This window comes from Streptomyces sp. NPDC058685 (assembly GCF_042714725.1).
Taxonomy (GTDB): domain Bacteria; phylum Actinomycetota; class Actinomycetes; order Streptomycetales; family Streptomycetaceae; genus Streptomyces.
On record NZ_JBHXSL010000039.1, the window covers coordinates 1 to 55,302 of the forward strand.

General features: G+C 70.9%; 55 protein-coding genes (1 of these 55 only partly in view). 27 read left to right on the top strand and 28 right to left on the bottom strand.

Annotated features, from left to right (window positions below; translation table 11 throughout):
- Window positions 1–144: 144 nt before the first annotated feature.
- Entirely contained in the window at window positions 145–2,793 is a 2,649-nt protein-coding gene (locus ACFWU3_RS26245; RefSeq protein ID WP_384442331.1) for a GNAT family N-acetyltransferase, read from the bottom strand.
- Between the two features lie 108 nt (window positions 2,794–2,901).
- On the opposite strand from ACFWU3_RS26245, the gene ACFWU3_RS26250 reads away from it, so the two are divergent.
- Window positions 2,902–3,627, top strand: a complete 726-nt coding sequence (locus tag ACFWU3_RS26250; protein ID WP_384442334.1) for a siderophore-interacting protein — start codon at window positions 2,902–2,904, stop codon at window positions 3,625–3,627.
- A 130-nt stretch (window positions 3,628–3,757) separates the two neighbouring features.
- Here ACFWU3_RS26250 and ACFWU3_RS26255 read toward each other — a convergent pair whose 3' ends face one another.
- On the bottom strand, window positions 3,758–5,662 hold the full coding sequence (locus ACFWU3_RS26255; protein WP_384442337.1) for a Xaa-Pro dipeptidyl-peptidase: 1,905 nt from the start codon (window positions 5,660–5,662) through the stop codon (window positions 3,758–3,760).
- Window positions 5,663–5,829: 167 nt separating this feature from the next.
- Here ACFWU3_RS26255 and ACFWU3_RS26260 point away from each other — a divergent pair, with 167 nt between their 5' ends.
- The 6 genes from ACFWU3_RS26260 (at window position 5,830) to ACFWU3_RS26285 (ending at window position 10,607) form a co-directional block, all read left to right on the top strand.
- Complete coding sequence (locus ACFWU3_RS26260) at window positions 5,830–6,318, top strand: GNAT family N-acetyltransferase (RefSeq protein ID WP_384442340.1); 489 nt, start codon at window positions 5,830–5,832, stop codon at window positions 6,316–6,318.
- Window positions 6,319–6,658: 340 nt separating this feature from the next.
- Window positions 6,659–7,426 carry an ABC transporter substrate-binding protein gene (locus tag ACFWU3_RS26265; RefSeq protein ID WP_384442524.1) on the top strand — a complete coding sequence of 256 codons (768 nt, stop codon included), beginning with the start codon at window positions 6,659–6,661 and terminating at the stop codon, window positions 7,424–7,426.
- Entirely contained in the window at window positions 7,393–8,223 is an 831-nt protein-coding gene (locus tag ACFWU3_RS26270) for an amino acid ABC transporter permease (RefSeq protein WP_384442343.1), read from the top strand. Before ACFWU3_RS26265 ends, ACFWU3_RS26270 begins: the two co-directional genes overlap by 34 nt.
- A gap of 7 nt (window positions 8,224–8,230) precedes the next feature.
- A complete protein-coding gene (locus tag ACFWU3_RS26275; protein WP_384442346.1) occupies window positions 8,231–9,079 on the top strand; it encodes an amino acid ABC transporter ATP-binding protein in 849 nt (282 codons plus the stop codon).
- Between the two features lie 79 nt (window positions 9,080–9,158).
- A complete protein-coding gene (locus ACFWU3_RS26280) occupies window positions 9,159–9,674 on the top strand; it encodes a hemerythrin domain-containing protein (RefSeq protein WP_384442349.1) in 516 nt (171 codons plus the stop codon).
- A 141-nt stretch (window positions 9,675–9,815) separates the two neighbouring features.
- On the top strand, window positions 9,816–10,607 hold the full coding sequence (locus tag ACFWU3_RS26285; protein ID WP_384442352.1) for a uracil-DNA glycosylase: 792 nt from the start codon (window positions 9,816–9,818) through the stop codon (window positions 10,605–10,607).
- Window positions 10,608–10,639: 32 nt separating this feature from the next.
- Here ACFWU3_RS26285 and ACFWU3_RS26290 read toward each other — a convergent pair whose 3' ends face one another.
- The 5 genes from ACFWU3_RS26290 to ACFWU3_RS26310 all read right to left on the bottom strand — a co-directional run bounded on the left by ACFWU3_RS26290 (window position 10,640) and on the right by ACFWU3_RS26310 (window position 16,697).
- On the bottom strand, window positions 10,640–12,742 hold the full coding sequence (locus ACFWU3_RS26290) for a xanthine dehydrogenase family protein molybdopterin-binding subunit (RefSeq protein WP_384442355.1): 2,103 nt from the start codon (window positions 12,740–12,742) through the stop codon (window positions 10,640–10,642).
- Window positions 12,739–13,743 (bottom strand): FAD binding domain-containing protein, encoded by a 1,005-nt coding sequence (locus tag ACFWU3_RS26295; protein WP_384442358.1) that lies wholly within the window; start codon window positions 13,741–13,743, stop codon window positions 12,739–12,741. Before ACFWU3_RS26295 ends, ACFWU3_RS26290 begins: the two co-directional genes overlap by 4 nt.
- The gene (locus tag ACFWU3_RS26300) at window positions 13,740–14,306 is read right to left on the bottom strand and encodes a 2Fe-2S iron-sulfur cluster-binding protein (RefSeq protein WP_384442361.1); all 567 of its coding nucleotides are present in this window, start codon (window positions 14,304–14,306) and stop codon (window positions 13,740–13,742) included. The genes ACFWU3_RS26295 and ACFWU3_RS26300 overlap by 4 nt, the downstream gene beginning before the upstream one ends.
- A gap of 214 nt (window positions 14,307–14,520) precedes the next feature.
- On the bottom strand, window positions 14,521–15,438 hold the full coding sequence (locus ACFWU3_RS26305; protein ID WP_340471532.1) for a S1 family peptidase: 918 nt from the start codon (window positions 15,436–15,438) through the stop codon (window positions 14,521–14,523).
- A gap of 686 nt (window positions 15,439–16,124) precedes the next feature.
- Window positions 16,125–16,697, bottom strand: a complete 573-nt coding sequence (locus ACFWU3_RS26310) for a TetR/AcrR family transcriptional regulator (RefSeq protein WP_384442364.1) — start codon at window positions 16,695–16,697, stop codon at window positions 16,125–16,127.
- A 127-nt stretch (window positions 16,698–16,824) separates the two neighbouring features.
- On the opposite strand from ACFWU3_RS26310, the gene ACFWU3_RS26315 reads away from it, so the two are divergent.
- A complete protein-coding gene (locus ACFWU3_RS26315) occupies window positions 16,825–17,538 on the top strand; it encodes an SDR family oxidoreductase (protein WP_384442366.1) in 714 nt (237 codons plus the stop codon).
- A gap of 205 nt (window positions 17,539–17,743) precedes the next feature.
- Here ACFWU3_RS26315 and ACFWU3_RS26320 read toward each other — a convergent pair whose 3' ends face one another.
- From ACFWU3_RS26320 to ACFWU3_RS26330, 3 genes are all read right to left on the bottom strand, one after another.
- Complete coding sequence (locus tag ACFWU3_RS26320) at window positions 17,744–18,643, bottom strand: hypothetical protein (RefSeq protein ID WP_384442369.1); 900 nt, start codon at window positions 18,641–18,643, stop codon at window positions 17,744–17,746.
- Window positions 18,640–19,650 (bottom strand): SPFH domain-containing protein, encoded by a 1,011-nt coding sequence (locus ACFWU3_RS26325; RefSeq protein WP_384442372.1) that lies wholly within the window; start codon window positions 19,648–19,650, stop codon window positions 18,640–18,642. The genes ACFWU3_RS26320 and ACFWU3_RS26325 overlap by 4 nt, the downstream gene beginning before the upstream one ends.
- Before the next feature lie 231 nt (window positions 19,651–19,881).
- Entirely contained in the window at window positions 19,882–21,327 is a 1,446-nt protein-coding gene (locus ACFWU3_RS26330) for a glyceraldehyde-3-phosphate dehydrogenase (protein WP_313948092.1), read from the bottom strand.
- Window positions 21,328–21,452: 125 nt separating this feature from the next.
- Here ACFWU3_RS26330 and ACFWU3_RS26335 point away from each other — a divergent pair, with 125 nt between their 5' ends.
- Entirely contained in the window at window positions 21,453–21,938 is a 486-nt protein-coding gene (locus ACFWU3_RS26335; protein ID WP_384442376.1) for a hypothetical protein, read from the top strand.
- Between the two features lie 16 nt (window positions 21,939–21,954).
- Here the strand turns inward: ACFWU3_RS26335 and ACFWU3_RS26340 are convergent, their stop codons facing one another.
- Together ACFWU3_RS26340 and ACFWU3_RS26345 are read right to left on the bottom strand one after the other, a co-directional pair.
- Window positions 21,955–22,461, bottom strand: coding sequence for a GNAT family N-acetyltransferase (locus tag ACFWU3_RS26340; protein ID WP_384442379.1), 507 nt, complete (start codon window positions 22,459–22,461; stop codon window positions 21,955–21,957).
- 11 nt (window positions 22,462–22,472) lie between these two features.
- Window positions 22,473–23,531 (bottom strand): AraC family transcriptional regulator, encoded by a 1,059-nt coding sequence (locus tag ACFWU3_RS26345; protein ID WP_384442382.1) that lies wholly within the window; start codon window positions 23,529–23,531, stop codon window positions 22,473–22,475.
- A gap of 104 nt (window positions 23,532–23,635) precedes the next feature.
- Here ACFWU3_RS26345 and ACFWU3_RS26350 point away from each other — a divergent pair, with 104 nt between their 5' ends.
- The 5 genes from ACFWU3_RS26350 to ACFWU3_RS26370 all read left to right on the top strand — a co-directional run bounded on the left by ACFWU3_RS26350 (window position 23,636) and on the right by ACFWU3_RS26370 (window position 30,301).
- Window positions 23,636–24,469 (top strand): NAD(P)H-binding protein, encoded by an 834-nt coding sequence (locus tag ACFWU3_RS26350; protein WP_384442385.1) that lies wholly within the window; start codon window positions 23,636–23,638, stop codon window positions 24,467–24,469.
- A 203-nt stretch (window positions 24,470–24,672) separates the two neighbouring features.
- Entirely contained in the window at window positions 24,673–25,851 is a 1,179-nt protein-coding gene (locus tag ACFWU3_RS26355) for a hypothetical protein (protein WP_384442388.1), read from the top strand.
- Window positions 25,852–26,407: 556 nt separating this feature from the next.
- Window positions 26,408–28,516 carry a SpoIIE family protein phosphatase gene (locus ACFWU3_RS26360; protein WP_384442391.1) on the top strand — a complete coding sequence of 703 codons (2,109 nt, stop codon included), beginning with the start codon at window positions 26,408–26,410 and terminating at the stop codon, window positions 28,514–28,516.
- Between the two features lie 209 nt (window positions 28,517–28,725).
- On the top strand, window positions 28,726–29,421 hold the full coding sequence (locus ACFWU3_RS26365; protein WP_384442394.1) for a DUF4142 domain-containing protein: 696 nt from the start codon (window positions 28,726–28,728) through the stop codon (window positions 29,419–29,421).
- Between the two features lie 280 nt (window positions 29,422–29,701).
- The gene (locus tag ACFWU3_RS26370) at window positions 29,702–30,301 is read left to right on the top strand and encodes a hypothetical protein (RefSeq protein WP_384442398.1); all 600 of its coding nucleotides are present in this window, start codon (window positions 29,702–29,704) and stop codon (window positions 30,299–30,301) included.
- Window positions 30,302–30,366: 65 nt separating this feature from the next.
- Here ACFWU3_RS26370 and ACFWU3_RS26375 read toward each other — a convergent pair whose 3' ends face one another.
- Window positions 30,367–31,221 carry an NAD(P)H-binding protein gene (locus ACFWU3_RS26375; RefSeq protein WP_384442401.1) on the bottom strand — a complete coding sequence of 285 codons (855 nt, stop codon included), beginning with the start codon at window positions 31,219–31,221 and terminating at the stop codon, window positions 30,367–30,369.
- The gene (locus ACFWU3_RS26380) at window positions 31,218–31,643 is read right to left on the bottom strand and encodes a nuclear transport factor 2 family protein (protein WP_384442404.1); all 426 of its coding nucleotides are present in this window, start codon (window positions 31,641–31,643) and stop codon (window positions 31,218–31,220) included. The genes ACFWU3_RS26375 and ACFWU3_RS26380 overlap by 4 nt, the downstream gene beginning before the upstream one ends.
- 90 nt (window positions 31,644–31,733) lie before the next feature.
- On the opposite strand from ACFWU3_RS26380, the gene ACFWU3_RS26385 reads away from it, so the two are divergent.
- On the top strand, window positions 31,734–32,321 hold the full coding sequence (locus tag ACFWU3_RS26385) for a TetR/AcrR family transcriptional regulator (RefSeq protein ID WP_384442407.1): 588 nt from the start codon (window positions 31,734–31,736) through the stop codon (window positions 32,319–32,321).
- A 70-nt stretch (window positions 32,322–32,391) separates the two neighbouring features.
- A complete protein-coding gene (locus ACFWU3_RS26390) occupies window positions 32,392–34,371 on the top strand; it encodes a PE-PGRS family protein (RefSeq protein ID WP_384442410.1) in 1,980 nt (659 codons plus the stop codon).
- Here the strand turns inward: ACFWU3_RS26390 and ACFWU3_RS26395 are convergent.
- The gene (locus ACFWU3_RS26395; RefSeq protein ID WP_328859630.1) at window positions 34,361–34,741 is read right to left on the bottom strand and encodes a helix-turn-helix domain-containing protein; all 381 of its coding nucleotides are present in this window, start codon (window positions 34,739–34,741) and stop codon (window positions 34,361–34,363) included. The two genes, ACFWU3_RS26390 and ACFWU3_RS26395, sit on opposite strands and share 11 nt — an antisense overlap.
- Before the next feature lie 144 nt (window positions 34,742–34,885).
- On the opposite strand from ACFWU3_RS26395, the gene ACFWU3_RS26400 reads away from it, so the two are divergent.
- Entirely contained in the window at window positions 34,886–35,293 is a 408-nt protein-coding gene (locus tag ACFWU3_RS26400; RefSeq protein WP_384442413.1) for a RidA family protein, read from the top strand.
- A gap of 98 nt (window positions 35,294–35,391) precedes the next feature.
- Here ACFWU3_RS26400 and ACFWU3_RS26405 read toward each other — a convergent pair whose 3' ends face one another.
- The 3 genes from ACFWU3_RS26405 to ACFWU3_RS26415 form a co-directional block, all read right to left on the bottom strand.
- Entirely contained in the window at window positions 35,392–36,648 is a 1,257-nt protein-coding gene (locus tag ACFWU3_RS26405) for a VWA-like domain-containing protein (RefSeq protein WP_384442416.1), read from the bottom strand.
- Window positions 36,645–37,916, bottom strand: coding sequence for an AAA family ATPase (locus ACFWU3_RS26410; RefSeq protein ID WP_384442419.1), 1,272 nt, complete (start codon window positions 37,914–37,916; stop codon window positions 36,645–36,647). The genes ACFWU3_RS26405 and ACFWU3_RS26410 overlap by 4 nt, the downstream gene beginning before the upstream one ends.
- Window positions 37,917–37,978: 62 nt before the next feature.
- Window positions 37,979–39,379 carry a hypothetical protein gene (locus tag ACFWU3_RS26415; protein WP_384442422.1) on the bottom strand — a complete coding sequence of 467 codons (1,401 nt, stop codon included), beginning with the start codon at window positions 39,377–39,379 and terminating at the stop codon, window positions 37,979–37,981.
- A gap of 419 nt (window positions 39,380–39,798) precedes the next feature.
- On the opposite strand from ACFWU3_RS26415, the gene ACFWU3_RS26420 reads away from it, so the two are divergent.
- From ACFWU3_RS26420 to ACFWU3_RS26445, 6 genes are all read left to right on the top strand, one after another.
- A complete protein-coding gene (locus tag ACFWU3_RS26420) occupies window positions 39,799–40,020 on the top strand; it encodes a hypothetical protein (protein WP_384442425.1) in 222 nt (73 codons plus the stop codon).
- 319 nt (window positions 40,021–40,339) lie between these two features.
- A complete protein-coding gene (locus ACFWU3_RS26425) occupies window positions 40,340–41,995 on the top strand; it encodes a TlrC/CarA/OleB/SrmB family ABC-F type ribosomal protection protein (protein ID WP_384442428.1) in 1,656 nt (551 codons plus the stop codon).
- A 450-nt stretch (window positions 41,996–42,445) separates the two neighbouring features.
- On the top strand, window positions 42,446–42,751 hold the full coding sequence (locus ACFWU3_RS26430; protein ID WP_340471507.1) for a UBP-type zinc finger domain-containing protein: 306 nt from the start codon (window positions 42,446–42,448) through the stop codon (window positions 42,749–42,751).
- A gap of 111 nt (window positions 42,752–42,862) precedes the next feature.
- Entirely contained in the window at window positions 42,863–43,135 is a 273-nt protein-coding gene (locus tag ACFWU3_RS26435; protein WP_384442431.1) for a type B 50S ribosomal protein L31, read from the top strand.
- A 217-nt stretch (window positions 43,136–43,352) separates the two neighbouring features.
- On the top strand, window positions 43,353–43,655 hold the full coding sequence (locus tag ACFWU3_RS26440; RefSeq protein ID WP_384442434.1) for an ArsR/SmtB family transcription factor: 303 nt from the start codon (window positions 43,353–43,355) through the stop codon (window positions 43,653–43,655).
- Window positions 43,652–44,044 (top strand): VOC family protein, encoded by a 393-nt coding sequence (locus tag ACFWU3_RS26445; protein WP_384442436.1) that lies wholly within the window; start codon window positions 43,652–43,654, stop codon window positions 44,042–44,044. Before ACFWU3_RS26440 ends, ACFWU3_RS26445 begins: the two co-directional genes overlap by 4 nt.
- A gap of 109 nt (window positions 44,045–44,153) precedes the next feature.
- Here ACFWU3_RS26445 and ACFWU3_RS26450 read toward each other — a convergent pair whose 3' ends face one another.
- On the bottom strand, window positions 44,154–44,690 hold the full coding sequence (locus tag ACFWU3_RS26450; RefSeq protein ID WP_384442439.1) for a DUF4240 domain-containing protein: 537 nt from the start codon (window positions 44,688–44,690) through the stop codon (window positions 44,154–44,156).
- 83 nt (window positions 44,691–44,773) lie between these two features.
- On the opposite strand from ACFWU3_RS26450, the gene ACFWU3_RS26455 reads away from it, so the two are divergent.
- The 3 genes from ACFWU3_RS26455 to ACFWU3_RS26465 all read left to right on the top strand — a co-directional run bounded on the left by ACFWU3_RS26455 (window position 44,774) and on the right by ACFWU3_RS26465 (window position 47,148).
- Window positions 44,774–44,911, top strand: coding sequence for a hypothetical protein (locus ACFWU3_RS26455; RefSeq protein WP_384442442.1), 138 nt, complete (start codon window positions 44,774–44,776; stop codon window positions 44,909–44,911).
- Between the two features lie 364 nt (window positions 44,912–45,275).
- On the top strand, window positions 45,276–46,463 hold the full coding sequence (locus ACFWU3_RS26460) for a glycoside hydrolase family 64 protein (RefSeq protein WP_384442445.1): 1,188 nt from the start codon (window positions 45,276–45,278) through the stop codon (window positions 46,461–46,463).
- Window positions 46,464–46,611: 148 nt separating this feature from the next.
- Entirely contained in the window at window positions 46,612–47,148 is a 537-nt protein-coding gene (locus ACFWU3_RS26465; protein WP_384442448.1) for a hypothetical protein, read from the top strand.
- Between the two features lie 60 nt (window positions 47,149–47,208).
- Here ACFWU3_RS26465 and ACFWU3_RS26470 read toward each other — a convergent pair whose 3' ends face one another.
- From ACFWU3_RS26470 to ACFWU3_RS26480, 3 genes are all read right to left on the bottom strand, one after another.
- A complete protein-coding gene (locus ACFWU3_RS26470; RefSeq protein WP_384442451.1) occupies window positions 47,209–47,967 on the bottom strand; it encodes a hypothetical protein in 759 nt (252 codons plus the stop codon).
- Complete coding sequence (locus ACFWU3_RS26475) at window positions 47,964–49,592, bottom strand: serine/threonine-protein kinase (protein WP_384442454.1); 1,629 nt, start codon at window positions 49,590–49,592, stop codon at window positions 47,964–47,966. Before ACFWU3_RS26475 ends, ACFWU3_RS26470 begins: the two co-directional genes overlap by 4 nt.
- A 198-nt stretch (window positions 49,593–49,790) precedes the next feature.
- Window positions 49,791–50,393 (bottom strand): dihydrofolate reductase family protein, encoded by a 603-nt coding sequence (locus ACFWU3_RS26480; protein ID WP_384442457.1) that lies wholly within the window; start codon window positions 50,391–50,393, stop codon window positions 49,791–49,793.
- A gap of 97 nt (window positions 50,394–50,490) precedes the next feature.
- Here ACFWU3_RS26480 and ACFWU3_RS26485 point away from each other — a divergent pair, with 97 nt between their 5' ends.
- Window positions 50,491–50,709: a hypothetical protein gene (locus tag ACFWU3_RS26485; protein ID WP_313948125.1), complete on the top strand. Its 219-nt coding sequence runs from the start codon at window positions 50,491–50,493 to the stop codon at window positions 50,707–50,709.
- Between the two features lie 406 nt (window positions 50,710–51,115).
- Here the strand turns inward: ACFWU3_RS26485 and ACFWU3_RS26490 are convergent, their stop codons facing one another.
- The 6 genes from ACFWU3_RS26490 to ACFWU3_RS26515 form a co-directional block, all read right to left on the bottom strand.
- Window positions 51,116–51,892 (bottom strand): metallophosphoesterase, encoded by a 777-nt coding sequence (locus ACFWU3_RS26490; RefSeq protein ID WP_384442460.1) that lies wholly within the window; start codon window positions 51,890–51,892, stop codon window positions 51,116–51,118.
- Window positions 51,889–52,143, bottom strand: a complete 255-nt coding sequence (locus ACFWU3_RS26495) for a hypothetical protein (RefSeq protein WP_328859614.1) — start codon at window positions 52,141–52,143, stop codon at window positions 51,889–51,891. Before ACFWU3_RS26495 ends, ACFWU3_RS26490 begins: the two co-directional genes overlap by 4 nt.
- Entirely contained in the window at window positions 52,140–52,874 is a 735-nt protein-coding gene (locus tag ACFWU3_RS26500) for a nucleotidyltransferase family protein (RefSeq protein ID WP_384442463.1), read from the bottom strand. The genes ACFWU3_RS26495 and ACFWU3_RS26500 overlap by 4 nt, the downstream gene beginning before the upstream one ends.
- Before the next feature lie 68 nt (window positions 52,875–52,942).
- Complete coding sequence (locus tag ACFWU3_RS26505; protein WP_384442466.1) at window positions 52,943–53,989, bottom strand: YihY/virulence factor BrkB family protein; 1,047 nt, start codon at window positions 53,987–53,989, stop codon at window positions 52,943–52,945.
- Window positions 53,990–54,110: 121 nt separating this feature from the next.
- Complete coding sequence (locus ACFWU3_RS26510) at window positions 54,111–54,578, bottom strand: DUF5709 domain-containing protein (protein ID WP_384442469.1); 468 nt, start codon at window positions 54,576–54,578, stop codon at window positions 54,111–54,113.
- Window positions 54,579–54,824: 246 nt separating this feature from the next.
- Window positions 54,825–55,302, bottom strand: the end of a protein-coding gene (locus ACFWU3_RS26515; RefSeq protein WP_384442472.1) for an IclR family transcriptional regulator C-terminal domain-containing protein. Its footprint extends 1,175 nt past the window's final position; the window shows 478 of its 1,653 coding nt (coding positions 1,176–1,653); the start codon falls outside the window, past its right edge — the gene reads right to left on this strand; it ends in the stop codon at window positions 54,825–54,827.

Here is a 55,302-nt window from a genome sequence, read left to right on the forward strand (position 1 = left end):
GGCGGCACTGTTGTGTTGCAAATGCCGTTGGGCGATAAACCGCCGCCAACGTGTGCACCACCCCCCCGGCCCGCCGCCGGTGGTCCCGCGGGGGCGGCCCGGGCATGTCAGTGCCTGTGGAGGTCCGGTCGGCGGTCGGGTGTGTCACGGTCCGACGAGCGCCCATCCGTCGAGCGTCTCACGGCTGAGAAAGGCCAACTGCGCCCTCTTCTCCGGCTTGTCGATCTCGGGGCCGAGCACGAAGCCGGACCGCACCATGCGGGCGACGGCCTTCTCGTTGCGGGCGTCGGGCTCGACGACCACCCGCAGGACCTTCGGGTCCTTCAGGACGAACCCCACCAGTGCCGCCAACAGGGCAGTGGTGAACCCGCGCTGCGATCCGCCCGCGGCCGGAGGGCCGACCAGCAGGTGGATGCCGAAGTCGCCGGGCTGCACGTCGTAGCACTCACCGACCGGGTCGGCGCCCGGCTCGTACGTCTGGAACAGTGCGACCGGCTCGTCGTCGAGGTGGACGAGGTAGGCGTGGTGGGTGGCGAGCGAGTCGACGAACTCGTAGATCTCCTGGACCTGTTCGCGCGAATGACCGCCCATGCCCCAGTACCGGGCGCGTTCCTCGGTGACCCAGCGGTGGACGAGGGCCGCGTCGGCGGCGGGGTCCAGCGGGACGATGCGGACCGTGCCGAACCCGTCGACGGCGGCCTCGTGCACGGCCGTTCGGGGGCGGGTGGTGTGTTCAGCGGGCATGACTTCCTCGGTGAGTAGGTTCCAGTCGGTGACGACGGGCACGAACCCGCCGTGCAGCCACAGCGGCAACTGGTCGCGCCGGTGCGGGTCGCCTGCGGCTCCGGAGGCGCCGAGCGGCACCACCCAGAGGCTGTCGTCGCGGCGGGCCAGGTCCCAGACGTACCGCGCGGCAGGGCCGCGGGCGCTGAGGTCGCTGACGCCCGGGACGCTGGAGGTGGACAGCACACAGTCCTGGTCGCCGGAGAGCCCCGGCCAGTCCTCCGGCTCGCCGTCCGGCTCCGCCTGCCAGGGCGCGAGCCGGTGCGTCTCGCCCCAGGTGGCCGCGGTCGGTGCCGTGGCGGCGGCCTCCGCCAGGGCCGTCCGCACGAGCTCCTGGCGGTCGATTTCCGGCAGGGCGGAGGTCACCAGCAGTCCTTCCAGGGCGAAGGCGACCTTGGGGACCAACGCCAGCCAGGGCCGCAGTGCCTCGGGGTAGGCGGCGAGGTCGAGCTGCTCGGTGAGCTTCGCGAGCGCCGGGTGCTCCGCGACCAACCGCACCACGACGGAGCGCAGCCGGGCGTACACCGCGGCGTCCTCGCTGTCGGCGTCCATGCGGCGGTTCCAGCCGACCAGCCGCTCCCGAAGCCGGGCCGCCTCCGGGCTCAGCCCCTCGGCGCCCGCGACGAGCCACAACAGCGGCTTCGCCGAGTCCAGTTGGGTGTCCATGTGGACGGTGGCCATGCCCGCGGCGGTCCAGGAGCGCTGCTCGTGCAGCAGGGTACGGATGCGCTCGGCCCGGTGCGGGGGAGCGAACTCGACACCGAGTGGGCCGGCGATGCTCCTCTCGTTGGCCATCACGGCGATGCCGTCGACGCGCCGCCGCGGTGACTCGTGCCAGCCGTCCCAGTCGTGACCCGCCTCCCACGCCGGTACGACGCGCAGCATGTTGTCCGGGTGGCGCACCGGGACGCGTCCCGCGACGCGGTGCAGCACCCCGCCCTCGGTGTCGGCGGCCTGGACCACATTGACCGGCTCGGCCCATCGGTCGAAGGCCCGGTCCACGTCGTCGACCGTGCGGGCCCGCAGCAGCGCGGGCAGTGCGTCGAAACCGAGTTCGCCGGTGACGCGCGGTGGTATGCGCAGGCTGATCGACTCGGCCGCGCCGGGGCCGCCGATGATGACGGGGCCGCGTTCGGTCTCCACGACCTCCACGGTGACGGGGTCGGCGTCCGCCACCTCGATGGTCTCGCCGTGCACGGAGACGGAGCGCCATCCGTCCGGGCCGAGCGCCTCCAACTGCCCGTCACGGTGCCGGAATCGCTCGCGGTAGAGGTCCTGGTAGTCGGTCATCGCGTTGGTGATCGCCCAGGCGACCGAACCGGTGTGGCCGAAGTGGGCGATGCCGGGGACTCCCGGCACGGCCAGTCCGACGACGTCGAACTCCGGGCAGGCCAGGTGGATCTGCTGGTAGATGCCCGGGTCCTCGATGAACCGGTGCGGGTCGCCGGCGATGAGCGGGGCACCGCTCGCCGTACGGTCCCCGTCGACGAGCCAGCCGTTGCTGCCCGTTGTGCCCATGCCGTCGGTGGCGAACAGATCGATCGCGTCCTCGCCCAGTGCCGCGGCGACCTCCTCGCGCCACAACTTGGTGGGGAAGCCCGCGAAGAGGATGTGCGTGCTCAGCCAGATGCCGAGAGGCACCCACGGCTGCCACGGCGCCGGTCGAAGACCTGTCGACGCGAACTGCGGTGCGCGCCGCGCTCCTTCGTCCAGGCCGGCGTTGACCCCGTCGACATAGCTGGTGATCCACGACGCCGTCGCGGGTTCCAGGCGCTCGAAACAGCGCCGCGCGGTGTCGTCGAGACGGGACTGCCGGGCGAACCGGTCCCAGCCGACGGCTCCGCTCCCCAGGAAGGACGCGGAGGTGCCCCGCGCCCTGTGTCTCTCCACCTCGATCTGCCACGCCCGGTCGAGGGCGGCATTGCGCCCCTGCGCCCAGGCGAGTTCGGCCGCGCTGCCGGCCCGCAGATGCGGGACCCCCCAGGCGTCGCGGTAAATCCTGATGTCCACTTTTCCCCGCCCTGTTGGCTCATTCCCCCGAGTGCTTAGGTTAGGCTGGCCTAATTAGAGCACGGATGTTCGGGAGACAATCCCGGACCAAGGGGGAAGGAGCGGGCTGTGGGGCATGGCTGGGAGGGCGTCGTCCTCAAACTGATGCGAGGCAAGGACTTCGCATTCACCGTGACAGGAAGCGAGGACGTCACCGACCACTTCCGGCGGGTGCACTTCACCGACGGCGGCATGCTGGCGCAGACCGGGGTCCACCCCACGATGTGGGTCCGGGTGTGGTTCGACAACGCCGGAAAGCCGCATCAGCGCGCCTACACCCTGGTGGAGGCCGACCCCGACGCGGGGACGTTCAGTCTCGAATTCGCCCTGCACGACGGCGTCGCCAGCGAATGGGCGCGGAAGGCGCAGCCCGGCGACACCATCGAGGCGACCCTCCAGGGGACGGGCTTCACCACGCCCGACCCGCTCCCCGGCAAGCTCCTCGTCGTCGGCGACCCCGCCTCGCTGCCCGCCATCAACTCCCTGCTCGCGGCGCTCCCCGCCGTGCCGGCGGTGATCTGGTTCGAGACGACGCACGACTGTGACAAGGAGCTGCCGCTGCGCCTGGACCCGGCTCTCCACGAACTGCGCCTGGTCCCGCGCCGCGAGGCCGGCAACCACCTCGTCACGGAGGTGAAGGACGCCCTGCCCGGCCTGCTGCGCGACAACCCCGGGGCATATGTCTGGGTCGCCTGCGACACGGCGACGACCCGCTCGCTCAGCACCTTCGCGCGCAAGGACCTGGCCCTGCCGAAGGAGCAGGTCAACGCCCTCGGTTACTGGCGCGCGGCCTGACCACGACGGAACGCCGCCGGGGCCGGCCGTTGCCGCCCCGGCCGCCGCCCGTCAGGGCCCCGACGGCCCGCAGGTGTCACCACCCGGCGGGCCGTGGGTGCCGCCGCGAATGCCCGACAGCCCTTGGGCGTCACCGCGCCGCCGCCACCGGCAGCGTGATGCTGCTGACGCCGGTGCGTACGGTCATCCGGGTCCCCGCCGGGTACCGCAGCGTGTAGTCGTGATCCGTCGAGATCAGCACCACGCCCAGCCGGTGCCCCTTCTTGAACACATGGTCCTGGGGCTGCATCGCCCACTCCAGCCGGTACTCGCGCCCCTCGACCACACGGTCCTCGCGGGAGAGCGAGTGACGGTTGCGGGCGTCCAGCCAGCCGCGGGAGACGATCTTGAAGTCCGTCGTCTCGGTGCGGTGCGCCGTGCGGTAGGCGCAGCCGGTGTCCCCGGGGATGCCCTCGCCGTAGCAGACGAGCTGCGTCGTGTCGGTCACTGTGCCCGCTGTCGCCCGGGTGTCCGGGCCGTAGTCGACGAGCAGCGCCGTGACGTACGGCGATGTCCCGTCCAGCGAGGCCCGCACCGACACCTCGGGCACACCGTTGACCCGCAGATCGCTCGCCAGCGGGCCGGTGGTGTACGCGAGCCGGTTCGGGTCGGGGCTGTCGGGATCGGCCACCAGCCTCTCCGCCGGCAGGGTGCGGCCCGCGTCCGTGAGTGACTGCCTCACCTGCGCTCCCGGCAACGCCCCCAGCCCACGGAATCCCAGACGCAGCGTCAGATCGCGCGTACCGCGGGCAGGCCAGTCGGACTGACGGCGCCAGCTGAAGTCCGCCTGCTCGACCTCGACCGGCGGCTCGTCGAGCGCGCCGTTGTCCAGGTCGTACAGCCAGTAGTCGAACCACTGGTGCAGCTGGCGAAGCCACTCCTCCATCCGCAGCGGCATCGGATTGATGTGACCGGCCTGGTGCAGCCACATCTTCCGAGGCACGTCGTGCTTCTTCAGCGCCTGCCACAACTGACCGAAGTGCTGCGTCTTCACGTTCCAGTCGTTGCCGCCGTGCACCGCGAAGACACCGGCACGGATCCTGCCGGCATCCCGGAGATAGTCGCGCTCGGCCCAGAACCTGCTCCAGTCACCGGTGACGCGGTCCTGCTCGGCCGTGAGGCGGTCCAGCACCGGCCGGCAGATCTCGCGGTCGGTGCGGCTGTAGACGCCTTTGGCGAGAATGTCGGTGTCCTCGCCCTGATAGCCGCCCGGAGCCACCACCCCGCCGCCCGCCCGGTAGTAGTCGTACCAGGAGGAGATCCCGGAGATCGGCACGATGGCTTTCAGACCTCTGACACCCGTTGCGGCGACGGCGGTCGGCAGCGTCCCGTTGTAGGAGATCCCCATCATGGCCGCGTTGCCCGTCGACCATGCGGCGCCCACCGGCCGCCCGGCCGGATCCCAGCCCCTGGCGCGGCCGTTCAGCCAGTCCACGGCCGCCTTGGCGCCGAGCGTCTCATTGCGTCCGCCGGAGGTCGGGCAGCCGGTCGAGTCACCGGTGCCGAGGCTGTCGACCTGCGCGACCGCGTACCCGCGTGGCAGGAAGTAGTTGTCGGTGTAGCCGGGGAACGGCACCGAAGGACCGATGAGCCCCGGCAGCCGGGTCCGGTCGCCGAGCCGCCGGCCGTCGGGCAGACCGTCCTCGTCGAGATCCACCGGGTGGAACGGCACATCGTTGCCGCCGCCCCAGTACGGACTCGCTTCGATGATCGTGGCGACCCTGAGCCCCGCGTCCGTCTCCTTCGGGCGCAGGATCCGCATCCGGACCGTGTCCCGTCTGCCGTCGTGATCGCTGTCCGCCTCGGTCTCGACATCGACGAGCTGAGAGACGGCGTCGGCGCGGGAGAAGGCGGGTTCGGTCCGGTTGTCGACGACCTTCAACGCCGGCTCGTCGTCGCCGTGCGCCACCGGCGCCGGAAGCGCGGTGAGCAGGGAGGCGGCGAGCGCGGTGACGCCGAGGCTGCGTGCCGTGCGTAATGCGGTGGGTCTCGCCATCGTGTCTCCAGGGCCCGGAAGGTGACGATCACGCGGGGAGCGCGCGCACATTCCACCGCGTGCACGCGCCGCACGCCAGACACACTCCCGCCACTTCCGCCCCATGGCGCAAAGGGCCGCCCTCGGCTCCTTCGCCCGACCGATCACCCGCGAGGAATACTCGTTCCATGCAGTCGGACATGACAGGAGCCGGACGGGGCGGTCGGCGGCAGGCCGTGCTGATCCGGCGGGCCACCGCCCGGGACGCGAAACGGCTCACCGCCCTGGTGCGCAGGTCGCGCGCCTACGAGGGCCCCTACGCCCCGATGGTCTCCGGCTACCGGGTCGGCCCCGACTACATCGAGACCCACCGGGTCTTCGCCGCGGCCGACGAGACCGGAGCGGTGCTCGGCTTCTACGCGCTGCTCCTCGACCCGCCCGAGCTGGACCTGATGTTCGTCGCCGACAGCGCGCAGGGCCGGGGCATCGGCCGGCTTCTCGTCGCCCACATGGTCGCCGAGGCGAAGGCGGCCGGGATCGAGGCCGTACGCGTCGTCGCCCATCCGCCCTCCGAGGGCTTCTATCTGAGTGTCGGTGCCCGGCGGACCGGCACGGTACGCGCCCGTCCGCCCGCGGTGATGTGGGACCGGCCGGAACTGGTCATCGACACGGACTGACCGCGTACCCCGGGTCGGACGACTGCCCTCTCCCGCGCGACACGGCATCGGTACCGCTGTCCGCGACCCCCCCTTCCGGCCGTTCGCCCGGCTCATGGTGCCGGGTCGACGATCACTCAGAGCCGCAGGCCGGACACCGTGTCGGACCGGCCTGAACGCATGGTGGACAGCTCCCTCACCTACCGCCGCCGGTGCCTTACGATCGCGACGGACGGTCTCGTCGTGTCACCGCCCGCCCTGTACCCCATGGAGGTCACCCGTGTTCTGGACGGCCAGAGGACACCGCAGTCACCGCAGCAGCTTCCGCATCCGCGCCGCGGCCGGTGCTGCCGCCGCGGGGATGTTCCTTGCCGTCGGCTGTTCCTCCGGCAGCGACGGTCCGGGAGAGGCCGCGGGCGGTGTGCCCGTCGTGGAGAAGGGCAAGCTGACCACCTGCACCCACCTGCCCTACCCGCCGTTCCAGTTCGAGAAGAACGGCAAGATCGTCGGCTTCGACGTCGCCCTGGTGGACCTGGCGGCGAAGAACCTCAAGGTCGAACAGAAGATCCTCGACACCCCGTTCGAGAACTTCAAGACCGGTGCCTTCCTCAACTCCGGCGAGTGCGACCTCGCGGCAGCCGGCATGACGATCACCGAGGAGCGCAAGAAGAACGTCGACTTCACCGTTCCCTACTTCGACGCCACCCAGGCACTCCTGGCCACCAAGAAGAGCGGTGTGACCTCGCTCGCCGATGTGAAGGCCAAGAACAAGAAGCTCGGCGCACAGGCGGAGACCACCGGCGAGAGCTACGCCAAGGAGCAGGGCTTCAACCCCGTCGCCTTCGAGAGCTCCGACGCCGTCCTCAACGGTCTGCGCACGGGCCAGGTCGATGCCGTCGTCATCGACTACCCCGTCGTCCAGGGCTGGCTCAAGGACAAGAAGAACGCCGCCGAGTTCGCCCTCGGGCAGAACATCGAGACCGGTGAGCAGTACGGCTTCACGGTGAAGAAGGGCAACACCAAGCTCCTCGCCGCGCTCAACAAGGCGATCACCGACGCCCGCGCCGACGGCACGTACAACAAGCTCTACCAGCAGTGGATCGGTCCGCTGCCCAAGGCTTCATCGTGACCTCTCGGCTGACCAAGCGGCAGCAACGCCGCATCTCGCAGGGCATCCAGTACGCGGTCTTCGTGGCGGTGCTGGTCCTGATCGGCGTCTTCGCCGACTGGGGCCGGCTCCAGCAGCAGTTCGCGCAGACCGACCTGGCATCCCGGCTCTTCCCCGACATCATCACCATCGCCCTGCGCAACACGGTGGTGTACACCCTCTCCGGGTTCATCTTCGGGCTGGTGCTCGGGCTGATCATCGCGCTGATGCGGCTGTCGTCGGTGGCGCCCTACCGGTGGTTCGCCGGCGTCTACATCGAGGTCTTCCGCGGTCTGCCCGCCCTGCTGATCTTCATCTTCGTCGGCGTGGCCGTGCCGCTCGCGTTCCCGGGGGTGGAGATCCCCGGCGGCACGTACGGCAAGGTCGCGCTCGGCCTCGGTCTGGTCGCGGCCGCCTACATGGCGGAAACGATTCGGGCGGGCATCCAGGCGGTCCCCAAGGGGCAGATGGAGGCCGCCAGGTCGCTGGGCTTCTCGCACGCCCGCGCCATGGTGTCGGTGATCATCCCTCAGGCCTTCCGCATCGTCATCCCGCCGCTCACCAATGAACTCGTCCTGTTGTTCAAGGACTCCTCGCTGGTGCTGTTCCTGGGCGTGACGCTGGAGGAACGCGAACTGACGAAGTTCGGCCGTGACCTCGCGAGCGAGACGGCCAACTCCACCCCGATCCTGGTCGCGGGCCTGTGCTACCTCCTCGTGACCGTGCCGCTGAGCTTCGTGGTGCGCCGCCTCGAAGCGCGCGCCGACAAGGCCAGGTGAGGACGAGATGCCGAAAAAGACGGAGACCGCGGAAACCATGGCCACCGACCGCCCGGAGATCGAGATCCGAGGGCTGCACAAGTCGTTCGGGACCAACCATGTCCTGCGGGGCATCGACCTGGAGATCGGCCGTGGCGAGGTGGTGTGCGTCATCGGGCCGTCCGGCTCGGGCAAGTCGACACTGCTGCGCTGTGTGAACCTCCTGGAGGAGCCGAACGAGGGCCAGGTCTTCGTCGGCGGCACCGAGGTCACCGACCTCGATGTCGACATCGACGCCGTGCGCCGGCGCATCGGCATGGTCTTCCAGCAGTTCAACCTGTTCCCGCACGTGAGCGTCACCGAGAACCTCACCCTGCCCCAGCGCAGGGTGCTCCGCCGGGACAAGGCGCAGGCCGCCGCCGTGGCCCGGGAGAACCTGGCACGCGTCGGGCTCGCCGACAAGGCTGACGCCTACCCGGCGCAGTTGTCCGGCGGACAGCAGCAGCGGGTCGCGATCGCCCGGGCCCTGTCGATGGGCCCCGCGGTGATGCTCTTCGACGAGCCGACCTCGGCGCTCGACCCCGAACTGGTCGGCGATGTGCTGTCGGTCATGCGGCTCCTCGCCGCCGAGGGCATGACGATGATGGTCGTCACCCATGAGATGAGCTTCGCCCGGGAGGTCGCCGACCGGGTCGTGTTCATGGACGAGGGTGTGATCGTCGAGCAGGGGCCGGCGGCGCAGGTCGTGGGCGACCCGCAGCACGAACGGACGAGGAACTTCCTCAACCGCATCCTCGATCCCGCTGCTGCCGCCGCACCCGTGGCCGAATCGCAGGACCGGCTGCGGAAGTCGGTTGACGGGCCGTCCGAAGAGTGATGGGATCCCACGTCAGCGTCGCGGTGTACCCGGCAAAGAGACCGCCGTGGACATGGAGGCGCCGCACCATGGGACCCCGATGGACACCCCTGTCGAACCCGACGGCCGCATCACGGCCCTCGGCAATCAACTGATCGGCATTCATCTCGCGCTCCGCGAGGAACTCGAACAACTCCGCGAGGAACTCGAACAACTCCGCGAGGACGCCGACGCCTGGCTCGAAGGCCGGGGCGCACGGCCGCGGGAGCTGCGGGCACACTGTCTGGCCTTCTGCTCAGCCCTCACCCGGCACCACACCGGTGAGGACGGCGGAGCCTTCCCGGCGCTGGCCCGGCAGCACCCCGAACTCCGTCCCGTCATCGAGGAGTTGGAGCACGACCATCAGACGGTCACCGAGATCCTGCGTGCTGTGGAGGACCTCGTGGCCGACGAGGCGGCAGTCGACCCCGCGCGTCTACGGGCCGAGCTGGAGGGCCTCACCGCGCTGCTGGAGTCGCACTTCGCCTACGAGGAGAAGCGGCTCGTGGCCGCGCTGAACGCGCTGCCCGCGGGAGCCGGGGACGCCGAGAGCCTGCTCGGCACACCCGGCACCTGAACGCCTGACCGTCCGACCGCACGGCGGCCGGGACGCCGGAGCACCGGGCTCCCAGCTCTGCGCTCCGGGCTTCGGCCGTCCCGGCCCGCCGTGCGGTCCTCGGATCACGCGGGTCCTGCCCCGTCGCACTAGCGTGGACGTATGCGCCCGCACGACACCACAGGTCCGCCGCCCGAGCCCGACGACGGCGACTTCCCCGCCCGCCGCGCGCCGCTCTGCGGAGATGTCGCCGAGCTGGATGCCGTCGTCACCGGGTGCCGCGCATGCCCGCGCCTCGTCGCCTGGCGCGAGGAGGTCGCCGTCGTGAAGCGGGCGGCGTTCCGGGACTGGGAGTACTGGGGCCGCCCCGTGCCCGGCTTCGGTCCCACGGACGCGGCTCTGGGCGTGGTCGGACTCGCCCCCGCGGCCCACGGCGCCAACCGGACCGGCCGCATGTTCACCGGCGACCCCTCGGGAGACTTCCTCGTCAAGGCGCTGTACCAGGTCGGACTCGCCTCCAGCCCGACGTGTACCGATGTCGACGACGGGTTGGAGCTGTACGGGTTGCGGCTCACGGCGCCCGTCCGCTGCGCGCCGCCGCAGAACAAGCCCACACCGGCCGAGAGGGACACCTGCCGCCCGTGGCTGGCACGGGAGATCGAACTGCTGAGCCCCTCGCTGCGCGTGATCGTCGTGCTCGGAGCATTCGGCTGGCAGGCCCTGCTGCCCGTCCTGCGCGATGCGGGCTATCAACTCCCGCCGCGTCGTCCGGCGTTCGGCCACGGTGTGCACGTCGTCCTGCCCGGGCCCGGTGATGCCCGCGATCTGCAGCTGCTCGGCTGCTACCACCCGAGCATGCGCAACACCTCCACGGGGCGGCTCACGCAGCCGATGCTCGTGGAGGTGTTCGACCGAGCCGCGGACCTCGCGGGCCTGGAGCGACGGGACGGGTGAGTGGCCCTGTCCTCATGGCGCGCGGCGGAACCTCACAGCGACGCCACATGCGGCAGGACGACATCCGGCGTGAGCGGCAGCTCCCGCAGCCGCACCCCGATGGCGTGGTGGACGGCGTTGCCGATCGCCGCCGCCGCGCCGACGATGCCGATCTCCCCGATGCCCTTGCTGCCCATCGGGTTGAGGTGATCGTCCTCCTCGTCGATCCAGTGCGCCTCGATCTCCGGGACATCGGCGTTCGCCGGCACGTGGTACGAGGCCAGGTCGCTCTCGGTGAAGTCGCCGAAGACCGGGTCCAGATGGCTGCCCTCCGTCAGCGCCATGCCGATGCCCATCGTCATCGCGCCGGTGAACTGGGAGTGCGCGGTACGGGCGTTGAGGATCCGGCCGGCCGCGAACATCCCGAGCAGTCGGCGCACGCGAACCTCACCCGTGACCGTGTCCACCTGGACCTCGGCGAACTGCGCGCCGAACGCGTGCCGTGAGTACGGCGATTCCTTCGCCGTCTCCTCCTCCGTGTCGACGGTCACCGTCAGCCCCTGCGCCGGCAGTTGGTTCACCAGCCCGTGCAGGCGCTCGACGAGGGTCCGGCATGCCTTGTGCACCGACCAGCCCCAGGACGCCGTCCCCGAGGAGCCGCCCGCCAGCGGGGCATGGGGCAGGTCGCTGCTGCCGATGTCCACACGGACGGACTCCAGCGGTACCCCGAGCGCGTCCGCCGCGATCTGCCCGAGCACGGTTCGGGCCCCGGTGCCGATGTCCGTCGCGTTGACCCGGATGCGGAACGTGCCGTCGGCGGCGGCATGCGCCGAGGCGCTGGAGGCGCTCACCTGAACCGGGTAGGTGGCGGCCGCGACCCCGGTGCCCAGCAGGAGGGCGCCCTCGCGGCGGATGCCCGGTTGTGGGTCCCTGGGCTGCCAGCCGAAGAGCCGCGCCCCTTCGGCGAGGCACTCGGTGAGATGCCGGCTGCTGAAGGGGCGGCCGCTGTCGGGCTCCTCGTCCGGCTCGTTGCGCAGCCGCAGAAGTACCGGGTCCACGCCGGCGGCCACGGCCAGTTCGTCCATCGCCGACTCCAGGGCGTACATGCCGGACGCCTCGCCGGGAGCCCGCATCCAGGAGGGGGTGGGGACGTCCAGCGCGGTGACCCGGTGGCCGGTGCGGCTGTTCGGCGAGGCGTACATGATGCGGGCGGGAACGGCCGCCTGCTCGACGAACTCCCTGATCGTGGACGTCTGCGTGACGACCTCGTGGGCGAGGGCCCGGATCACGCCGTCGGTGTCGGAGCCGATCCGCACCCGCTGGATCGTGGGAGCGCGGTGACCGACGACCGCTGCCATCTGGCGGCGGGGGAACACCACCTTGACGGGCAGCCCGGTGTGACGGGTGGCCATCGCGGCCAGCACCACCTGGGGCCGGGGCGTGCCCTTGGAACCGAAGCCGCCTCCGACGTGTTCGGAGAACACGGTGATCTTCCCCTGCCGCAGCCCGAACATCGCGGCGAGGGTGTCGCGTACGGTACTTGCGCCCTGGCTGCTGTCGTACACCGTCAGATGTCCGTCCAGCCACCACGCGGTCGCGGCATGCGGCTCCATGGGGTGGTTGTGCAGCGCGATCATGCTGTACGTCGCGTCGACCTGTACGGACGCCGAGGCGAAGGCTCCGTCGAAGTCCCCGCGCTCTCGCAGGCCGGCTGCGCCGGCGTTGGCCTCCTCCGGTGTGTAGAGGCCCGGGTGGTCGGCCGTGAGCGTGACGTCGGGCTGCTCCTCGTCGTACTCCACCCTCAGCGCGTCGGCGGCCGCTTGGGCGTTCTCCGGGCTGTCGGCGACGACGAGGGCCACGTACCAGCCGCGGTGGGGAACCTCGGCGCTCTGGAGGACCGCGAGGTTGGCGTCGTCGGGAGGCTCCAGCCGGGGCGCGTTCTCGTGGGTGAGCACCTCGTGCACGCCCGGCAGAGCGAGCACTTCGTCCGCGTGGACGGCGGTGACCCGCCCCCGGCCGATGGAGGCCGGGACCGGCCAGGCATAGAGACAGCCCGGTGCGGTGTGCTCGGCCGCGTAGCGTGCCACGCCCGTGACCTTGTCGGCGGCCTCCCGGCGTACGGCAGGCGACCCCAGAACGCCCGGTGTCTGCGTCATGCCAGGTCCTCGCTGTTCGGGTGCGGGGCGAGCCCGGTCAGCACGCTGACGGCGAGGTTGCGGGCGAGCGGCACCTTGAAGCCGTTGTCCCGCAGCGGCGACGCGGCGGCCAGCTCCGCTTCCACGGCCCGGGCGAAGTTCTCCGGAGTCGCGGGCGCACCGCGCAGCGCCTCCTCGGCGACGCGAGCGCGCCAGGGGCGGTGGGCGAGCCCGCCGAACGCGAGGGCCGCGTAGCGCACGGCGCCCTGCTCGAGCTCCAGCACGGCGGCGACGGACACGAGGGCGAAGGCGTAGGACGCCCGGTCGCGGGCCTTGCGGTACCGGGAGCGGACGCCGATGGGGCCGGGCGGCAGTTCCACGGCGGTGATCAGCTCACCCGGCCGGATGACCGTGTCCTGCTCCGGGCGGTCGCCCGGGAGCCGGTGGAAGTCGGTGACGGGCACGGCGCGCTCACCCTCCGGGCCGTACAGATGCACGGTGGCGTTGAGCGCGGACAGGGCCACGGCCATGTCCGACGGGTGGGTGGCGACGCAGTGGTCGGAGTGGCCGATGACCGCGAGATCCCGGTGGGCGCCCTCCTGGGCGGGGCAGCCGCTGCCGGGAAGCCGCTTGTTGCAGGGCTTCGTCGTGTCCTGGAAGTACGGGCACCGCGTGCGCTGGAGCAGATTTCCCCCGGTGGTCGCGGTGTTGCGCAGTTGGCCGGACGCCCCGGCGAGCAGCGCCTGGGAGAGACAGGGGTAGCGGGACCGGACGCCGGGGTGGGCGGCGAGATCGCTGTTGCTCACGCCCGCTCCGATGCGCAGCCCGCCCTCGGGGGTGTCGGTGATCCGGTCGAACGGCAGCCGGCGGATGTCGATGAGCATCTCGGGGGCGGCGACACCGAGCTTCATGAGGTCCACGAGATTGGTGCCGCCGGCGAGGTACTGCGCTCCGGCGTGGGAGGCGAAGGTGTCGATGGCGTGATCGGCGGTGGCCGCCCGGAGGTAGGCGAAGGGTTTCACCGTGCCACATCCTCGATCGCCCGGACGATGGAGGGGTAGGCGCCGCAGCGGCACAGGTTGCCGCTCATGCGCTCCCGGATCTCCATCGGTGTCAGTTCCGCCTCGCCGCCGCCCGGGTACTCCGGCGGTGTCACATGGGAGGGGTGTCCCTCGGCCGCCTCGGTCAGCATGCCGACCGCGGAGCAGAGCTGGCCCGGGGTGCAGTAACCGCACTGGAGGGCATCCCGCGCGATGAACGCCTCCTGCAACGGGTGGAGCCTCGCGCCGTCGGCGAGGCCCTCGACGGTGGTGATGTCCGCCCCGTCGTGGGCGACCGCGAGCATCAGACAGCTGTTGGCGCGACGCCCGTCGACGAGCACGGTGCAGGCGCCGCACTGTCCGTGGTCGCAGCCCTTCTTCGTACCCGTGAGATCCAGATGCTCCCGCAGCACGTCCAGGACGGTGGTCCTGTGGTCGAGCGTCAGCGGATGCTGGGTTCCGTTCACCCGGAGGGTGAGGGAGGAGCGGTGGGCGTTCACCGCGCGCTGGGTCACCGTGCCCTCGGGTCGGCTGGTTGGCTCCACGGCACAGTGCCTTTCGGTCGCTCGTCCGGCGCTTTGCCTCTTTCCTACCAGTACGCGGCGTTTGGTGCGGCTCGGGAGACCGGGACATACGTCGGGCCGGCGGCCCGCCTCGCGGCGGACCACCGGCCCTCGTCGTGCGTCGATCGGGTGCATCCGATCAGCGCCCCGATCGGTCAGCGGATCGGGGCGCTGATCGGTGCGTCGAACCGGTGTGTCAGAAGACGCTCACGCCATAGGCGCTCAGCGCCTCGGTGACCGGCTGGAAGAACGTGGTGCCACCGGAGCTGCAGTTGCCACTGCCTCCGGAGGTGAGACCGAGCGCGGTGGAACCGGCGAACAGGGAGCCACCGCTGTCGCCGGGCTCCGCGCAGACGTTGGTCTGGATCATGCCGTAGACGATGTCGCCGCCGCCGTAGTTGACCGTCGCGTTGAGACCGGTCACCGTGCCGCCGCGCAGACCGGTGGTGCTTCCGCTGCGCTGCACGGCCTGGCCGACGGAGGCGTTGCCCGCGGACGTGATGTCACGGTACGAGCCGTTGTAGAGGTAGACCCGGCCGTCGGCGGCGGACGCGTTCGCGTGCCGGATGATGCCGTAGTCATTGGTCGGGAAGCTGGATCCCGTCCTCGTGCCCAGCACCGTGGTGTTGGCCGAGTTGGTGTACCAGGTGCTGCCGATGTTGGTGCAGTGTCCCGCGGTGAGCGCGTAGTAGGTGCTGCCGCTGCGGACGTTGAAGCCGAGGGAGCATCGTCCGCCGCCGGCGTAGATGGCCTGGCCGCCCGCGATGAGCTTGTTGAAGGTGCCCGGGGTGCGCTTGATCTCGAGGGTGCCGGCCTGTGCCCCGGCGGCCTTCTTGATCTGGGCGATCTCCGCGGCCGAGACGCTCTGGTCGGCCGTGACGACGAGCTTCCCGGTCGCCTTGTCCGTGTACCAGGCGGTGCCGGCGACGTCCGCGCCGAGCACGGCGTTGTTCGCCTGGGCGAGCTGGGCCGTCGTGGCTCGTGCGACGGTGCCCGTCTCGGCGACGGCCGTGGGGGCGGCAAGCGCGGAGACGGTCAGCAGACCGGTGGCGACGGCGATCAGCCGTCCACGTCTGCCTACGCCGCCGAGGGGGGAGAAGCGCTTGATGTTCACTACATCCTCCGGTGGGGGTTCCGGGGCCCGTTGGGTGGGCGGGCCCTTGAGCGCCGCGACCGGCTCGTCGACCGGGTGAACGGTCATGAGCCTGCCAAGCGGTGCGGTAGGAATCCTGTGCTCCGGATGGAGTGGCGACAAGATCGCCTTTCGGCCGCTCTACGCGCGTCCGCGATCCGTGCGAGGTGAATCGCGCGGCCACCGCCCCGTGTTGGCCCGTGCTTGCGAGGGTGCTCCCGGCGTCGCGGAGGGGTGCGGCGGAGCGCGCGACCGTTTGCTCACGTAGCGTCAGCTCGCCTCGGCTTCAGGAGTGACACAAGGTTTTCGAGTGGTACATGCGGCGTGAACCGGAATCGCACGCACCGTTTCTGCTGTTCAGCGTCCGGTCGGCGGCGGAGGCGTGCGCTCGCGGCCTCTCGGGTGATCTACGCGGATCGAACGGGCCCGCCCGTGGCGGGTGCACACGGGCGTGAACCTTTCCGAGGGCGCCGTCGGGCGGGCCGGGGGCGGCCCGACGGGGTGCTGTCGCCGGGCCGGCGACGCCGCCGGCGGGTCTGAAAGGGGTGGACCGGTCGGGGGAGGCCGCCGTTATGGGCCCGATCGCCACCCTTGGGTCACCCTCCGCGCGTGTCCGGAACTGGACGCGTCGATATGCCTCTTCGCGGGAAGGGGCGCTCGGGACCGGACTACTTCGTCATTCCCGACGCGTCCATGAGGACCCGCGCGGTGGTGAGTGTCAGTCCGTCGAGCTGCTCGGCGCCCACGCCGGCCCGTGCGCTCGCTCCGTCGAAGAGAAGCGTCAACTGCCGTGCGAGCAAAGCCGGGTCGCGGGCCTCACCGTGCTGCGCCTCGAGGCGGAAGTACTCCGTGAGGGTCTGCTTCACCTCGCGGGCGACCTTGCTCGCCGGATGCTCCGGGTCCTTGAGCTCCACCTGTGCGGCGAGGAACGGGCAGCCCCGGAAGCCGTCGGTCAGGGCCTGGGCCTCCAGCCGCTCGAAGACATGGAGGATCCGGTCCCGCGGCGGACGGGTGTCGTCCGCCGCGGGGAAGAGCGCCGTGGCATACGCGGGGGCGCGCCGCTCCAGGGAGGCGGCGAGGACCGCGTCCTTGCTGTCGAACAGCTGGTACATCGAGCGCTTCGAGACCCCGGCGGCCTTGCACAGCGCTTCGACGCCGATGTTGACGCCCTGGAGATAGAAGAGCTCGGCCGCTGCGTCGAGCAGCCGGTCACGTGTGGACGCCGTCGCTGTCGTGGTCATGCGACCGAGATTACCTCGCGGACTTGCACAGGGAAAACGATCGGTTTACCTTGGTGGAAACCGATCGGTTTCCATGCCGTGCGAAACACCCCTCTCGCGGCCCCACACGGAACGAGGAGAGATCACCATGCAGATCGAGGGCGCAGTAGCTCTGGTCACCGGAGGCAACCGCGGACTGGGGGACCAGTTCGTCAGGGCGCTCCTCGACCGCGGAGCGGCGAAGGTCTACGCGGCGGCCCGCAACCCGGACAGCGTGACGACCCCGGGTGCGGTGCCCCTCGCGCTCGACATCACGGACCCCGCATCGGTACGGGCCGCGGCCGAGCAGGCCCAGGACGTGTCGCTCCTGGTCAACAACGCGGGCATCTCCACCGGCACGGCCATCCTCGACGGCAGTACGGACGGGTTCCGGCGCGAGATGGACACCCATGTCTTCGGCACGCTGGACATGAGCAGGGCCTTCGCTCCTGTGCTCGCCCGCAACGGAGGCGGCGCGCTGCTCAATGTGCTGTCGGTGCTGTCCTGGTACGTATTCCCGGACAACGCCGCGTACAGCGCGGCCAAGGCCGCCGAGTGGGCCGTGACGAACGCGTTGCGGGTCCAGCTCGCCGGGCAGGGGACCCTGGTCACCGCACTGCACGTGGGATACATGGACACCGACATGGCCGCGGCGGTCGAGGGGCCCAAGGCCGACCCGGCCAAGGTCGCCCACGGGGCGCTCGACACCATCGAGGCGCGCCGGTTCGAGTACCTCGCCGACGACATCAGCGCGCAGGTCAAGGCCGGCCTCGCCGCGGCCCCCGCCGCGCTCTACCCGCAGGTGGCCGAGCTGCTGGGCTAGGTCGTCCCCGCAGGCCGGCGTCCTCCGGCACGCCGGACGGCACCTGGCCTCGGGCATCCCCGCAGCGCCCGGCGGCACCGGACTCCCGCGGCTCCCGTTCCCGGCGGGGGCCGCGGGTCATTCCCCGGCCGGACCACGGGGAGGCGGTCGCAGGGTGGCCTCCGTGCCCCTCACAGGAACAGCGGCAGCCTGACGTCCGCGCCGCTCACACCAACAGCCGCAGCCTCGCGTCCGCGACACCGAGACGTACGCTCTGGCCCCAGGTCAGCTCCAGGGCGTCGCTCTCGATGCCGTCACCGAAGACCACCAGACGGTCGGACTCGACGACGAGTCGCAACTGCTCGGCACGTTCGAGCACCCCCTCGACCAGCGTGGTTCCGGTGGTGGGGGAGGGCCATGCCTCGCGGACGAACCAGACGAGCCGGGGATCGGCGGGACCGGGCAGCGTCAGCCGACTGGTGCGCTCCTGCCACAGGGAGCGCAGCCAGCCCGTCGATCCCGTGCCGGTGCCGACGAGGACACCCGACGAGGCCTGGGTCTCCGCGGCACCGTCGTCGGCACCCGCATGCAGCCGGTAGCGCGCGCTCTGGTGGCCCGGCCGTCCGAGATAGATCTCGTTCAGCGCCCGCAGCCGCTCGGTGTTGTCGGCGACCGCCTCCACCATGGTCAGCTCGTCGAACGAGCCGCCGCTGTTCATCGCCGCCCCGAGCAGCCGGCCGGCGTCCCGCGACCGGTGGCGCACCAGGACACCCGGGTTGCGGCCCGGGTCCGTGTCGATCCCGATCACCGGCTGACCGTTCAGGTACTTCGCGGTGTTGGCCACCAGACCGTCAGCCCCGACGACGACCACGACATCCTCGGGACCGAAGAGGAAGCGGTCGAGATCCGCTCGCTCCACGCGTGCCTGCCGCCAGTTCAGCGGCACCGAAGCCGTCACCTCGGAGAGGACGCGCCGTGCGCGCCGATGGCGTTCGGCGACATCCTCGATGCTCCGCCCCCGTGAGGAGAGGAAGAAGCCCGCCTGCCCGTGCGTCCCGTGCAGGGCGAGCAACTCCTCGTACTCACTGGTGCGATGCACCAGCACCGCCCGCGGGGCGAGACTCATTCGTGGTCCCCCTGCGGGCGGCCCAGCTTGGCGAGCAGACCGGTCAGCACGTCCGGGGACACGGTGAGACTGTCGATGCGCGGCAGGTTCTCGGCCAGCCGGGACCCCGTCAGTGCGTGCAGCGTGGACGCGTCGACCTCGGCGTGCACCCGCAGCCAGGCGGCCTGGGCATGTGCCCGGGCGTCGCCGACCTCACGGGCGGCCTCGGCCTCTGCCGTGGCGAGCCGGACCGTACGAGCGGCTTCCGCTGCGGCCCGTACGCCGTCGGCAGCGGCCGTCTCCTCGGCCTCGCGACGGGCGTTCGTGCCGCGCTGCTCGACCAACTGCTCCTCCCTGCGGGCGAGTTCGATCTTGCTGGCGAGCTCGTTCTCCGCGATGGCGCGCTCGCGCTCCACGGCCACGGCCCGACGCTCGTACGTCGCCCGGTCCGCCTCCTGCTGGATCTGCTCCCGTGCGGGCGTGCGCAGCGCCCGTTCCACCTCGGGCTCGGGCCGCAGGGCCACGACGCGGACGGCCACGACGGCGATGCCCGTGGCCGCCAGTCGGGGCTCCCCGGCGAGCCCGTCGCTCATGCGCTCCCGTACGGCGGCGACTCCGTCCGTCAGGGCGGCGGCGAGGGGGGTGCGGGCCAGCACGTCGAGGGCGTGCTGCTGGGCGGTCTCGGTCAGCAGGGTGGAGATCTGCTCCAGCGGTGCGCCGCGCCAGACGCCGGTGTCGGGGTCGACGGAGAAGTCGAGCCGGGAGGCGGCGGTGGACGGTTCGCTGATCCGGTAGGTCACGGTGGCCTGGACGGTCACGTCCTGGAAGTCCGCGGTGCGGGCGTGGAAGGCCATGGACTCCTCCCGGTCGTCCACGGGAATCTCGCACAGCGCGGCGGTGAGTGCGCGGTACCAGAAGCTCAGTCCCGCTCCGTCGTGGACCAGCTCGCCCCGCCGGTGGTGGCGGACGTGAGCGGTGGGTGCGGAACGAAGGTGGCGCCATCCGAAGCGCCTGATGATGTCTGCCATACCGGCCCCCTTCTCGTCTCCTCGACGATATATGTCGAGCCGGTTATCGTCAATGAGACGAAAGTCGGGCGGGCGCCTGCTCGAACCGCGCCCCTGTGGTGTCCTCCGACCGTCAACGCGCCGACGACGCAGGCCGGTTCGCCGCACCCGCTGCACCCGGACCGAATGTCCGCCCACAGCAGAGCGGCCGGCCCCGCGGGGGCCGGCCGCCGGATCGTGCTGATGGACCGGTCAGGCCACCGGGACCGGGTACGTCGGGTACTCGACCCCGGAGACGTGCTGGACCACGCGGATGACCTGGCACGAGTAGCCGAACTCGTTGTCGTACCAGAGGTAGAGGATCGCGTCGTCGCCCTCGACCTTGACGGCGCCGGCATCGACGATCGAGGCGTGGCGCGAGCCGATGAAGTCGCTGGAGACCGCGTCGGGGGCGCTGATGAAGTCGATCTGGCGCTTGAGCGGCGAGTTCAGCGAAACGTTGCGGAGGTGGTCGAGGACCTCCTCGCGGGTCGTCTCGCGTGCGAGCCGCAGGTTCAGGATGGCGATCGAGACGTTCGGCACCGGGACGCGGATCGAGCTGCCGGTGATCCTCGCCTTGAGGTCGGGCAGCGCCTTGGCGACGGCGGAGGCGGCGCCGGTCTCGGTGATGACCATGTTGAGCGGCGCGGAACGGCCGCGGCGGTCGGCCGCGTGGTAATTGTCCAGCAGGTTCTGGTCGTTGGTGAACGAGTGGACGGTCTCCACGTGGCCGCGCAGGACGCCGTATTCGTCGGCCATCGCCTTCAGCGGCGGGACGATCGCGTTGGTGGTGCAGGACGCGCAGGACAGGATCTGCTCGTCCGGCTTGATCGTGTCGTGGTTGACGCCGTGCACGATGTTGGGGACGTCACCCTTGCCCGGGGCGGTGAGGACGACCTTGTCGATACCGGGGCGCAGGTGCTTCGACAGTCCCTCGCGGTCGCGCCACTTGCCGGTGTTGTCGATGAGGATGGCGTCCTTGATGCCGTACGCCGTGTAGTCGACCTCCGACGGGTCGCCCGCGTAGATGACCTTGATCTCGTTGCCGTTGGCGTTGATCGTGCTGTTCGACTCGTCGACCGTGATCGTGCCCTGGAACTGGCCGTGGATGGAGTCGCGGCGCAGCAGCGAGGCGCGCTTGACGATGTCCTGGTCGCCACCCTGGCGGACGACGATGGCCCGCAGTCGCAGGCCGTTGCCGGAGCCGGCCTTCTCGATGAGGAGGCGGGCGACGAGACGGCCGATGCGGCCGAAGCCGTAGAGGACGACATCGCGCGGCTCGCGGCGCTCGATCTTGTCGGCACCCGTGGCGCCGGCGACGGCTTCGGCGGTGAACTCCGCCACCGAGAGGCCGCGGTCGTCGGTCCGGTAGGTCTCGGCGAGCAGACCGATGTCGATCTGGGACGGACCGAGGTCGAGCGTGGTCAGGGCCTGCAGGAACGGAAGCGTGTCGGTGACCGAGAGCTCGACGCCGGCGATCTGCCGGGCGAAGCGGTGGGTCTTGAGGATGCTGACCACCGACTTGTTCACCAAGGAGCGGCTGTGGAGAAGGACCGTGACGTCCCGCTCCCGGTGCAGCTTCCCGATGACGGGGATCATCGACTCCGCGATCTCCTCGCGGTTCTTCCAGTTGGTGAACGAGTCGTCATTGACAGTCACAGGAGTATCTTTCGAGCTAGGCGGTGCTCATATGCTAACCCGCCCGTCTTTTGATCATGCGGGCGGTGTCGGCCCGGCGAGAAGGGCGCCCTTCTCCGCCCGGCCCGTATGGCAGGCTGCGCCGCATGTCGGGAGATCCGTACGACGGCCACAACCCCCTGCTCGTACTGCTGCTGGCCCTGGCGGGCCTCCTCGTCACGCCCTGGGCCGGAGTCCGGGCGGTGGTGTTGCTGATCCGTGCGGGCGCCACGCGGTCCGCGCGTGCCGGCGCCAAGGGGCTTGCCGTTCTGGCCCGGGCGGGTGCGGTCGGTGTGTACACCTGGGGCGTACTGCACCTCGCCTTCCTGGATGAAAGCGGACAATCCCAGGCGTGTCGGGAGGCGGTGGGCAAGGAGAACGCCCAGCGTGTCGAGGGCTACGAACCGTCGTTCGTTCCCTTGCGCTTCGGCTGCCGCGTCGAAGGCGGGCGGATCCACGAAGCCGCTGTGCCCGGCTATGTGAACCCCGCGGCAGTGATCTTCGGCGTGATCGCTGTCGCTCTGACGGTCGCCGTCCGCTCCCGCCCCGAGCCGGCGGAGGCGACTGCGATCAGTGCGCCCTCGTCAACCTGAGGTGGAGCGGGGTGAGTCAGCGCGTCCGACGACGGACCAGGACGCGGGTGGTGCTGCCGGAGTCCTCCTCGACGTCCCGGACATGCTCGAAGCCGATCCTGGCCAGCAGATTCAGCGATGCCTCGTTCGCCTCGGCCACGGTGGCGAACACCTCTGTCAGACCGAGGGAGTTGAAGCCGTGGGCGACGAGTGCCTCGGCCAGCTCGGTCCCCAGCCCGGAGCCCCAGGCCGTCGGCGCGAGCGCGTAGATGATCTCGTGGCCCCCGACGTCCTCCGTGGGCTTGATCTCGGCATGTCCGACCAGGAGACCGTCGCGACGAACGGCCCAGAGGTCGAACAGATCCCGGGCGTAGACCTTGGTGAAGATCCGCCCGAACAGCGCGCGGTCCGCCGCTTCGGACGCCGGACCGTCACCCATCCACCGCGACACCTCGGCGTCCTGGAAGAGGGCGACGAAGTCCTCTTCGTCCTCGGGGGTGTACGGCTCGAGGACGAGCCGCTCGGTGTGCAGAGTCGGGTTCACGGGTGTCGACGCTACCCATGGGAAATCGGGGTCGGCAAACGCCTTTTGCCCGCGGGGGCACGGTTGCTTCCGACTCCGGTTCCTGCTCCGGTTCCCTCTCCCGCTCCGGCCCTTGATTCCGAGGACGTGCGCCGGGCGGCCGTCCGGTGGAGGCTGGGCCGGGTGCCGTACACACGCTTGAAGGCCACGCTGAGTCCGAAGGCGCTGCGGTAGCCGACCTGCCGGGCGATCGATTCCGCGGTGGCCTCGGTGCGCGCCAGCAGATCCGCGGCCCGTGCGAGGCGCCAGCCGGTCAGGTAGGCCATGGGCGGCTCACCGACCAGGTCACTGAAGCGGCGGGCGAGAGTCGCTCGCGAGACGCCGGCTTCTTCCGCGAGCGCCGTCACCGTCCAGGGGCGCGCGGGTTCGTCGTGGATCAGCCGCAGGGCCTTTCCCGCGACCGGATCGCCGAGCGCGCGGTACCAGCCGGGCGCTTCGGCCTCCGGGCGCGTGAACCATTCCCGCAGCGTGGCGAGCAACAGCAGATCGAGCAGCCTGTCCAGGACGGCTTGCTGCCCCGGATCGTCCCGGCCGATCTCCTGGGCGGTCAGGTCGAGAATCGGCGAGGGCCTGCCGTCGTGGCGAACGACGAGCACCCGCGGCAGTGCGCTCAGCAGCCGTTCGGAGACCCGGCCGCCGACCCGGTAGCTGCCGGTGAGCAGGACGGTCGGGCCGTCCAGGCTGTTCCCGCAGGTGCGAAGGCCCAGAACGAGTTCGTCGCCGATCTCCTCGCCGTCGGCGGTCGTGCAGTGATCGGGTCCGTGGAGCACATACAGCGGAGGTGCCGGTACGTCGGCGCAGTCGGCGACGGAGAACGGCTGCGACCCGACCACGATGGCCACATCACCACTGCCGAGCGCCACGGGCGCGGCGTCGCCGGGGACGACCCAGCCGGTACCCCGCAGCATGGTGATCAGGGTGAGCGGTGTCCGGTCCGCGAAGCGCACCGACCAGGGAGGGGCCACGAGGTTGCGGCTGAACAGGGCACCGTCCGACCGCACTTCGTAGAGCAGGCTCGCCAACGCATCCATGCCGCAAGGCTAGACGCCGATCCGCCGTCGCGGTGAGACGCTGAGACATCCAGCTGAGCGGCGAGGCCATTCCGACGCTCACCCCGAACGCATTGACTGTCCGCATGACAAACAAACCGATCCTGGTCCTCGGCGGCACGGGCAAGACGGGACGCCGCGTGGTCTCCCGCCTTCGACAGCGCGGACACGAGGCGCGGGTGGCTTCCCGGAAGGGGCCGACCCGTTTCGACTGGAACGACGAGAACACGTGGGAGCCGGTGCTGGAAGGTGTCGGCGCGGTCTACTTGGTGGACTCGCAGCTCAACGACGCGGCGGTGTCGCTGAGTTCCTTCAGCAAGCTTGCCGTGTCCGGCGGAGCCGAGCGGCTGGTGCTGTTGTCCGCTCGCGACTGGGTCGTGCCCGACGGCGAGGAGAAGCTTCCCTGCGAGCGGGCGGTGCGGGAGTCCGGTGCGCAGTGGACGATCCTCAAGCCGGCCTGGTTCGCGCAGAACTTCGGCGAGGACCCGTTCTTCCGAGGTCAGGTGACGGACGGCGACGTCGTGATGTCGGCCGGCGAGGGGGTCGAGCCGTTCATCGACGCCGAGGACATCGCGGACGTCGCCGTGGCCGCCCTCACCGAGGACGGCCACGGCGGACAGGCCTACGAACTGACCGGACCACGCCTGCTGAGCCTGCGGACCGTGGTCGAGGAGATCGCCCGGGCCACGGGCCGGGACATCGTCTACCATCCTGTCCCACCGGCCGCTTTCGAGGCCTACGCGGTGCGGCAGGGCCTGTCGCAGGAGTACGCGGCCCTGCTGAACATGCTCTACGGATGGATCGGCGAGAACCGCTTCGCGGAGCTCGCCGACGGCGTGCAGCGGGCGCTGCACCGCGAACCCCGCGACATCACGGACTACATCGGAACCACCGCCGCCACCGGTGTGTGGCACGGCTGAGCGGAACCCTTCCCCGGCCGGACGCCGTCCGGTCGGGGAAGGGGTGACCGCGGTGCGCAACGGCTGGCGGGCCGGTGCCATGCTGGGCCGACAGCCGGGCGCCGCGCGGGAGATCCGTACCGCCGCTCAGGCCGAACCCGGTGGCACCCACGGGGCCCGGCCCGGCGACCGATCTGCACACCACAGCGAGGTGAGGGCGCACCATGCGGTTCCGTATCACCGTCGAGAGCGACGACACGGACGCTCCCGAGGAGATCGTGGCCCTCTGCACGGACGCGACGGGCTACTACATCGACCCACCCCCTCCTGCTCGCCACCGCTACGAACTGCGCGGGTGCTCGCCGGCGGGCGGACTCGCCAGGGCTGTCGCAGCGGCGCTCGACAACGGCTCGGCTCCGCTCGGAGGCCTGACCCTGCGAGCCCTGGACCGGCACGGAGAGCCGGTGGAACCGGCCTGGGACGTGTGGTGCCTGACGGACGTACGGATTCTGGGCGCTGGGTCGGCGGGCGCGCGGGGGACTCCCGTCGACATCACGATCGAGGCCGTCATGGGCGGCCACGGTGCCGGGGACGGATACGACGAGCAGCCGGAAGTCCCCGAAGTGCCCCCGCTGTTCAGCGGGTTCGCCCTGATGGACCGTGACGACGAGGACTGGGGTGTGTGCCGGCAGGTGGCACTGATCGACAAGGAACCCGAGCCCGACGTCGTGCCTCTGCGGCTTCTGGGATGTGAGCTGCGGGGACCGCTGTCGGCCGCGTGGGAATCGGGGGAGGACCGGTTCGAGCTGGGCGGTGTGTATCTGGCGTCCCTGGACCGCTCGGGTGTCGTCATCGATGAGCACTGGACCTGTCTGCACGTCGACTCATGGGTTCCCTCTCCGGCCGGCACGGGGCGCGTGGACCTCACTCTCGACGTGTCGTGCGACGACTTCCGGTCGTCGGCGGCCGGCACGGTCCATGAGATGTGGTGGGAGGGACCTCCCCGGGAACCCCATCTCTGGTCCGCGCTGAGCGGCTCGGAGCGGGTCGCCTGGTCGAACGCCACACAGAACAACCGGACCGCGCGTCCCGCACCCGGCGCTCCGGTCCGGGCCACCATCCATCTGGACGGCCGACACATCACCGACGTGCAAGGGTTCGCCCTTGCCCTGGGCGAGGCCGTCAACGGCCCGGGCGGTTGGTTCGGCGCGTGCCTCGGGACCATCGACCACGCCCTCGGCGGCGACTGGGGCGCCCGCCCCCCGTTCACCCTGGTGTGGCACGACCACGAGGTGGCACGCGCGTGCCTCGGCCGCACGCCGCTCACCTACGACGCGTCCCCCTCCTTCGCCGAGATCCTGGCATTCTTCGCTGCGCGCAAGGTGGACGTCGTCCTGGCGTGAGTGGCCCCTGTCCGGCAGACGGGGGCCTGCCCGAGGGCCGAGGCTGCTGCGTTCGCCTCATCTGCGCTGCGGGGAGAGTGTGACGGACCGGCGGCGGGTATCACGGATCGCATGATCGCTCCGCCGCTCGCGGGTCCGGGGCGGGGTGGCCCTATCGGTGCACGGCGAAGGGTGGGTGACAGGCGATGCGCGTGGTGTTCCTGCTGTCTCTGGGTGTCGTCTTCGGCGGCCTGATCTACTTCCTCGGGGTGGCCCTGCTGTAGCGAGCCATGACCGGGCCCGGCTCGGCGACGGCATCCATCACCCGGCGCCGGGGAGGCCGCAGGCGGTCTCCCCTCGGGGCGTGGGCGCATGTCGTCGCGCGCAGACGGGCGTAGTGTCCCCTTATGGGTGACGTTCGGTGTGGCGGGTGCTGCGGAGCCCTGCGCGGGACGACGCCGGTGAGCGCTCGCTCGGTGGCGCGGGTGACGGGAGACACCGGGCCGGGCGAGGTACCCGTCGATGCCGACCCGGGCACCACCGATGCAGTGACCGGTACGGCTCCGCGGGAGACCGGATGAGCCGGAACCCTTCCCGCCCCACGAGGACCGCGGACACCGGCAGTCAGCTGCTGGACGCCGCTCTGATCGATGTGGTGCGCCAGGCCGGTGCGTCCAGAGGGATGTTCTATGTGCTGTCGCCGGCGGGGGAGGCGCTCTGGCTGGTGGTGATCACCGGCACTCCGCGCGAGATCGCCGCTCCGTGGACACGGGTGGGGCTGACCGATCCGATTCCGGTGGCGGACGCGGTGCGGGAACGGCGTCTGGTCTGGGTCGGGGGCGTGGAGGACGCGGCGCGCCGGTACCCGCGGCTGTCGCTGGTGCTGCCGTACGACTTCGCCCTGGCGGCCGCCCCCATCACGTCGAACGGCACGGTCCGGGGCGCGCTGGTCCTGCTGTGGCCCGGCGCGCATGCGCCCGGGATGAGCCCCGCCGAGCGCGACGCCACGGAGAAGGGCTGCCGTCGCCTCGGGCGCATTCTCCAGGTGGCTGCCGACGAGGGAGCATCGCTGCCGCCGAACCGGCCGCGCATACTGGCTCCCCTGGCACTCGGGGAGGCGACCGCGAGGGCCGCGTTCATCGACCGGCTGCCCGGCGGGTCGTGCGCCATGGACTTGGGCGGCCGGATCACCTTCATCACCCCCGACGCGGCCGAACTCCTCGGAGCCGAGGCGTCGGACCTGCTGGGCGCCAGGCCCTGGGAAGCCCTGCCGTGGATGGACGTGCCCGAAGTCGAGGACCGCTACCGGGCCGCGCTGGTCAGCGAGCAGCCCACGTCGTTCACCGTCGTGCGTCCGCCGGACACCTGGCTGGCGTTCGAGCTGTACCCGGACCCCTCCGGCATCAGTGTCCGCATCACCCCGAGCCGCCCCGCCGAGAGCAACACCGCAGCTCAGCAGGTACGCAGCTCGGGGCCGAGCCGCGCCACCCTGCTCTACCACCTGATGCACATGGCCGCCACGCTCACCGAGGCCATCGGTGTCCAGGACGTCGTCGACCAGGCCGCCGATCAGCTCATGCCGGCACTCGGCGCGCAGGCCATGGCCATGATGACCGCGGAGGAGGGGCGACTGAAGATCGTCGGCCATCGCGGCTACAGCGCCGCGCTCATGGAGCGTTTCGACCTCGTCCCCCTGTCGGCGGACACTCCCGCGGCCCATGTCGTCGCCACCGGCGCTCCGAGCTTCTTCGCCTCCTTCGCCGATCTGAAGCGCTCCTACGCCGCGGCGGTCCATCAGGACGACATGGCCTCGTGGGCCTTTCTGCCGCTGATCGCCTCCAACCGCACCATCGGCACGCTCGTTCTCGCCTACGCCCGTCCCCGTACCTTCCCGCCCGCCGAACGTGCGGTCCTCATCTCCCTGGCCGGTCTGATCGGCCAAGCCCTGGACCGGGCCCGGCTCTACGACACCAAACACCGCGTGGCCCGGCGCCTCCAGGACGCGCTGCTGCCCGACGCCCTTCCTCGCGTCCCGGGCCTCAGCGTGGTGGCCCGCTACCTGCCCGCCGGGCACGGCATGGACGTCGGCGGCGACTTCTACGACCTGATCCGCTTGGACCGCACGACCGCCGCGGCGGCCATCGGCGACGTTCAGGGCCACAACATCGACGCCGCAGCCCTGATGGGGCAGGTCCGCACCGCCGTCCACGCCCATTCCACGATCGGCGCACCGCCCGGCGACGTGCTGAGCCGGACGAACCGCCTGCTCATCGACCTCGACCCCGGCCTGTTCACCAGCTGTCTGTACGTGCACCTGGACCTCGGACGCCAGGCCGCGTGCCTGGCCACGGCCGGCCACCCCAGACCACTGCTGCGTCACCCGGACGGCCGCACGCATGTCCTGCACGTCCCGCCCGGGCTTCTGCTCGGCATCGACCCGGAAGCGGAGTACCCGGCTCTCGAGATCCCGCTGCCACCCGGCAGTGTGCTCGTCCTGTACACCGACGGACTCATCGAATCCCCCGGAGTGGACCCCGACGACGCCGTCGCCGCACTCGCCCGGCTCGTCGAGGACGCGGACGCCCACGATCTGGAGGGCCTCGCGGACACGCTGATCGAGCACGCACCCGGCCGTGGCGACGACATCGCCCTGCTGCTCATCAGCCCGCAGCAGAGCCACGGATGACCGGAATCCAGGCGGGGCGGCCGCCCCGACTCCCTTCCGGATGAGAGTGGTGGGTCGCCACGGCGGGCGTGCGAACCCGGTTCTCTCCCGGTCGCGTTGAACGGTCCGGCACCTTCGTCCGTACTGACGGATGCGCGCCGTGCCAGTCGCCGTCCCAGTGCTCCCGACACGAGAGCAGTTCGTTCGTCATGCCGAACCGGGAGGCACCCATGCCATCGAATCGACGCGCAGCAGCATCCGCCCTGCCCATGCGCACCATCGGGATCATCATCGCCGCATGCGCGGTCGTCGCCACGCTGTTGATCGTCACCCGAGGCGGCGACGAGGAAGCGGCCGCCGATCCGGTCTCCGCCGGAGTGCCGCAACATGCCGGCGCCCACGACGCGGCTGCCGACACGGCCGTCGGGGCGGCGGCACCGGAAGGTCAGGCCCTTACCGAGGTGGACAAGACGTTCCTGGTCAAGGTGCGTCAGGCGGGTCTGTGGGAGATCCCGGCAGGGAAGCTCGCACAGACGCACGCCTCGAGCGAGTCCGTGAAACGGGCCGGACTCCATCTCATCGACGGTCACAGCAAGCTGGATCAACTGGTACGCGAGGATGCCCGGATCCTCGGTGTCGCCCTGCCCAACGAAGCCACTCCCGAACAGCAGGGATTCGTGAAGCAGATGGAGAACGCGCAGGGGCCGGAGTTCGACCGGATCTTCGCCAATCTGTTGCGCGCCTCGCACGGAAAGATCTTCGCCACGATCGCCGAAGTCCGGGCGGGCACGCAGAACGATCTCATCCGCCGCCACGCGCGTCAGGCCAACCAGACGGTCCTGGACCATCTCGAAGTTCTCGAGGACACCGGATTCGTCGACAGCGCGACGTTCCAGGAGGTCGAAACGGCTGTGAAGCCGAAGTAGCGCGCCGTCGTGCCGGTCGCACGCCGTGGTGGCTTCGACCAGCCCTCTGGACCAATCCATTGCACTGTGCAAAGCTTCCGGGTGAGGGACCGGCATCGGGCCGGCCCCTGCCCGGGAGCACGGCACTGGCACGGTGACGCCGCTCGCACAATTCAGAGGGTTCGACGCCGGATCTCTCCTTGCCGCGTGGCCGGTGTAGCGGGCCGCATGCGGCCGTACCGGCGTCCTCGGCGTCCTCGTCGTGACTGCTGCCCGGTAGCCGGTCCGTAAGCTCCACCCCATGACCGGATCCGCAGCCGAGAGTCTCCATGCATGCCGGACGAACCTCGGCCCCGCGCCACGCACGTTCGATTTCGGCGACAAGCGCCGCTATCTGCGGATCCCTCTTCCCGAGTGGATCGCTGCCGCGGAACCGCTGCGGGAGATTCTGTGGCAGCAGAACACCCTGCTCCGGGAGGGGCGGTTGGTCTGGGCTTCCTTGGTGCAGGCGGACGAGCGGCTCTTCCTGCCCGGCGATCACGACCACCCCTCGACGGTGATCTACAGCCCGGACGCCGCCGCCTTCGACGACCACCCCGAACGCCTGCGCGCCATGGCCCGGGCTCTGTACGCGCTGAACAGCGGCGGCCACGAGGATCCCGCGCCGGGTGCCTTCGCCGCGATGCTCGCCGACGAGACGCCGTACCTGCCGAGGACGCGCGTGCCGAAGGATCTGGCGGGTGACGACGAGGTCTACCGCACCCACATCATCGTCTGCCGCCGCCATCTGCCCGACGGCGTCCTCCGTCACGCCCTCTTCCCGTTGCTCGTCCATCCGGACCTCACACCGAGGGCGATGATGCTGCCGAGCCGCTACTGGCCCCCGGAACTCGCCCACTGACGCGGAGTCCTGGCCCGAGAGCCGTCATCGCAGGAGTCGCTGCCGACGCGCGGTGAGGTGGGGTGTCAGCGCCTGACCGGGCGCAACTCCCGTTCGGCGACGGCACGGAAGCTGTTCGGCCGGCGGCCGGTGAGACGCTCGACCGTGTCGGTGGTGCGGTCCTCGACACCTTCGGCGATGGCGAGGTCCATGCCGGCGAGCATCTCCGCGAACTCCGTGGGCATCTCGGCGCTGAGGCGGTCGCGCATCTGCTCGTACGTCAGCCGACAGTGGCTGACCGCCCGTCCGGTGACCTCGCCGAGAACGGCGGCGATGTCGTCGTAGCCCAGTGCCTGCGGTCCGGTCACGACGAGGTCGGTGTTCGGGGCCCGCGCCTCGGTCAGCGCGTGGACGGCGACGGCTGCGATGTCATCCGCGTCGACGAACCCGATGCGCCCATCACCGGCCGCCGTCCGGATGGTCCCCTCCTCGCGGATCGTCCGGGCGTGTGTGTGGTCGCCGGTGAAGTTCTGCATGAACCACGAGGGCCGCAGGACCGCCCACTCGGGGAACAGCCCCGGTAGCGCGCGGTGCACCTGGCCCACTGCGGGACCGCCCTCGGGGATCGCCGACGAACTGAGCAGCACGGCGCGGTGCACCCCTGCGCCGCGGGCCCGCCGGAGGAAGGGCAGCATCACGGCCGCCGGATCCGGAGCGCCGAGCGGCGGGATGAGATAGATCCGGTCGACGCCTTCGAGGGCGCCGGCGAAGGAGGCGGGGTCGTCCCAGTCGAACCGCACCGGGCTGCACCCGTCCACCGGGGTGGCGCGTCGGCCGGCCGCCTTCACGGGGTGTCCCGCGGCGGTGAGCCGCGCGGCGACGCGGCTGCCAGTGGTGCCGGTGGCCCCGACGACCAGGGTGAACTTCCGGGCCGTGGTCATCCGTTGCTCCCGGCGAAGTCGGTGGCGGGGTCCTGGAGGGCGAGCGGGTTCCAGTAGTCGCGGTACCGGGTGATGAGGCCGTTCTCGACGGTGACGACGGCGATGTAGGACATGTCGAAGGGGCTTCCGGTCTCCACCAGGCGGCCCACACCACGCATCTCGACCACGATGGTCTCCGGGGCGACGGTCCGGTGGATCTCGACGTACGGGAAGTCGTGAAGATCGATGTGGTCCGGGTAGCCGCGCATGTAGTCGGCGACGGCGGCCTTGCCTTCCAGCCGCTGCGGCCAACCGTCCGGTGCGAAGGGGAATTCGAGGACGCCGGCCTCGTCCCACAGGTCGACCCAGGCGGGGATGTCCTTGTCCAGCAGCAGCTTCAAGCCGTGCCGGTACAGGTCCGCGGGTGCGGTGATCGCGGTCATGGGGTGACTCCGTCCCGTACGATACGGACCGTGGGTCCGCTTCGTGTTCGACAATACGGACCCGTGGTCCGCTTTGCAAGGAGGAGCCGCATGCCCGACCGCAAACCCCGCGCGGACGCGACGCGCAACCGTGAGGCCGTGCTCGCGGCCGCCGACGCACTCTTCGCCCGCTGCGCGAGCCCCGAGGCGGTCACCATGGCCGACATCGCGGCAGCGGCCGGCGTCGGGAAGGCGACGCTCTTCCGCGGCTTCGGCGACCGCACCGGTCTGATCCGTGCGCTGTACGAAATGCGCCTCGCGCCGGTCAGGCACGCCGCCGAGCAGGGGGAGCCGCCGCTGGGCTCCGCCACTCCGCCGTTTCAGCGCGTGCCCGCCCTCCTCGACGCCCTCCTGTGCTTCAAGATCGACAACCGCCATCTCGCCCTGGCGCTGGAAGGGACCGGCGGCGACAGCCCTTACGCGGCCGAACACTACGAACACTGGCACGGCACGCTCCGGGCAGCGCTGGAGCGGATTCCCGGACTCGCCGACAGCGAGTTCACCGCACACGCGCTGCTGGCCGTCACCCGTGCCGACCTCGTCGAACACCTCGTGGGCCGGCAGGGGATGACGCGTCAGCAGATGAGGGACCGCCTCGCGGCCTTCACCGCCAGAGTCCTGAAGGCACCGGGGGACTGAACTCCCCGCTCACCGCAGCTGGTGAGGCCCCCGTCCGGGTCGCTCGCCGCGGTCCGGCACGATGGCTCGCATGAACGCTGGGGGAGACGAGTACGCACGGCTGCTCACGAGGGCGGGTCTGGAGATCGTGGCTGACGGTCCCGTCGACGACGTCCTGCCGACGTGGGTCGCCATGCGCCCTGTTGTGGCCTTCGAGGCGGAGCCGACCGTGGCCGTACGGCACGACCGGGCGGACCTCGTCGCAGAGTTGAACGCCCAGTGGTACCGCCTCGCCGTGGAGTACGGGGTGATCGGCGAGGACGGCGACTTCCTGATCTCCGCGCCGGGCGGTGCGGGTGGGGGATGGACCCGCGTCCGGCTGGCCCACTCGTGGGACCTCGCGGGGACACTGGGGGACAGGCCGGGGCAGGCGGAGTTCCTCACGGTGGCGACCGACGGGGACGCGATCCTCGGGATGACGAGCGAGGAGTACGAGACCTGGCTTGTCGCGAAGGGCAGGGTGGGGCAGTGGCAGGAGGAGACCGCTCGGGCCGCGGCCCGGGAGAGTGCTCAGGAACGGGCGGCCGCCTGGGCCTCGTTGCTGAACGGGCCGCGTCCCACCGAGCAGCTGTACGCCTCCTGGATGGAGGGGCTGGGAGGCAACAGGGCCGCGCCCGAAGACGTCCTGCGGCGGTTGCTGGGCAGGACCCACCACTTCCTGTGGCGTAAGCAGCCGGCCTCCGTGGTCGATGCCGCGATCGCCCACCACGACTGGCAGGTCAGGAGCCGGCTGGCGGAATCCCAGCCGGACATGACGGCCGATCAGTGGACCCGGCTGGTGCTCGGCGAGCCCGCGCATGTGCGCCGTCTTCAGCTCGCAGAGCTGGCCGCGCACCGGCAGGTGAGTCTGACGGATGCCGGCTACGAGCGACTCGCCGGAGATCCCTCTCCGCACGCCCGTGCGGCGGCAGCCCGTCTGCCGGGGCTGCCCAGGCGCCTGCTCGCCCTGCTGGCCGACGACCCCGATTCAGCGGTACGGGCCACGGCATGCGCCCACCTGTGGCCCCATCTCGACCGGCCGTCACGGGACGCCCTGCTCTCCGACCCCGACGGCGAGGTGCGCACCGCCGCACTGCTGAAGCACCACGAAGACCATCCGATGCCACGGTCCCTCTTCGACGAGCTGGACCTCGGCACGCGCGGGATCGAACGGTATGCCGTCGAGCGCGCCCACGCCGAGGAACTGTCCGTACGTCCGGATCCGCAGTGGCGGCTGGCGCTGGCCCGCAACCCGCACCTGCAACCGGACCTGGTGGCGCGGCTGGCCGAGGACCCGGACGACGATGTGCGGCTCGCGGTCTCGCTCCGGCCCGACCTCACCGAGGAACAGCGCGCGGCCGTGCGCGTCGACATCGACCCGCGGAACTTTCGGCGCGGCGTGTCGTGGGTGACGGACCTGCACGACGACCCGGAGGCGATGCGGCGCTGCGCCGCCTCGTCCCATCTCCTGGTGCGCAGCAGTGTCGCCCGCGCGAAGCGTCTGCCGCCGGACGTGGTGGAGCGGCTCGCCCGGGACGAGGACCGGGTCGTCCGCCTCTTCCTCGCCGAGTCGTGCGACGACGCGCCGGGCCGGATGCTGCTGGAGGTGTGGCGCTGGTGGTCCGGCAGCCTCAGCTTTCCCGACCGGCCGCACGGGCACCCCAACTTTCCCCGCACCGGCCTGCTGCGGTACGCGGACGACCCTCATCCACGGATGCGCCTGCTGGCGTTGGACGACCCCGACTCCACGGCCGAATTGGTGGAGCGGTTCAGCCGGGACCCCGACGAGGAGGTACGGGCGCGGGCCGCGAGCGACCCCCGGCTGTCCGCCGCATCCGCCGTACGACTGACCGACGACCCCCGGTCGTCGGTGCGCCTCGAGGCCGCCGGGAATCCGCGCCTGCCCGCACGAACGCTGATCGGACTCCTCCGGGACCGCGAGCGTGCTCAGGTCGCGGCCGGGAACCCGGCGCTGCCCGTGTCGGTGATGCACGGGATGATCGACGCCCGCGGGTATCCCGTCACGGGGTGAAGCGCCGGCGCGAGGCCTCGATGTGGCCGAGGTAGCGGTGGGTCCAGTCGCACATGCCGTCGATCGTCACCCGCAGCGCCTGGCCCGGCTCGGTGAGGGTGTACTCGACCCGCGGCGGCACGACGGGGTGCACTGTCCGCTCGATGAGGCCGTTGCGCTCCAGCATGCGCAGGTTCTGGGTGAGCATCTTGTGGCTGATGCCCTCGATCTCGTTCCGTATCTCGCCGAAGCGCAGGGTGTGCTCCCCGAGGGCCTCGATGATCAGGAGCGCCCATTTGTTGGCGACGTCCGAGAAGATCTCCCGCGCCAGCGAATCCGCGCGCCTGAGGTCCGCTTCGTCGGGCGAGCCGCTGAACTGCTTGGTCACCATCAGGTTCCCCAGTCACCGAAAAGTGCGTTCTTCCACGTCAGCGGTCACTCTCCTACAGTTCCTGAGTAACCACAAGAGACCGGGAGCGCCCCGGTCCGGTGGCAGCGGGCCCATGGGCCCGTCATGAACAAGGAGGCGGGCAGTATGGCCATCACCCTGGTGAACCCCAGCGGGTTGCCGGAGATCGATGCCTACCGGCAGGTGTCGATCGCGACCGGGTCGAAGCTGGTCTTCATCGCCGGGCAGGTCGCCTGGGACGCCGAGGGGACCACGGTCGGCGAAGGCGATCTCGCCGCTCAGGTCGAGCGGTGCTACCTCAATGTCGGCACCGCCCTGGCCGCGGCCGGCGGTTCCTTCGACGACGTGGCGAAACTGACCGTCTACGTCGTCGACTGGACCCCCGACAAGATGCCCCTGTTCCTCGAAGGGGTTGCCCGGGCGGCCGAGAAGCTCGGGGGCACCCCGGTGCCGCCGGGCACGCTGCTGGGAGTCGCGGCACTGGACGTACCCGACCATCTCGTCGAGGTCGAAGCCACCGCGGTCATCGACTGAACAGGACCTCCCCGCAAGGAGGTTGCGCGAGTCGCCCGTGGCCGCGGGACCTCGACGCCGACCCGCACCGCGGCGCGATCGGGTCGCCGGCCGCGGGCTCACCGAGCCCCGGGGCCGGACCCGATGTGCGTGACTCGCGCCCACTCCGGTGGCGAGTCCGGCACATAGTCCGGATCGTCCTCGTCCCAGGTCGCTCGCGTCTGCCGAGGGAACAGACCCACGACCGTCCGGCACGGTGGTCGCGCGTCCGGCCACGGCGTCTGGCCGTCGGTGAGGACCACGACGACATCCGGTCGGGGCTGCGTGCGGAGTGCCTTGGCGAAGCCCGTACGCAGATCCGTACCGCCACCGCCCATGAGCGGAATTCCCTCGGCGCGGCACAGTGAGTGCGCGACCTCGGCCGCCGCGTCGCACGGCACCACGGTGACCAGGTCGCGGTGTCCGCCGACGGCGCGGGAGATCGCGGCGACTTCGAGGAGCGCGCTGCCCAGTTCGGCGTCGCTGACCGACCCGGACGTGTCGATGACCACGGCGACCCGGGGCGGCCTGCGCCGCAGGCTCGGCAGAACGGCGCCCGGCACCCCGGCCGAACGCCGCGACGGCCGGCCGTAGGTGTAGTCCTCGCCCGCACCGGCGGCGGAGGCCGCCGAGCGGACCGCCGCCCCCAGCAATTCCCGCCACGGCTGCGGCGGGTGGAAGGCTTCCTCCGCCCACCGCTGCCACCCCTTCGGGGCGCTCCCCGGACGGCCGGTGATGCCCTGCGCCACCCGGAACCGGACCGCGTCACGTTCCTGGTCGCTGAGGCCGTGCGCGCCGTCCGGTCCCCGTTCCCACTCCCGCGCCAGTCCGTCGGCGCCACTGCCGCAGTCCAGCCAGGTCACGCTCTGCGTACGCGGCCCGAGTCCGAACTGACGCAGATAGTCCTCCATCAACTCCCCCTCGGGGAGCCCGAGGAGGGCCGGATCGACCACGCCGTCGGGTCGGACCAGCCCGTCACCGAACGCGTCGTCGTTGATCTCGCAGTCCGCGGCGATGTTCATCCGAAGCCGTTCCCCCGGACCGGTCAGCCCGCGTTCCCTGGCGACCCGGTCACTGCGGCCGTGATGGTCGCGCAGCAGGTGCGACACCTCGTGCACCCACACCCCGGCCAGTTCCTCCACCGGCGTCCGGGCCACGAACGCCGGCGAGACATAGCACCGCCAGTGCCGGTCCACGGCCATCGTGGGCACCATCCGCGACTCCACGGTGTGCAGGGCGTAGAGCGCGGTCGCCAGATACGGCCGGGCCCGGGCGGCCTGAAGCCGGGCGGCGAAGAGCTTGTCGAGGTCCAGCGCCCCCGGTGCGTCCGGCATCATCGTCCGGCCTTCGTGGCGACCGCGGCACGAGCCGCCGCCTTGTCGGCTCGCCGGGACAGGGACACCACTCCGGCGAGCCCTTCGATGGACGTCGGTACGTCCCAGTCCTCGCGGCGCAGCGACGCGAGGGTGGTCGCGGGGACCACCACCAGATCGGGTGCTCCCGTCTCCAACGCCCGCACCAGCAGCGCCCAGGCCGCGTCCCAGCGGGACTTCTCCGGCCGGGTGCGGACCGCCTGCACGACACCGTCGAGCACGGCCTGGCGCAGATCTCCCCGTTCGGGCAGGACCGCGCTCGCCGGGTCGGCGAGCAGCACCTCGGGATCGGGGAGGTCCATCCGGTCCAGACCGGCCAGCAACTCCAGCCCGGGGCCGTCACCCACGGTGCCCCTGACCAGCAGGGAGAGTACTTCCCGGGAGGACCCGGCCGCGGTCGCGAAGGCGATCAGGAACAGTGTCATCTCCCAGCTGCGCGGTGACGGCCACGGCCCTCCCCGACGCGTCTCGTTGCTGGGCAGCCGGTGTACGAGAGTCGGGCGGGCGGCGAGCAGCCCGCACACCGCGCGGCGGGCGAAGTCCACGGCGTCGGGCAATGTCGCCGGGTCGAGCCGCGGCAGTGTGGCCCGCGGCCACGTGCCACCGAGGCCGCGTACCACCACCTCGTGGTCGTGGGTCCACTGAAGATGGACGAAACGGTTGGCCAGCGGCGGACTCAGCTCCCAGCCGTCGGCCGCCGAGGACCGGGGGTTGGCGGCGGCCACGATCCGTACGCCGGGCGGCAGTTGGAGGGAGCCGATCCGTCGCTCCAGCACGAGGCGCAGCAGGGCGGCCTGAACCGCCGGTGGCGCGGTGGACAGCTCGTCCAGGAACAGCAGACCCTTGCCGGCCCGTACGAGTCGTACCGCCCAGTCCGGCGGAGCCATGGGAACACCCTGTTCCGCGGGATCGTCCCCGACGATGGGCAGACCCGCGAAGTCGGACGGCTCGTGCACACTCGCGATCACTGTGGTCAGCGGGAGATCCAGGGCCGCGGCGAGTTGTGTCAGGGCCGCGGTCTTGCCGATCCCCGGCTCGCCCCACAGGACGACGGGCAGGTCGGCGGCCACGGCCAGGGTGAGTGCTTCCAGTTGTGTGTCGGGGCGCGGTTCGGTGGTGGCATCGCGCAGCAGCGTCAGCAACTCACCGGCGACCTCGAGCTGGGACGCGTGGGCGGGGTCGTCGATGACTGTGTGGTCCAAGGCAGCAGCGAGCGGAGTGTATGTGGGCATGTCTGATCACCTTTGGGGTTCGTGACGGAGTGAGTGGGTGCCGAGGACCGAGGTCCCGCGGGTCAGCGTGCTGTGGTGTGGCGCGGGCGGGAGCGCAGGTCACGGGGACGGGAGGGGCCCGGGCGCAGGCGGTCGGGCCCGGGGCCGACCAGGCCTGCCCGGTAGAGCCCGTAGGCGATCCGCCGACGTGCGGCCGCCTCCAGCGCGTCCCGGAGAGCGCCGTCACGCAGCACGGCCTCGGAGCCGAGCAGGCCCTCGACGACGGCCAGCGCGCCGGCGGTGTCACCGTGAACCAGGCGCTCGCGCACACCGACGAGACAGTCCGGCCGACGGTGCGCCTGGTCGATGAACTGCAGGCAGGGCAGGGGAGTTCCGGTCAGTGCGACCAGCAGCTCCTCCCGGCGGATCTCGGCGGGGTCGTGGTCCAGGGGTACGAGGACCCCGTCGACCAGACCGACCCGGTGCCGGTCTCCCCTGCACTCCACGGGGTGTGGTCGACCCGCCCCACGGGGATCGGGGGAGCCCACGGCCGGCGCGTGGCCGGGTGCGAGCGCCGAGGCGACCAGAGGGTGCAGCCGACCGGCCTCGATCGAACCGGTGCGGATCAGATCCAGGTCGGGCAGTACCCAGGTCGCCGCGTCGGGCAGGACGGGCAGGGTCGAGATGTCGCCGTCGGCCGGCGCCGGCGTGATCCGCAGGGTGGGCGGTCCGGGTCCGTCCCGGTCCGCGGCGGGCTCCAACAGCAGTCTGCGCCGTCCGCCGAACCGCACGGCGACCGGGCCGTCCCTCCTCCCCTCGGCGCGGAGCAGGATCGCCGCCTCGTCCGCCCACCGGTCAACGGCACAGCGGAGTTCGCGCGGCACCGACGCCGGCGGATCCGGAGCGGGGGAGTCGGCGTACGGCGCACCCGCGCCGGACCGGACCCCCAGCGCATCGGTGCAGCGCGCGTCCCAGAGGTGACGGTGCAGGTCGAGGCGGAACCGCCGGTCGGGATGAGGATGAGGATGCGGATGTCGTCGGGCGCCGGGCTCGGCACGGGATCCGTCCCACAGCGCGAGGCTGATCCGCTGACCGCCGTCCGCCCAGGCAGGCGGGGTACGGACCACCAGCCGCACAGACGATCCGTCGTTCCGCCCGGCGGTGTCGTACCGGGCCAGCGCGATGGTCAGACCCGGGCGCAGAAGTCCGTCGGGAGCGACTCTCGGCATGTGCCAGCGCAGCAAGTCCGGTACCAGATGGCGGAGATCGGCTCGGATGAGGGTCGCTAGGTCGCGGCCATGAGTGCGGGCCACGGAGCGCAGATCGAGGTCGACATCGATGCCTGCGGCGGCGCACGCGCCTGCCCAGTCCCCGGCATGCCGACGGGCGGTCGCAGTCTCGATCATGGACGGCGGCACGGCGTACTCACGCACGCGCAGCCAGAAGGAAAGGCGGGAATCCCCGTTCGCGATCTGAGTGAGCATCAGCACTCACCTTGCGCGGACGGGACCCCCAATCTGTGAACAGAATGAGTGATCATCGTCGGCGAGCATAGCGCGCCGGACCGCGATCTGCCAGGTTCCGCGGGCGGGCCGGGCTCCCGCCGGCCCGAAGGCTGCTGTCCGGGAGCAAGGGGAGTGGCATGGCACCGGATGCCCCTGAGGGACATCCCCGGTGAGACGCGGCGCTATCCGTGACCGGGAGCGTCCGTGCGGACTTCCGGCCGTCAGGCGCCGTCGAACCCCTCCCCGTCGAAGCACGGGGGTGGCCCGGATGACCGATGCGAGGGGTGATCCACTGGAAGGATGCGGGTACGAGCACGTGAGGCGGCCCGCCTGTAAGCGCCTGCCCGCGCCGCGGGCAGGCGGTGTGTGGGTGGCGACCGGCGGAGGGGAGACGACGCATGGCCGAGCAGCCGGGCCGCGACTGGACGGCCATGACGCGCGCGGACTTCGACCCTGACGTCCCGCTGCAACTGGCAGTGCCCACGGGGCCCGCGGCCATTCCGGCAGAGCCCGACGCGTGCGGTACGGCTCCGCTGTTCGGCGACGCACCGCCCGTCCGGCGTGCGCCGCGCACGGTGCGGCGACGGGCGGTGCGCATCGATCAGGACGGCCTCTTCTGAGTGCGGGCCGATGCTCTCGGAGTTGACGGTGTCCGGGGCGGCGTCGGCGTCAGCCGCACATCCGGCACAGTGCGGTTCGTGTTCGTGGAGGGCCGTCCGTCGAGGCAGCGGACCAGGGCCGGGCGCGCACGCCGCCAGGACGGGGGCGGCCGGTCGTGAAAACCCCGTTGCCCGCGACAGGGCGCCCGCGTACCTTCGTCCGTATGGGAACTCTGTGATCGCCCCGCGCACGACCGTGTCGAGCTCTGCTCCGCGGTCGCGGCGTTGATTCGTCCTCGAATCCGTTCTACCGGCATCGGCCGAGAACTGGGGCTTTCGCATGCGTGCGCCACATACATCTTCCCTCTCACAGCTTTCCCTGCGCGGTGTCTCCAAGCGTTACGACGACCGCATTGTGCTCGACCAGGTTTCGTTCGGTCTCGCCCCCGGTGAGAAGGCTGGCGTCGTCGGTGACAACGGGGCGGGGAAGTCCACCTTGTTGCATCTTCTCGCCGGCAGGGAGCAACCCGACGCCGGCGAGGTGACCGTGACCTCGCCCGGCGGGACGGGGTATCTCGCCCAGAGCCTCGGCTTGCCTCCGCAGGCCACCGTCCAGGACGCCGTCGACCTGGCGCTCGCGGAGCTGCGTGCACTCGAAGCGGCTCTGCGGCAGGCCGAACGCGCCCTCGGGGAGGCCCCCGTGGACGCGGAGCTGACCGAACGCCTCGCCGAGTACGCACGGCTGACCGAGCAGTACGAGGCCCGTGACGGCTACGGCGCCGACACCCGCGTGGATGCCGCGTTGCACGGGCTCGGTCTGCCCGGTCTCGCCCGGGACCGACCGCTCGGCACCCTGTCCGGCGGTGAGCGCTCGCGGCTGGCGCTGGCCGCGACCCTGGCGTCCCGGCCCGAACTGCTGCTGCTCGACGAGCCGACCAACGACCTGGACGACCGGGCCGTCGGATGGCTGGAGGAGCATCTGCGGGCCCACCGCGGAACCGTCGTCGCGGTCACCCACGACCGCGTGTTCCTGGAGCGGCTCACCACCACGGTTGTGGAGGTCGAGGGCGGTCGCGTTTCCCGCCACGGCAACGGCTACGCCGGCTACCTCGCCGCCAAGGCCGCCGAACGCCGTCGACGGCAGCAGCAGTACGACGAGTGGCGTGCCGAGCTCGACCGGAGCCGCAGGCTTGCCGAGTCCAACGTGGCGCGCCTGGGCAGCATCCCGCGCAAGATTCCGAAGGCCATCTTCGGCGCCCCGGCGTTCCGCGCGCGGGGGCGGGCCCACGGTGCGATGAGCCGTATCCGCAACGCCAAGGAAAGGGTCGAGCGGCTCACCGCGCACCCGGTGGCACCGCCGCCGGACCCGTTGTCGTTCACGGCCCGCATCGCCACCGACCGAGGCCCGGGCGAGGCGCCTGCCGCGAAGCTCGACGGTGTCGTCGTGGACGACCGGCTGCGGGTGCCCGAACTGCGCCTCGGCCCGGCGGAGCGGCTGTTGGTCACAGGCCCCAACGGAGCGGGCAAGAGCACCTTGTTGCGGGTCCTGGCCGGGGAACTCACCCCGGACGCCGGCACCGTGGTGGTTACCGGGCGAGTGGGACACCTGCGCCAGGAGGAAACGCCGTGGCCGTCGGCACTGACCGTCCTGGAGGCATTCGCGCACGGCCGCCCCGGTGACCGGGACGAACACGCCGACCGGTTGCTGTCGCTCGGTCTGTTCGCACCCGAGGCGTTGCGGCTGCGCGTCGGGGAACTGTCGTACGGCCAGCGCCGCCGCATCGAACTGGCCCGGCTGGTCAGCGAGCCGGTGGACCTGGTTCTGCTGGACGAGCCCACCAACCATCTGTCACCGGCGCTCGTGGAGGAACTGGAGTCGGCGCTGACCGGCTACGAGGGCGCGCTGGTGCTGGTCACCCACGACCGCCGGATGCGGTCGCGGTTCACGGGATCGCGGCTGGAGTTGCAGGAAGGGGCGGTGACCGGAGGACGATGACACGAGGGGACCGCTGTGCGCTGTCGGTGATCGGGCGCTCGGCGGTCACTCCGTTGTCCGGGGGGTGGGGCGGACTGGTGGCCATCCACCACGGCCGATGGCGCCGGGCCGGTGCGACCCGGCGTCTCGACTCCCGCGGCCCGACACCCGCTACCTCTCCATCGCCGCGTACGGCTGCCCCCGCCCCGCCCCGCCGCTCTGGTCGACGCCAGAGGGTGACTCCTCGCGCCGGCCCTCGGACGGCAGGGGCCCGAGACGGAACATGCCTGGTCACGCACTCGTCTGCCGGTGCTCGGCTTGACACGGGGTGTCACGGTGGCAGGCTTGAGGCAGCGCCTGTTGCTGCAAATCCGGCGTTTGTGCGGCCGACGCCGCTGAGTCATGCCGGTACGTATCCACAACGTACGTCGCCCGCGGGTGTCCGAGGAGATCTGCCGAGGAGGTGCCACGATGACTGATGTGTTCCGTGTCTGCAGTCACCTCGACCAGGTCCGGCCCGTGGTCACACCGGACAGCCCGGATTCCTGCAGGGAATGCGTCGCCGAAGGTGGCACCTGGGTGCACCTGCGGGAGTGCCAGATGTGCGGGCACGTGGCCTGCTGCGACTCCTCGCCCGCCCGCCACGCCACCGCACACAACGCCGCCACCGGCCACCCGTTGATCCGCTCGTACGAACCGGGCGAGACCTGGTGGTGGTGCTACGAGGACCAGGTGGTCTTCGACGTCGAGGGTGAGGGCCCGGCCCGAGCGGCCTAGCCCGGTCTGCCCGGCAGTCCCCGCGAGTTCGCGCGACGGTGCGACGGGCGAGGCGCGACGGGCGGGCGACGCGATCGTCGGTGACCCACCTCTGGAGTTCAAGGAGCCGTCATGCAGGAAGACAAGCACCCGGCCTACCGTCCTGTGGTGTTCCGAGACCGTGCGGCAGGGTACGCCTTCCTCACGCGTTCCACGGCTACGAGCGATCAGGAGATCACGTGGGACGACGGCGAGACGTACCCGGTCGTCGATGTCGAGATCTCCTCGGAGAGTCACCCCTTCTACACCGGCAAGGCGCGGACAGTCGACTCCGAAGGCCGCATCGCCCAGTTCGAGAGGCGTTACGGGAGCACCCCTGAGTCCGACGGTGAAGGCGGCGCCTGAGCGACCGCGCGCCCGCGCCGCTGAGCAGTGTGTCGCGGTTGATCTGTGGAATGCGGGCGGAGCCGGAGCTGCCTGATCCCGGACAGGGACAGGGCTTCCTTCCCCGGTCCACCGGCCATGTCCTGGCCGCCCTCCTGGCCGCCCTCGCGGCCGGCCGACACCCGGCACGGTGTCCCACGACTTGATAGGCAAGTGAATAGTTGCCTATCATGCGGTCGTGGCCGACGACCTCTTCAAAGCCCTGGCCGATCCCACCCGCCGCACCATCCTCGACGAGCTCACGGAGAAGTCCGGACAGACCCTGTTCGAGATCTGCGCGCGCCTGAGCATGAAGCATCAGCTCGCGATCTCACGCCAGGGGGTCTCCCAGCACCTCGCCGTGCTGGAGGCCGCCGGGCTCGTCGAGACCAGGCGGGAAGGCCGCTACAAATTCCACGACCTGAACACGGCCCCCCTTCGGCGGATCGCCGAGCGATGGCTCGTGCCCGACACATCCGGACCGGAAGAGAGCACCCCATGAAAATCCGTCTGACCAGCGTCTTCGTCGACGACCAGGCCAAGGCCCTGCGCTTCTACACCGAGGTCCTCGGCTTCGTGAAGAAGCACGACGTCCCGGTGGGGGAGAAGGACCGGTGGCTGACCGTGGTCTCGGCCGACGAGCCGGGCGGTACCGAACTCCTGCTGGAGCCCGCCGGCCACCCGATCGTCAAGACCTACCGCGACACACTCGTCGGCGACGGCATCCCGCTCGCGCAGTTCGCCGTCGAGGACGTGACGGCGGAGTACGAGCGCCTGCGCGGCCTCGGCGTCCGCTTCACCCAGGAGCCCCTGGAGATGGGGCCTGTCACCACTGCCGTCTTCGACGACACCTGCGGCAACCTCATCCAGATCGCGACCCAGCCCCAGTAGACGGTTGCCCGCGCGGTTCCCCCGCGGCGGCGACGGGAGGACCCGCCCCGGAACGCGCCGGCGGCGGGGGTGCGACTCCGGTGGTGGTGCCGCGGCCGTGTGGTCCCGCTCAGTCCGTGAAGAGCGCCGTGATCCGGGGCAGTCGGGTGGCGATCCGGCCGTGGTCGCCGAAGTCGAAGTCCCAAGCGGGATCGAGCGGGGGGTAGTTGATGCTGAAGGAGCCTCCGGGCAGCTGTGTTCGGGTCGCTCTCGCGTAGGCGTCCCAGGCGATGCTCAGGGTCTGTTCCCCTTCCAGGTCCATGCCGACGCTCGCTGCCGCGCGGACGGCGGGCAGGTCGGCGAGGCGGTCGGCATCGTCGACGACCTGCTCGAAGGCGGTGCGGCCCTGGGCGATCAGCCAGCCGCGGAAGTAGTCGAAACCATCGTCCGAACAGCCGCCGTTGATGAGGTAGGCGGCAGCCCAGAGGGGTGCCTTGTACGACGCGGCCATGAGGTCCCACAGGATCTGCTGGGCATCGAGGATCTGCTGGGGTTCGCGGGCGGCCAGCAGTGCCGTGGCCCGGCGGGCGATGTCCTCCGCATCGGTCGGATCCGCAGCGCGGCCGCGAGCTTGTTCCATGAGGTTCCAGAACTCTTCCGTGTCCATGGCGGCACAGCCTGGCACCCGGGTCTGACAACCGACGGGACGCACCACTCACTCCGACCCCTGAACACAGAGCTGCCGGACGTGTGGAGAAGCTGCAACTCCCTTGGAACGGCCTCGACTCCGCCGGCCGCCATGTGATGCCGGCGGCCCTCGTGCTCGTCGTGATTCATCTGCCCGCAGTGCGCGGCCGGGACGAGGAGGCCGCCTGCCCGGTGCGGTGAGTGCGGCTCGGTGAGCCCGCGGGCGCCGGGCGGGTGCCGCCGAGTGGCCGGACCGCACCGCTGACGCATGGTCGGCGCCGGAGGTGTGACGGAGAGCCGTCCCGCCTCCGAGAGCGCTCCCACGCCGTCCTCACCCAGCCTGACCCCACGCACCAGGCTTCGTTCGGTGCCCCGCCCGTCCTGATCGACAGACCTCAGCTGTGTCAGGTTCATTGACAGAAGATGAACGCAGCCGGATTCTGAGAGCGCTCTCACCCTTCGGGTAACCGTCCATTCCCCCTCTGGCGACCCACAGGCCGCGTGGGCGCCGCACTTCCCGTCGCTCGGGATTCACCCCCACGAGCCCCCACAAGGAGGCAAGAGCGTGTTCCGCTTACCGAAAGTCCTCGCATCCGTGGTGTCGGCGTTGGTCGTCGCCACGGGCCTGACGGTCCTCGGCCCGTCGACATCCGCGGAAGCCGTGCCGGCGACCATTCCGCTCACGATCAAGAACAGCTCAGGGCGCAGCGAACCCGTCTACATCTACAACCTGGGCACCGAACTCTCGTCGGGCCGTCAGGGCTGGGCCGACGCCAACGGCACGTTCCACCCCTGGCCGGCGGGAGGTAATCCGCCGACGCCTGCCCCCGACGCCTCGATCGCGGGACCGGCCAACGGGCAGACCAGGACGATCCGGATGCCCAAGTTCTCGGGTCGTGTCTACTTCTCCATCGGCCAGAAGATCGTCTTCAAGGTCACCACCGGCGGTCTCGTGCAGCCCGCCGTGCAGAATCCGTCCGACCCCAACCGCAACATCCTGTTCAACTGGTCCGAGTACACGCTGAACGACGCCGGGCTGTGGATCAACAGCACCCAGGTCGACATGTTCTCGGCTCCGTACGCGGTGGGCGTCAAGCTCGCCAACGGCACGGTCAAGAACACCGGCAGGCTCAAGCCCGGCGGGTACAACGCCGTCTTCAACCAGTTGCGTTCGGCAGGCTGGGGCGGGCTGATCCAGAACCGCCCCGACGGCACTCCGCTGCGTGCTCTCTCGCCCGGTCACGGCATCGAGGCGGGCGGACTCTCCGCCGGCGTCATGAACGACTACATCAACCGGGTCTGGAGCAGGTACAGCTCCTCCACGCTCACCGTGACGCCGTTCGCGAACCAGCCGAACACCAAGTACTACGGCAGGGTCTCGGGCAACGTCATGAACTTCACCAACGGCTCGGGAGCCGTGGTCACGAGCTTCCAGAAGCCCGACTCCGACAGCGTCTTCGGCTGCTACAAGCTTCTCGACGCGCCCAACGACCTGGTCCGCGGCCCGATTTCCCGCACCCTGTGCGCGGGTTACAACCGCTCGACGCTGCTGACCAACCCCAACCAGCCCGACCCCGACAACGCCAACTTCTACCGGGACGCGGTCACCAACCACTACTCGCGCATCATCCACGGGCAGATGGTCGACGGTAAGGCGTACGGCTTCGCCTTCGACGACGTGGGTGCTCATGAGTCCCTGGTGCACGACGGCAACCCGCAGGAGGCCTTCATGACACTGGAGCCGTTCAACTAGGCCCTGCCCGAACCCCGGGGCCCTGTCCTTCCTGGGCCCTGTCCGGAGAACGGCCCGGGCAGGGCCCGTCCTCGCGTCCGTCGTTGTCTTACCCGGGTCCTGATGTGGGATCTCCCGATGGGTGACAGGAACGAACGGGGTGTACGGCATGACGGACTTCACGGGACGCTGGGAACTGCTCGGCGCGGTCTCGCACGACCCCGACGTGACCTCCGAGTCCGTGGACGAGATCAGGATGGACGCGGTGATCGGCTGCACCCGGCTGGACCTGACACTGCTCCTGCACAGTTGGCTCGCGGGCGAGACATTCGACGCGGAACCGCCCCTGGAGCCGGCGACGGGACTGACCCTGGACATCGGTGACGACGACACCTTCACGGAATCGGGTACGGCCGAGGTGGAGTGGTTCTGCGAGGAGGGTGTCCTCGAAGCCAAGGCCCTGCCGTTCGACGGCCGGATCGTCACCACCGCGGCCGGGAGCCATCTCCTGCTGCACGATGAGGATGCCGATCCGCACTCCGCGGACGACGACCGGTACGGCGACGTCCGGCTGCGGCTGGACGACGGCGACACGCAGATCGCCGACACCGTCGTACGGGCCGGCGACAGGCTTCGCCGGACGGTGTCCGTGATGACCGACGAGATGTACCTCAGCCGCGTGCGGTACGAGTACGGGCGCGCCTGACCCCGCAGCTCCCGCGATCCGCCGACCCCGACACGCACGGGATCCGCTCGCCGGTTGCCGTCAGGGGCAGCTGTACGCGAACCGGACGTCCGCCGTGCGCGGGGACGGTGAGACGATCCGCAGTTCCGCCCGGGCGCGGTACTCCCCGGACCCGTGGAACGTCCACAGCAGATGCAGACGTGCCCGCTCCTGGCCGCGCGTCAGCTTCTCGGTCAGCAGGCCCGACGTGGTGCCGTCGCTCCGGACCCAGCGGTACGTGAGCGTGCCCGGCCGGCCGTTGGTGTCGACCACTCCCACCACATCGGCCGTGCCGTCACAGCCGGGACCCTCGGTGACCGTACGGACGGACACGTCCTGCACGGCGAGACCGGGACCGAAGCGCTGCCAGGCGAGGAAGGCGAGGACCGCCAGCAGCACCACACCTGCCAGGGTGTACCGGCGGAGGCCGCCGCGGCGTGGTTTCTCGGGAGGCCCGCCGTCCTCGGGCCGTCCGGCCAGGGTGCCGCCGTGCCAGACGGCAGCGGTGGAGTTGTGGGGGACGCGGTCGCGGGCGAGCGCCGTCACGCCCGGCCCGAAGCGCAGGACCTCTCCCTCCACCCGGTCGGGCTCCGCGTCCGGCCGCACGCGCTGGACCAGGGTCGCCCTCTCGGTGGCGGGCTCGGGCTCGGGCCGTTCGAACCACTGACTGCCGAGTGCGGTCGCGCTGTACTCGTCACCGCCGTCGTCGTGGCCTCGTCCGACCTCGGAACGGTCATGGCCGCCCTCGGAGCCGGGTCCTCCGTCGTGGTCACGGAGACGGTGGGTTCGGTCGTCGCTCATGAGATCGTGCACCGCCGGATGAAGACCTGCTGGGAGGAACTGCCGGAGGCGGCCGCCGGGTTGGTGGACGCCCGTACGCCCCAGTAGCAGCCCCTCCCCTGGAAGGTGTGGTCCAGCGCCAGCGTGTACTGCGTGGCGCCCCTGCGCTCGAAGGTCTGTGACCCGTCGGGGACGCCGAGTTGCCCCTGGGCGTCTCCGGTGAACCAGGTGATGACGACGGTGACGGGCCCCGTTCCGTCGGTGGCGACGTCCACCGACGCGACGCCGCCCGTGGTCGACACCTGACGCAGGCCGGTGACGGACACGGACTTGACCCGCAGCGGAGCCGTGGTCGGCTCCGACGGTGTGGGTGCGGCAGTCGTGGGGTCCGTGGTCGGTGGGCTCGGGGGAGTGGTGGGCGGATCCACGACGGGCGTGGGGGTGACGGCTCCGCCGCTCACGGTGTCCGTGGGCGAAGGGGACGGGGAGTTTGTCGCGGACGGCGAGGCGGATGCGGACACGGAGGGACTCGCCGACGGGGACGGGTCCTCGCTCGGCCAGACGGTCGTGCCGGGCCGGGCACTGGTGGTGGCGAGACTCTGGGCCGTCACCTGTGGGACGCCGCCGCCGGTGGCATCCGCGGCCACCACGACCAGTATCCCGATGACGATGGCGGCGACACCGGTCAGGATGCCCCGGAGACCGGGCTTCCAGCTGCCGCCCCGGCCTCCGCCGAGCGCCGTCGTGGCCACCGCCGTCGTTCCCGCCGACTGTCCGCCGGCGGAGGGGAACAGCAGCGGCAGCAGGGCGGCCAGCGCGGCGAGCCGGCGCTGACCCCGCTCCTCCCAGTCCTCGCCGTACGCGGCCCGGGCGAGGTCCTCCAGCTCGTTCACGAACGCCGCCGCGTTCTCCGGGCGTTCCTCCGGAGTCTTGGCCAGTCCGCGCCGGATCAGCGGCCGTACCGGCTCGGGGGCGTCGTCGTCGGGGACCGGCGCGCCGATGTGCTGGAGGGCCAGTTCGGCGAAGTTCTCGCCGGTGAACGGCTTGTGCCCGGTCAGGCATTCGTAGAAAGTCGCGGTCGCCGCGTAGACGTCTGCGGCCGGAGAGGCGGGTTCCCCGTTCCACTGCTCCGGCGCCATGTACGCCGGAGTGCCGGCCACGCCCGGGGTGGTGCCACGGCCCGCGGCGATACCGAAGTCGACGAGCTTGGACGACCCGTCCGCCGCGACCAGGACGTTCTCGGGCTTGTAGTCACGGTGGACGACCCCCGCCCGGTGCGCCGCGGCCAGCCCCAGCAGTGAGCCCTTGAGGACCACGAGTGCGGCCTCCGGTCCGGTGGCGCCCTCGCGGGTCAGCAGCGTACGCAGGGCGACACCGTCGACGAGTTCCATCACGATGGCGGCGCCGTGCGGGGCTTCGACGTACTCGTACAGGCCGACGACGTACGGCGAGTCGAGTCCGCCGAGCAGCCGGGCCTCGGAGCGGAAGTCCTGGACGAAGGCGGCGTCCGTCCGCAGGCTCTCGCTGAGGTACTTGACGGCCACCGGAACGCCGGTCGCGTCATGGACGGCCAGGACGACGCGCCCACTGGCGCCGGAACCCAGCTCACGGGTCTCCGTGTACCCGGGCACTGTCCACGCGTTCATCCGTCCCCCTTGCCGCAAGCGCTCCCGCCGGATGTCCGGGGCGTGGTCGCACGGAACGCGACCGCCGCACGGTAGCCCACTTGCTCTCCCCAGGGCAGACACAATTCCGTCACGACCGGTTCCCGTGGCCCTGCGTCGAGGAACAGCTCCCGGCCGGCGGCTCCTGCCGCGCTCGCCGTCCCCGGCGGCCGCCTGTTCCTATGCGGTCCGGTAACGCAGCAGCAGCACACCCGAGTTGAACGGCCGGGTCTCCACCAGGCGCAGTGGCGGGACCTTTTCCGCGTCCTCGAAGAGACGCTGCCCGTGGCCGATGACGACCGGGTACACGAAGAGCCGGTACTCGTCGACGAGCCCTGTGCCGACGAGGTCACGCACCAGGGTCATGCTGCCGGTGGTGACGATGTCCTTGCCCGGCGCGGTCTTCAGCGCCCGCACCTCCCGCGTGAGGCCGCCGCGCAGAATGGTGGTGTTGTCCCACTCCGGGTCGGACAGGGTGCCGGACACCACATACTTGGACACCGAGTTGAGGTAGTCCGACACACCCGTCGTATCGTCGGTCCGCCGGGGCCAGAAGCCGCGCATCTCCTCGAAGGTGACCCGCCCGACGAGCAGCGCGTCGGCGGCTTCCATCTGGGTGCCGAGTGCTGCCTCGATGTCGGTCCGGTCCGCCTCCGCGTCGACCCCGGCCGGGCCGAACCAGCCCTCTGCCGCGTCGATGACTCCGTCGAGCGTGATGTTCTCGGTGATGATCAGGTCGCGCATGTCCGAGCTCCAGACGTCCGCCGGTTCGGTCTCCTTCATAGGACTGCCGCCACGCGCTGGACTCATCGGGTTGCCGGACGCATCGGGTTGTGGCGTCCGGGATGCATTCGCGCTCCGTGCGAGGCACGGTGGAGGCATGCCTCCTCACCCACCGGTCATCGTTCACCCTCCGTCGCCCAGCGGCGGCCGAAGAGTGACCATCCACGGACAGATCGCCGGTCTCGCGCACGGTCGCGGCGACCTCGCGGAACTGCTGCGCAAGGAACTCGGTGCCCAGGACGAGGTGATCGATCTGTCCGACACCGATCTGATCGAGTGGCGAGGCGGCGGAGTCGACGACTGGCCGCATCCCTGACGAGCGGGCCGCATCAGGAACGGGCCGCATCAGGGCCGTATCAGGAAAGAGGAAGCCCCGGCTGGAGGGGGGAATCCAGCCGGGGCGGTATGAGGTGGACACGGAGGGCGGTCGCCTCGCGGCGGAAGGCTCCATGGGGCTTCAGCCGAACGATCTTCCCCATGGGCAATAGGTAGGGCCCGGGGACACTGTCCCCTCCGCAGCCACATACCGCTCAACGGGCGGCCGGCCCTCGTTGTTCCGGTATTCACCCTTCCGGCATGTGATGTGCCTCATGCCGTCGTCAGCCGCGACGCCGGGAGACGTCCGGCGGTGTGACCGGGCCTTGGAGTCCGACCGCGTCGATCACCACGGCCGCTTCGGGGAGTTCCGCCGGATCCATGGCCGCGGCGGCCCCCGGGTGGCCTCAGTGGAGGGCGCCCGCTCCGGTGCTCGCGGCGTGGGCCTGCGCATCGTCGTCGTGGACGGCCAGGTGGTAGACGGCGAAGGCCCGGCCGATCACCGGCTGGGCGACATTGCGCACCCGCACACCGCCGCTGGTCATCCCGTGTTCGGCGCCGTGATGCGCGTGCCCGTGCACGGCGAGGTCGGCGCCCGCGGCGTCCATCGCCTCCGCCAGCAGATAACTGCCGAGGAAGGGGAAGATCTCCAGCGGCTCGCCCGCCAGCGTGTCCGCCACCGGCGCGTAGTGCGTCAGCGCGATCCGGACGGTGCAGTCGCGCTCCCTCAGATCCTCCAGCGAGCGCCGCAGTTCCTCCGAGCAGCGCTTCGTCAGGCGGATGAAGTTCTTCATCTCCGGCTCGCCGAAATCGCCGCCCTCGCGTCCCGCGAAGCCTCCGCCGAAGCCCTTGGTCCCGGCGATCCCGACGCGCACGCCGCCGATGTCGAGCACCGTGCCGTCGCCTTCCAGCACGGTGACGCCGGCCTCGCCGAGCAGGTGAGCGATCTCGGTCTGGAGATCACTGTGGTAGTCGTGATTGCCCAGCACGGCCACCACGGGCACGTCGAGGCCGGCCACCTCACGGGCCACGACGGCGGCCTCGTCGAGCGTCCCGTGCCGTGTCAGGTCCCCGGCGAGGAGCAGCAGATCCGCGCACTCGCCCAGCGTCTCGAAAGCGGGGCGGAGTACGCCGGCGCTGTCCGGGGCCATATGGATGTCGCCGACTGCTGCTACGCGGATCACGCCAGCTCCTCGGGGTGGTCGGGGGCGGTGGCACACACCACCACCAGGTCCTCGCGGACGGGCAGCCCCGAGAGCTCGTCCTCGGCGATGCGCAGGATCTCGTCCCGGCAGGCGGCACTCGGCACGCTCCCGGACAGCAGGACGCTGTCACCGCGCATCTCGATCCGCACGCCCATCTCCGCGGCGGATCCCTTCGCCAGCCGCTCGCGCAGATGGGCGATGCGGTACTCGGCGGTGTCCGTGTGGCTCATGAGTCCTCGTCCCCCTGCTCGCTGTCCGTGCCCCGCTCGTCGATGATCTCCAGACGTTCCAGGAGGTAGAGGAAGGCGTCGGGCATCGGGGCCTCCTCGTAGTCCCGGCGCAGCCGGTCCCAGTCGATCTTCTCCCGCAGCGTCCGGGCGATCGGCAGGACGGCGCCGAAGTCGCAGTGGTGCTCCGAGAACGCGGCCATCAGGCTGCTCACCAGGTCGGTCGGGGAGAGCACCGGCATGCGGACGGAGTCCACCGGCAGGATCTCCGCCCGGTCCAGCAGCTCGTGCGTCACGGGCCGCTGGGCGAGCTCGAAGATCAGGTCGATCTCCTCGCCGTGGCTGCGGGCCTTGATCAGCCAGTCCTCGGGCGGCGTGCGTACCTCGACGCCCGCGGCCTCCAGCTCCTGGGTCACCGCCTCGGCGTCCTCGCGCAGGATGCAGAAGTCCACATCGTGCTGGAAGCTCGCGGGCACCCCGTGCGCGTAGGCGGCCACGCTGCCCACGAGGGCGAAGGGGTGTCCGCCGCTCTTGAGCCGGGCGGCGACGTGCTTGGTGGCTTCCAGGATGGCCTGCGTACGGTCCGGCGGCAGCGGCCATGGGCTGCTCCGCCGGCCGGCGCCCTGGGCGGCTTCGGCGGGGAGACCGGTCGCCGGGCTGCCGACGGCCAGGTGCAGGCCGGCCGGCTCCGCGCGGTCGCCGAGCTGCGTGGCGTCCTGAGAGTGCTTGCTCACGGGTGCACCGTCCTCCTCGTCGGCCGGGTGGGAACTGTCGGCTCCCCGGCCTGTGGCGTGGTCCCTCTTCACTCCGTGCCCATCTCGCGGCGTTCCTCATCGCTCCAGGCCCGGGTGTCACGGGGCTGGACGTACGGTTCCTCGTCCGCGGGGTGCCCGCCGACGATGGCCCGCTCCCGTGCCATCTCGGCGTCGAACTCCAGGCCGAGCAGGATCGCCAGATTGGTGATCCACAGCCACACCAGGAAGACGATCACGCCGGCGAGGGTGCCGTAGGTCTTGTTGTAGGAGGCGAAGTTCGCCACGTAGAGGGCGAAGCCGGCGGAGGCCGCGATCCAGATCAGCAAGGCCAGGAAACTGCCGGGCGTGACCCACTTGAAACCGCGCCCCTTCGCGTTCGGGGAGGCCCAGTACAGGATCGCGATCATGACCGTGACCAGCAGGACCAGGACGGGCCACTTCGCGATGGACCACACCGTCAGCGCGGTGTCCCCGATGCCGAGGGCGCTGCCCACCTGCCGGGCGATTCCGCCCGTGAACACGACGATCAGCGCGCTGGCGCAGGCCAGGACCATCAGCACCACCGTGACGACGAGGCGCAGGGGAGTGACCTTCCAGACCGGGCGGCCCTCAGGGATGTCGTAGACGGCGTTGGAGCTGCGGATGAACGCCGCCACATAGCCCGATGCCGACCACAGCGCCGCCAGCAGACCGACGATCGCCAGGACCGATCCGGTGCCGCTGCTGGCCTGGAGCTGCTCGACGGCGTCGGAGATGATCTGGCGCGCCGACCCGGGCGTGAGCTTCTCGAGATTGTCGAGAATCGACTGCGTCGTGGACTTCCCCGCGACGCCGAGCAGTGACACGAGCACCAGCAGCGCCGGGAACAGCGCGAGCACTCCGTAGTACGTGAGCGCGGCGGCCCGGTCCGCGAGTTCGTCGTCCTTGAACTCCGCGGCCGTACGGCGCAGCACCGACCACCACGACTTCTTGGGCAGCTCCGCCGGAGTGTCCGGGGCCGCCTCGGACTCACCCGGAGGACGGTTCCCGGTCTGCGCCGAGGGGTCCTCGGCGTGTGCCGGAGGCTGTTCCTTGGTGTGCCAGATGCGTGCCATGCCGTTACGGGTAACCGCAAAACCGCTGAAGTCACCTGCCCGGCAGAAGTACCGCCGTGCGGCGGCCCTGCGGTTGGCCGGTGGACCCTCACCGGCTCCGGGCATGCGCCACGGTCGACCGCTAAGGGGCGCCGTCGTCCTCGTCGGGAATCGTGTGCATCGCCGCTTCCTCCGCGGACGCCGCGCCACCGTCGATGCCGACGTCCCGCGCGGTCACGTCGTTGTCCTGACGGGACGCGTAGCCGTCCTGGGTCAGCCTGCCGGAGCGGGCGTCTCCCGCCTCGTCGTCGAGCGGCTCGCCCTCGCCGCGGGGCAGATCGCCGATCCCGTCGCCGGGCTCCGGCTCGATGTCCGGTGTCTCCTGGGCGAGCCGCTGATCGAGGGACTCGCCCTCCCGCTGTTCCTCGCCGGTGGTGCCGTACTTCCCCACACCCAACGGACGCTCGGGCGGTGAGTAGCCTTCCTCGACGATGTCGTCCAGATCCCGCTCGTCGATCGCGTTCTCCAGGTCGAGGTCGTCGGTCGGACGGTTCTGGGTCTCCGTCGCGTCGGGCTGGTACACGTCGTCGCCACGTGCTTCGTCGGACATGTCAGGCTCCTCGTCTCCCGTGAGATCGGCCCCGTGATGGGCGGGCAGGACTCAGTGCGCGTGCCGCACCGACGTGCGTACGCGCAAAGTCGCACATTCCGGGTGCCCGAAGAGAAGCGGGTAAACCACAGGGACTGCTGGGAGGTCCCGGCGCCATGAGGGGGGCGTCTCCCGTCGCGGTGGTCCTGCTCGGACCGCGGCCACCGGACCCGCGGCCACCGGACCCGCGGCCACCGGGGCCGCGGCTCAGGACGAGGGGATCCTGGTGAAGCGTCCGGCGATGCGCAGATCCGCCTCGATCCCGGCGGCCGCCGAGCGCAGCGCGGGCAGCACCTCCGCCAGGCACTGGTCCACGGTACGGCGGCTGCTGTGCATGGCGACGTTCACGGCCCCGACCGCTCGTCCGCAGTGATCTCGCACCGGCACGGCCAGGGAGCGCAGGCCCTCTTCGAGCTCCTCGTCGACCAGGGCGTATCCGTCCTGCGCCACCTGTGCGAGAACGGCATCGAGCCGCTCCCGGTCGGTGACGGTCCGGGAGGTCAGCGCGCGCAGCTCTGTTCCTGCCAGCAGGTCCGCACGGTCGCGCGCGGGCAGGTCGGCCAGCAGGACGCGCCCCATGGATGCCGCGTACGCCGGAAATCTGGTGCCGATCCCGATGTTGACGCTCATGATGCGGCCGGTCGCGACCCGCGCCGTGTACTGGATGGCATCGCCGTCGAGCACC

Excerpts from the sequence above, each read along its gene's own strand:
- ACFWU3_RS26285 (WP_384442352.1), top strand. The coding sequence starts at position 9,816 with ATGCGCCCGCACGACACCACAGGTCCGCCGCCCGAGCCCGACGACGGC.
- ACFWU3_RS26325 (WP_384442372.1), bottom strand. The coding sequence starts at position 19,650 with ATGGCAGACATCATCAGGCGCTTCGGATGGCGCCACCTTCGTTCCGCA.
- ACFWU3_RS26380 (WP_384442404.1), bottom strand. The coding sequence starts at position 31,643 with ATGACCGCGATCACCGCACCCGCGGACCTGTACCGGCACGGCTTGAAG.
- ACFWU3_RS26345 (WP_384442382.1), bottom strand. The coding sequence starts at position 23,531 with ATGGATGCGTTGGCGAGCCTGCTCTACGAAGTGCGGTCGGACGGTGCC.
- ACFWU3_RS26480 (WP_384442457.1), bottom strand. The coding sequence starts at position 50,393 with ATGAAGGAGACCGAACCGGCGGACGTCTGGAGCTCGGACATGCGCGAC.
- ACFWU3_RS26335 (WP_384442376.1), top strand. The coding sequence starts at position 21,453 with ATGTCGGGAGATCCGTACGACGGCCACAACCCCCTGCTCGTACTGCTG.
- ACFWU3_RS26420 (WP_384442425.1), top strand. The coding sequence starts at position 39,799 with ATGGCCGAGCAGCCGGGCCGCGACTGGACGGCCATGACGCGCGCGGAC.
- ACFWU3_RS26275 (WP_384442346.1), top strand. The coding sequence starts at position 8,231 with ATGCCGAAAAAGACGGAGACCGCGGAAACCATGGCCACCGACCGCCCG.
- ACFWU3_RS26400 (WP_384442413.1), top strand. The coding sequence starts at position 34,886 with ATGGCCATCACCCTGGTGAACCCCAGCGGGTTGCCGGAGATCGATGCC.
- ACFWU3_RS26415 (WP_384442422.1), bottom strand. The coding sequence starts at position 39,379 with ATGCTCACTCAGATCGCGAACGGGGATTCCCGCCTTTCCTTCTGGCTG.
- ACFWU3_RS26315 (WP_384442366.1), top strand. The coding sequence starts at position 16,825 with ATGCAGATCGAGGGCGCAGTAGCTCTGGTCACCGGAGGCAACCGCGGA.
- ACFWU3_RS26395 (WP_328859630.1), bottom strand. The coding sequence starts at position 34,741 with ATGGTGACCAAGCAGTTCAGCGGCTCGCCCGACGAAGCGGACCTCAGG.
- ACFWU3_RS26350 (WP_384442385.1), top strand. The coding sequence starts at position 23,636 with ATGACAAACAAACCGATCCTGGTCCTCGGCGGCACGGGCAAGACGGGA.
- ACFWU3_RS26375 (WP_384442401.1), bottom strand. The coding sequence starts at position 31,221 with ATGACCACGGCCCGGAAGTTCACCCTGGTCGTCGGGGCCACCGGCACC.
- ACFWU3_RS26410 (WP_384442419.1), bottom strand. The coding sequence starts at position 37,916 with ATGCCCACATACACTCCGCTCGCTGCTGCCTTGGACCACACAGTCATC.
- ACFWU3_RS26405 (WP_384442416.1), bottom strand. The coding sequence starts at position 36,648 with ATGATGCCGGACGCACCGGGGGCGCTGGACCTCGACAAGCTCTTCGCC.
- ACFWU3_RS26505 (WP_384442466.1), bottom strand. The coding sequence starts at position 53,989 with ATGGCACGCATCTGGCACACCAAGGAACAGCCTCCGGCACACGCCGAG.
- ACFWU3_RS26450 (WP_384442439.1), bottom strand. The coding sequence starts at position 44,690 with ATGGACACGGAAGAGTTCTGGAACCTCATGGAACAAGCTCGCGGCCGC.
- ACFWU3_RS26465 (WP_384442448.1), top strand. The coding sequence starts at position 46,612 with ATGACGGACTTCACGGGACGCTGGGAACTGCTCGGCGCGGTCTCGCAC.
- ACFWU3_RS26365 (WP_384442394.1), top strand. The coding sequence starts at position 28,726 with ATGCCATCGAATCGACGCGCAGCAGCATCCGCCCTGCCCATGCGCACC.
- ACFWU3_RS26360 (WP_384442391.1), top strand. The coding sequence starts at position 26,408 with ATGAGCCGGAACCCTTCCCGCCCCACGAGGACCGCGGACACCGGCAGT.
- ACFWU3_RS26280 (WP_384442349.1), top strand. The coding sequence starts at position 9,159 with ATGGACACCCCTGTCGAACCCGACGGCCGCATCACGGCCCTCGGCAAT.
- ACFWU3_RS26435 (WP_384442431.1), top strand. The coding sequence starts at position 42,863 with ATGCAGGAAGACAAGCACCCGGCCTACCGTCCTGTGGTGTTCCGAGAC.
- ACFWU3_RS26255 (WP_384442337.1), bottom strand. The coding sequence starts at position 5,662 with ATGGCGAGACCCACCGCATTACGCACGGCACGCAGCCTCGGCGTCACC.
- ACFWU3_RS26290 (WP_384442355.1), bottom strand. The coding sequence starts at position 12,742 with ATGACGCAGACACCGGGCGTTCTGGGGTCGCCTGCCGTACGCCGGGAG.
- ACFWU3_RS26310 (WP_384442364.1), bottom strand. The coding sequence starts at position 16,697 with ATGACCACGACAGCGACGGCGTCCACACGTGACCGGCTGCTCGACGCA.
- ACFWU3_RS26355 (WP_384442388.1), top strand. The coding sequence starts at position 24,673 with ATGCGGTTCCGTATCACCGTCGAGAGCGACGACACGGACGCTCCCGAG.
- ACFWU3_RS26265 (WP_384442524.1), top strand. The coding sequence starts at position 6,659 with ATGTTCCTTGCCGTCGGCTGTTCCTCCGGCAGCGACGGTCCGGGAGAG.
- ACFWU3_RS26430 (WP_340471507.1), top strand. The coding sequence starts at position 42,446 with ATGACTGATGTGTTCCGTGTCTGCAGTCACCTCGACCAGGTCCGGCCC.
- ACFWU3_RS26485 (WP_313948125.1), top strand. The coding sequence starts at position 50,491 with ATGCCTCCTCACCCACCGGTCATCGTTCACCCTCCGTCGCCCAGCGGC.
- ACFWU3_RS26385 (WP_384442407.1), top strand. The coding sequence starts at position 31,734 with ATGCCCGACCGCAAACCCCGCGCGGACGCGACGCGCAACCGTGAGGCC.
- ACFWU3_RS26370 (WP_384442398.1), top strand. The coding sequence starts at position 29,702 with ATGACCGGATCCGCAGCCGAGAGTCTCCATGCATGCCGGACGAACCTC.
- ACFWU3_RS26390 (WP_384442410.1), top strand. The coding sequence starts at position 32,392 with ATGAACGCTGGGGGAGACGAGTACGCACGGCTGCTCACGAGGGCGGGT.
- ACFWU3_RS26320 (WP_384442369.1), bottom strand. The coding sequence starts at position 18,643 with ATGAGTCTCGCCCCGCGGGCGGTGCTGGTGCATCGCACCAGTGAGTAC.
- ACFWU3_RS26510 (WP_384442469.1), bottom strand. The coding sequence starts at position 54,578 with ATGTCCGACGAAGCACGTGGCGACGACGTGTACCAGCCCGACGCGACG.
- ACFWU3_RS26475 (WP_384442454.1), bottom strand. The coding sequence starts at position 49,592 with ATGAACGCGTGGACAGTGCCCGGGTACACGGAGACCCGTGAGCTGGGT.
- ACFWU3_RS26495 (WP_328859614.1), bottom strand. The coding sequence starts at position 52,143 with ATGAGCCACACGGACACCGCCGAGTACCGCATCGCCCATCTGCGCGAG.
- ACFWU3_RS26445 (WP_384442436.1), top strand. The coding sequence starts at position 43,652 with ATGAAAATCCGTCTGACCAGCGTCTTCGTCGACGACCAGGCCAAGGCC.
- ACFWU3_RS26470 (WP_384442451.1), bottom strand. The coding sequence starts at position 47,967 with ATGAGCGACGACCGAACCCACCGTCTCCGTGACCACGACGGAGGACCC.
- ACFWU3_RS26260 (WP_384442340.1), top strand. The coding sequence starts at position 5,830 with ATGCAGTCGGACATGACAGGAGCCGGACGGGGCGGTCGGCGGCAGGCC.
- ACFWU3_RS26425 (WP_384442428.1), top strand. The coding sequence starts at position 40,340 with ATGCGTGCGCCACATACATCTTCCCTCTCACAGCTTTCCCTGCGCGGT.